Source organism: Brevibacillus gelatini, from assembly GCF_050920745.1.
In the GTDB taxonomy this organism is placed as follows: domain Bacteria; phylum Bacillota; class Bacilli; order Brevibacillales; family Brevibacillaceae; genus Brevibacillus; species Brevibacillus gelatini.
Genome location: NZ_CP154342.1, coordinates 1,464,215 through 1,521,631, shown reverse-complemented (window position 1 = coordinate 1,521,631; position 57,417 = coordinate 1,464,215). Strand labels below are relative to the sequence as shown.

Sequence of the window (57,417 nt, the reverse complement as noted above, 5' to 3'; positions counted from 1 at the left end):
CACTTCCATTCCTTTTTCCGCTGTCAGTGTAACGGAAGGAACAACTCCCCTGTAGCCTTGGCCCGTATCTATAAACAGAGCAACCCGAATATGGTCAGATGCTGCTTCTGTCGGCGCTTGTCCCCCCAGGAGAGCAACTGTTATCAGGCCCGCCGAAAGGACTCTCCCCATCCACTTCTTTTTCATGTCGTCCAACGTCCTTCCTTTCTCCTGATCTCTTCTCGTCGAAATTTGGCATGTACTCCCAATCTTTTCGACAATCCCAGGCGATTTTCCTGCCCTTGCCTGCAAAATAGGACCAGTCCCGGCAAACAAAAAGCCACCGGGCTAAACAGCTCCGATGGCGTCCAGACAAGCTATGTGTGCTAGACAAAAGCCTTCATTTGAAAAGACGAAACAAATACATCCCAAGAGACAGCACGATGCTGATGACAATGCACGTCACGACCGGAAAGTAAAATTTGACGTTTTCCTTTTCCACCACAATATCTCCTGGCAGGCGTCCCAGCGGCAAAAAGCGGCCGCCCACCTGCCACAACAGGCCGATGACGATCAGTACGGCACCGCCGATAATGAGAAGCTTGGCTACTGGATTCACGATTTCATCTCCCGCCCAAAGTGCTGGTACGCGCTCGGGGTCAGCACACGTCCCCGCGGCGTCCGCTGCATAAAGCCAATCTGCATCAAATACGGCTCGCACACGTCTTCAACCGTTTGCGCCTCTTCGCCAATCGTGGCGGCAATCGTATCGAGGCCGACCGGACCGCCGTCAAAGCGGTCGATGATGGCGAGCAGCAGCTTATGGTCGATATGGTCCAGACCGCAGGCGTCTACCTGCAGCCGTTCCAGCGCTTCCCTGGCAATCTCCGTCGTGATGACGCCTTCCCCTTTTACCTGGGCGAAGTCGCGCACCCGTTTTAACAGACGATTCGCCACACGCGGAGTTCCCCGTGAGCGACGCGCGATTTCTTCCGCGCCGCCTTCGCGAATTATCACCTGGAGAATATCCGCTGCCCGCGAGACGATAAAGGTCAACTCGGGAACGGTGTAAAACTCCAGACGATTCACCACTCCGAACCGGTCGCGCAGCGGCGCAGAGAGCATCCCTGCCCGCGTCGTTGCTCCCACGAGCGTAAACCGCGGCAAATCGAGGCGCACACTGCGCGCGCTCGGCCCTTTGCCGATGATAATATCGAGCGCAAAATCCTCCATCGCCGGATAAAGCACTTCCTCGACGCTTCGGTTCAGCCTGTGGATCTCGTCGATAAACAGCACGTCGCCTTCCTGCAGGTTGGTCAAAATCGCCGCCAGATCGCCAGGCCGCTCAATCGCAGGGCCGGACGTCGTGCGAATGTTGACTCCAAGCTCGTTGGCGATAATTTGCGACAGCGTCGTCTTGCCCAGCCCCGGCGGTCCGTACAGCAGGACGTGGTCCAGGGATTCCTTGCGCATTTTCGCCGCTTCAATGAAAATTTTCAGGTTTTCCTTCACATGCTGCTGTCCGATGTACTCATTCAAATAGCGAGGACGGAGGCTCAGCTCCGCCGCATCTTCTTCCCAGTTCATATGCGTCGTAATGATTCGCTGATCCAAAATCCTACCCCCTCATAAGCAGGGCAAGCCCTTGTTTGATGAGCTTTTCCACACTTTCGCCCTCTTTTGATTTCTCCGCCAGCGCGTTTCTGATCTTTTGCAGCTCGCCGTCCGAGTAACCGAGTGCGGTCAACGCTTCCAGCGCCTCGTTCAGCGCAGAAACCGCCTGCTCGCCTGCTGTCAGATCGCCTGCCGCGACCGTGAGAATCGCTGATGGCGTGTATCCGACCAGTTTGTCCTTGAGATCGAGTATGATGCGTTGCGCAGTCTTTTTGCCGATCCCAGGAAACTTCGTCAAATAGGTCACGTTTTCCTGTTGCACCGCCATGACCAATTGCTCGGGAGTTGCCGCCGCGAGAATCGCCAGGCCGCCCTTTGGCCCGATGCCGCTCACGTCGAGCAGCTTGCGAAACAGGTCGCGTTCGTCACGGGTAGCGAAGCCGTAGAGCAAAATCGCGTCTTCGCGGACGTGATGGTGCGTGTACAGCTTCGTTTTTTTGCCTTCGTAGCGCACAAACTGGTACGGATTGGGACAAAACAGGCGATACCCGATCCCTCCCGCTTCTACCACTATGTATTCTGAATCGAGGTAACAAAGTGTCCCTTCCACAAAATCAATCATTTTTGAACTCCTTCCGAGATGGAGATGAACGTCCGAAACTGTGCGTGCGTAATCGCGATGCCCAAGGCATCCGCCACGTCGTCAGGCTTTGGCACTTCCTTGAGCCTGAGCAGCAGCCTGGTCATTTCCTGAATCTGCTTCTTTTCCGCCCCACCGTAGCCTGTCACCGCCTGCTTGACCTGCATGGGCGTGTATTCATAGACGGGCACTCCGGCCATCTCCGCCGCAAGCAGGATGACGCCGCGCGCCTGCCCCACCGTGAAGGCCGTGGTCACGTTTTTATTGAAAAACAGTTTTTCTACTGACATTTCATCCGGTCGATACGTTTCCAGCAGGCTTTGCATCGCTTCAAAAATCTGCTTCAAGCGAAGCGGAACAGGCAAGCCTGCCTCTGTCTGAATGCTTCCATACTGGACGGGACGCAATTGGCTACCCTGTTTATCCAGAACCCCAAACCCAACGATCGCAATGCCAGGGTCGATTCCTAATATGCGCATGGTCCACTCTCCGTTTGCCAAGTCTCTACTCTCTACTGTATCACAAAGCGCAAAAAAAGCGAACGTGTATTTCCATATAAAAGACCCGCTCCTGCCAAAAGGAACGGGCAATCATACGGCGTCGCATTTAGTGTTTGTTCATTCCAAGCGAATCCGACACATCATGCTGCATGTGCGCGTATTCATCTACGCCGCTCTGCATCTGCTCCCTGATCCGGTTGATCTGCTGGTAATTGAGCTTGTTGTGTCCCTGGTTCAGCTGAACGTACAAACGCTGGTGGAACTGGTCCTTGTAGCTACCTCTGGGCATGGTAGACATAAGAGAAGATTCCTCCTTCGCTCGCCGTATGAGTACAGTATGGCGTCACGCCTCTGGCCTTATGATGCCAACATTTACAGCTCATTTTTCGCAACTTTGCCGACAAACCATATAGAGGGAGGTGCTGATCTGGTGAGACGCTTGCTGACCGCTTTCCTGCTTGCCATTCTTCTTCTCGCCACCTTCTGCCCGGAGCAGTCCGCCCAGGCGAAGGGCAAAGAAACCGTCACCGTCTCTGTCTCGGTTTCGCCAGCCTCGGCTTTTCACTCTACGCTGAGCTTTTATACCCAGCCTTCGTTCGTCAAACGGCTGTTTGCCGCAAAAAAGGTGGCAGCGTTCGTGCACCCTCACTGGGTTCGGGCCACATTGACCGTTAAACAGCACCAGTTTGTGTACGATCACGACGGGAAATTGTTTGCGAGCGACAAGCCGCTGCAATACCTTTTGCCGGCGGATGTACAGCAACGAATCGAGGAATTTGTCGCGCATGTGGAGAGCGTTCATTACGCAAAAGCGATTCCGTGGGAGCAGGTCAAAAACATTTTCGGCCGCATGGAGTACGCCACCGTCATTGACCTGGAGACAGGCGAGCGGTTCCACGTCCAGCGCCGTGCAGGCAGCAGACACGCCGATGTGCAGCCGCTGACGCGCACTGATACGCAGACGATGAAAAAGATTTACCAGGGCAAATGGAGCTGGAAGCGCAGGGCGATTCTCGTCGAGGTCAACGGCGTTTATTTTGCAGCTTCCATGCACGGCATGCCGCACGGTGCGGGAGCGATTGCGGGCAATGATTTTCCCGGCCATTTTTGCATCCACTTTTTCGGAAGCTCGACTCACAGACGCAAGGAACCCGACCCCAGCCACAGCCTGATGATCCAAAAAGCGTCCGGCTCGCTGGCAACGGCGATGATCGGAGCTACCGCGGAGGAGCTGGTAGGGTATTTTCTCACGGCCCTGCACGAACAGGACAACCATGTTGTACAAATGACGACAGACGGCTTCACGCTGCCTGCCCGGCTTTCCAACGTGGCATCCGTCCGCAAGAGTGAGATCATCATTCCCTCTGACGAACGGGGACCGTTGCTTTCCGAAGTCCATGTCCACCTCGCCTATTTCACTCATGACAACCGCGAAAGGAATGAAGAGTGGACGTTTGTGCTGCGCCGCTCCACGCCGTGGGACAGGTGGCGGGTTATCGCCATCGACTTGTAACGAAGGTACGGAAGCACGACAGCAGAGAAAAAGCCGACCATCCTCCTTGCAGGATCGCCGGCTTTTTGCCTCACTCTTTTTTTATTCATCATCCAGTTGAAACTCTCCGTACGTCGACAGCACGCTGTTGTACTCTGCCAGATTGCGAATGCGGATGCCCCGCTTCAAGCTTTCCAACTGCTCTTTTGGCAGGCTCGCTTCCATTTTCACCGTGTTGATCCGGTAAAACGTCTGGATGACGTCCTGCTCGGCAGGCAGCCCGTGAAACAATGTCAGCATCCCGTTCGCCGACAAGCCAAAATGTCCGTTCTCCTTGCATGCAGGAGAAATGTCCTGCTCCCTTTTCAGTAAAATCATTTTGCTCGGATCGGCTGACACAATCTCCCAGCCTTTGTAATCTCCCATCGCTTCCTGCAAATGCCCTGCAGCGATCGGTTGCCGTTCTTCATCCCGGACGCCGCACAAATAGCTGCGCGTGAGCACCAGCTCATACGGCTTTCCTGCCACCATTGCCGACTTGCCGAAGTCTGTATGCAGCAGTCGGAGCAGACCGTTTTCCTGGCTCCCACTGCCTGTCAGCAGGATACCCAATACGATCCCTGTGAGAAGTGCCGCACTCCACGATGCGTACACCATCCATTTTTTTTGCATGGTTTGATGAACCCCTTCTCAAGCCTTTTTTCCTAGTTTTGCCATGTTTGAAGAGGGACATACGTGAATCTCGCAAGGATTCGTAATTGGCGAGAAATTTATCGCGAGCAAACGGATGAATATTTATACCATTCTTTCTTTTTTGTCAATAGATAAAATTTAATAATCTTAACCTGCATTTATCTACCAATCTACACATTCTAGTGATAAAATATTTTTGCTTGTACTTCTATGCGAACTTATTGGAGGTTAATCTGAAATGAAAAAGTCAAACAAACAGACGCTGGCTGCTTTTCTTCTCAGCACGTCCCTGATTGTCAGCGCCCTTGCTTTCCCGCTTACCCCCGTGAGCGCCGAAACCGGTTCTACCTTGAAGCTCCGCTTGCTTGAGACAACCGATATCCACACCAACATCGTAAACTACGACTACTATCAAGACAAATCCACCGATGAATTCGGCTTCGCCAAAACCGCTACCCTGATTAAAAAAGCGAGAGAAGAAGCGAAAAACAGCATTCTCATCGACAACGGCGACCTGATCCAAGGAAACCCGCTGGGCGACTACGTAGCGAAAATCGATCCGCTGCAAGACGGTGAAACCCACCCGGTTTACAAAGCAATGAACCTGTTGAACTACGACCTTGGCAACATCGGGAACCACGAGTTCAACTTCGGCCTGGAGCATCTGAATCGCAGCCTGAAAGGTGCAAAATTCCCTTACATCAACTCCAACGTCTACATTGATGACAAAGACAACAATCCGGACAACGACAAAAACATGTTCACTCCATATCAAATCCTGGAGCGCAAGTTCAAGGACGAGAGCGGAAAAGAAGTAACCCTGAAAGTCGGCGTGATCGGCTTCGTTCCTCCGCAAATCATGCAGTGGGACAAAACGAATCTGGAAGGCAAAGTCATCGCAAAAGACATCGTGGAAAGCGCCAAAAAGTTCATCCCTGAAATGAAGCAAAAAGGTGCCGACATCATCGTTGCGGTTCCGCACTCCGGCATCGGTCCGGTTGAACCGGCAGCAAACCTGGAAAACGCGAGCTACCAACTGAGCAAGGTAGAGGGCATTGACGCCATCCTGTTCGGCCACTCCCACCTCGTATTCCCTGGACCTGGCTTCGAGAACATCCCTGGCGTTGACAGCGAAAAAGGAACGATCAACGGCAAACCGGCTGTCATGCCTGGCTACTGGGGCAACAACCTTGGCGTGATCGACCTGACCTTGAAGCAGGAAAACGGCAAATGGAAAGTGGTTGAGTCAGTTACCAAAACGATTCCGATCTACGACAGCACAAAGAAAGCTCCCCTGGTAGATGCAGACCAGGCCGTTCTCGATGCCGTCAAGGAAGAGCACGATCACACCGTGGAATGGGTACGCTCCGCTGTAGGGAAAACCTCTTCCCCGATCTTCAGCTACTTCGCGCTGGTGCAAGATGACCCATCCATCCAGATCGTAACCAACGCACAAAAATGGTTCGTCGAGAAAAACATTAAAGGTACAGAATACGAAGGCATTCCGGTTCTGTCCGCAGGAGCTCCATTCAAGGCAGGCGGCCGCAACGGCGCATCGTACTACACCAACATCCCTGCAGGCACTATCGCGATCAAAAACGTGTCTGACCTGTATATCTATCCAAACACGCTGAAGGCTGTCCTGATTGACGGTTCCCAGTTGAAAGAATGGCTGGAGCGCTCTGCGGGTCAATTCAACCAGATCGATGTGAAGAAAACGGAAGAGCAACCGCTCATTAACGAAGCCTTCCCGACCTATAACTTTGACGTCATTGATGGAGTAACCTACCAAATCGACGTTACACAGCCATCCAGATACGCTATCGACGGTAAACTGGAAAACAAAGACGCAAACCGGATCAAAAATCTGTCCTACAACGGCAAGCCAGTCAAACCGGAAGACAAGTTCCTCGTCGTAACCAACAACTACCGCGCAGGCGGCGGCGGCAACTTCCCTGGTTTGGACGGCAAAAACATCGTCATTGACTCTCCGGATGAAAACCGCCAAGTCGTGATCGACTACATCCTGAGCCAAAAAGACATCAACCCGGCAGCAGACAACAACTGGACGTTTGCACCGATTGACGCGAAAGTGAACGTAACCTTCACTTCTTCGCCTGACGCGAAGCCTTTTGCCGAAAAAATGCCAAACCTGAAATTCATCAGCCAACTGGAATCCGGCTTTGCCAAGTTCGCCATCGACCTGTCCAAGCCAGCTTCCAAGTAAGCCTGACCTCTCCAAGACAAACATCCCTCATTTTTTGAGGGATGTTTTTTCTTCGTATCGTTTACCCGACAAAATGATATTCTCCCCACGGCGAGCGCTGGAAGATGCGCTCCCCGTCGTCCAAAAACTTTTGCCGGTTTTGCGCAAGTTTTCCCTCTAGCATCACAAGCTGCAGGACGCCGCGCATATGGTAGCCTGGTCGTCTGCTGTACAGTCCTGTCACCTCGCGCAAAAAATTGTCGGGGTAACGGAGCAGTTGATGAACGGTCCATATTTGCGTGTCGCTCAAATAATTGATGTTGCTGTACGCTTCCATGGCTTCCACGAACGATTCCATGCGATAGTCCTGCATCAGCAGCATGCGCGACATCAGCTGGACGAGATCGACGAGCTGGATGTCGTGCCCGACCGTATCCAGGTCGATGAGATAGCAGTTCCCTCGCTGGGTGAGCAAAAAGTTGTGGCTCGCGACGTCTCGATGCGCCAGCGTGCCCCTCTCCATGGCCATGTACATTTCCGGCATCAACGGCAGCTTGTAGGCAGACTGCAGCAGTTGCTGACCGTCGCGCAGCACCTCTTCGGCCGAATGCGCAATGATTTGCTCCAGCTTGTTTTGCGGGCCGTTTTGCTCGATCATCCATGTCAGGCGCTCGAAGTATTCCAGGCGGCTCTCCCACTTATCCAGCAAATTCGGCTTTTCTTCGTACGCAAACGAATGCGGGACCGGGAAGCCTTGCGCCGCGACATGAAAACGAGCCAATGTCTCCGCTGTCTTTTTCACATCATATAGGGAAGCGTTGTCGGCTTCCACACCGTCGATCAGCTTCATGATCGTGTAGTAACGATCTTCGTAAGGCAAAATTTTGCCGCCCTCCGCATCGGAGACGTAGTGCACCGTGCGGACAAAGCCCTTTTGCCTTAAGGCATCGGCTAACTCCGTGACCCATACTGCTTTTTCCAAATGCTTATACCCTTTGATGATCCAGTGTCCCCGGTCTGTTTTGAGCAGATTGACGTTCCTCTTCGGCTTTACCCCGTACACCTCACAACGAAAAGCTTTTTCAATCGCTGGTATGAGTCCTTTGTTCATAACCGTCCCTCTCAGTACGAAGACGATTCATCAAGCCCGTCTCCCCAGTTTGGCCATGCGCCTTGTTCGGGCATGGAAACGACGCACTGGGTAGGCGGAAATTTCTTGTTGTGATGAAACGGCTGCGGACAACGGCTGCTTTTCACGCGTCTGCGCTTTCTGAACACGGGGCTGGCCGAGGAACACTCACATGATGAGGATGACTCCACTGGTTCAGGGCAGACAGGCATTTTCAGACGCGGCGGTCTTGGCGGATACGGCATGAGCATGGATGGATACATCGGCGGCATCGGATACAGCGGCATCGGCAACGGCATTGGACGCATCGGCGGCATACCGTACGGCATCATCCCTGGAAACGGCGCCATCATCTGTCCCGCACTTGTAAACGGCCTGTAAGGAAACATCGGCTGCTCTTGCCCTGTAAACGGTCTACGCCTTTGCTCCGGTCCCTTTTGTTGCGGTCCCATCTGCTGCGGACTGACCAACTGCCTTCCCGGCTGCTGCGGCACAGGCATGCGCGGAGCGGCGCATGGCGGGCATGGCCGAACAGGCGGGCACGGGCGAAGCTGTGGCGCAGGTGTCAGCGGACGCACTTGCTGCTGCGGTGGTCGCGTTGGCATCGGCATGGGGCGTACCTGCTGTGGCGGCAGCGGCGGTATGTTCGGCATCGTGATGTTTGGCGGGCTGGGAGGCTGGTACATGTACGGGCTTACCTGTGTTGGCTGCACAGGCGGCAGCGTAGGCCGGGCTGGCGTCGTTGGCACTGGCGGCCTCTGCGGCCCCAGGTTGATATTCGGTCCAGATGGCGTTGGGGAAACGTCGTCCTCCTCCTCCTCCGGCATTGGTTCGGGAGTCTGTGATGGGGTTAGTGTTGGAACTGGTGTTGGCGTTGGCTGGAGCATCTCTGGCGACACAGACGGAGCTGGCGAAGCCGGGGGCATTTCCTTCGCTTTCGGCGTTTGCGGAACCTCCGGACTCACTGTTGGCTTGGTTTCCGATTCAATCCGCACCTCTTCCTCTTGTTCTTCTGGCTCAATCGGACGCCGCTCAATCTGCAGCGGCACGTCATCCAACTCCGGCTCGGTCATTGGCCGTTCTTTTACAAATGGAGCCGCCTCGCTCATCGGGTGAGGCGTTGTCCGCGGTTGAGGCCTGACAGGCACGCGCTTTGCCGGGATTTTGATTCTCGCTCCGGGATAGAGCGTATCGGGAGTTTTGATTTGGCTGTTCAAAAGCAGCAATTCCTTGTAATCGACGCCGTATTTTCTGGCGATTTTCCACATGCTCTCGCCTTTTTGTACGATGTGAATCCTCAATGGTTCTCCTCCCTTGCGTAAAAACTCCCTACCATGGTATGCACCCATGGGCGTTTTGCTCCTTTACGCCTTGGCCTTCTTGACAGGGGGAGAAAAAGAAAAAAGCCAATTTTTAACAATTGGCTCCTTGCATATAAAACGGATACGTTCCCAGCTGGCGCACCTGACAGCCGATTGCTTCAATCTCGGCAAAGGCTCCCGGCAGCAGGACATCATCCATCTTTTGCTCAATATCAATGACAAAATAGTAGCTTCCCAATGCTTTTTTCGTCGGGCGGGATTCGATCCGCGACAGGTTGACTTTTCTCCAGGCAAACGCCGCCAGCACCTGGTACAGCGCCCCCGGGAAGTCTTCCGGCAGCGTGACGAGAATCGTTGTCTTTTCACGCGCGGACGGCTGCAGCGCAATCGGCTCCTGGCCGACGAGCACAAAGCGGGTGTAGTTATTCGAATAATCTTGAATTTGCTCGCGGGCGAATTCCAGCGGATAAATTTCCACGTTCAGTCTGGTGCCGACAGCAGCCCACGGTTCTTCGGGATGCTCACTCACGATTTTTGCTGCCAGCGCCGTGCTGTTCACATTCTCAATCTGGGCATGCGGCAAGTTTTCCCGCAAAAAGTTGTGGCTTTGCGCAATCGCTTGCGGATGCGACAAAACCTTCGTAATGGCAGACAAAGGCAATGGCTGCTCTCTTTTTGCCACCAGCAAGTTTTGCGTAATCGGCAGTGCCAGCTCGGCCATGATCGGCAAGTCGACTTCGTGAATGAGCCAATCCAGGGTGGAATTGACGGTTCCCTCGATGGAATTTTCCATCGGCACAACCCCGAATGCCACTTCCTTGTTGGAAACGGCGTTCAGCACATCAATAATGCTCGGGTACGGAACGAGCGAGATCGGCTGGCCTTGCGTCAAAGACCGAGCCGCCTCTTCCGTAAACGTTCCGCGAGGTCCAAGAAAAGCAAGTTTCTTCTCCATGGCGTTCTCCTATCCACTATTTTCTATCTCTGATGGATCTCTACTTGTACGCCATTTTCGTCCGGCTGCAAAATCATGACACGGTATGTAATGCCATGCCGTTTCATCACGCTGTCCACGAATGCGCGCAGTTGTCTCTCCTCTTCTGCGCCAGAAAAGAAGCAAAGAATCGTCGGACCCGCACCGCTCAATGCAGCGCCTACGGCACCGTGCTCAGTCGCGTTGTCCAGGATTTCGTTCAAGCCAGGTACAAGTTTAGCGCGATACGGCTGGTGCAGCCGATCGGACATCGCCCGTCCCATCAGATCGAGTCTGCCTTGTGCCAATGCGGCTACGAGCAAACTGCTATGTCCCACATTATATACAACATCTTCTTTGCTGTACACCTGCGGCAGGACGTTGCGCGCTTTTTGCGTTTCCAGCATGAAATCCGGGATGACGACGAGCGTTTGCAGCCCGGCGGGAGGAGAGAACCGAACATACGGGACAGGCTCTCCCGCTTTTTCCGGCATGGTTGCCACGATGATGCCGCCAAACATCGAAGCTCCTACATTGTCAGGGTGTCCCTCCATTGCAGTTGCCTTCGCGAACAGTTCATCGCGGGTAAACGGCTCCCCGGCAAGCTGATTCGCTGCCACCAGCGCTCCGACAATCGCCGCGGCACTGCTGCCCAGCCCGCGCGTCAAAGGAGCGTCGCTGGAAGCCCGTATCGCCAGCTCCGGAACGGCCAGCCCGGCTTCTGCAAACAGATCCGCAGCTACTTGATACAACAGATTGCTTTTGTCTTTCGGGATCCCTTCCAGCTCTTTTCCCACCAGCTCGACGGTTGTCCGCTCACTGATTTCCATTTCCACGACCGAATACAGTTGAAAAGCCATTCCCAAAGCATCGAAGCCCGGCCCCAGATTGGCTGTGCTTGCGGGAATCGTCACTTTTACGCGCTGCCCGCTCATGATACGACTTCGCTCCCGCTTTGGCGAACCAGTTGCATGACCGCTTCGCGTGTCGCTGGCACCGTTCTCGGCTCTTCGCCTACGAGCTTCAGCGCGATGTTCGGGTCTTTCAGGCCATTTCCGGTCAAGACGCAAGCTACCTTGACGCCTTGCGGAAGTTTTCCTGCCTGATGCAGCTTGATGATGCCCGCCAGCGACGCAGCAGATGCCGGCTCGCAGAAGACGCCCTCGTTTTTCGCCAAAAGCTGGTACGCCTGCATGATCTCTTCATCGGTCACGCTGTCGACAAGTCCGTTCGATTCGGCGATGGCATTCAGAGCGCCATCCTTGCTCGCAGGATTGCCGATGCGGATTGCCGTTGCAATCGTCTCCGGATTGGGAACTGGTTGTCCGAGCACGAGAGGCGCGGCTCCCGCTGCCTGGAAACCGTACATGTGCGGCAGGCGGCTGGATTTGCCCGCTTCCTTGTACTCTTTGAAGCCTTTCCAGTAAGCGGTGATGTTTCCGGCGTTGCCCACGGGAATCGCCAAAATGTCCGGTGCGTCAGCCAAGGCGTCGCATATCTCGAACGCTCCTGTCTTTTGCCCTTCGATCCGGTACGGATTGACGGAATTGACGAGCGTAATCGGCTCTTTCGCCGTAATTTCGCGCACGATGTTCAGCGCCTCGTCGAAGTTTCCGTCGATGGCGATCACTTCCGCGCCGTACGCGATCGCTTGCGCCAGCTTGCCGAGAGCGATGTTGCCGCTCGGAATCAGCACGATGCAGCGCAGGCCGGAGCGTGCAGCATAAGCAGCGGCAGCAGCCGACGTGTTGCCGGTGGAAGCGCACATGATCGTTTTGCTGCCTTCCTCTACTGCCTTGGCGACAGCCATCACCATGCCCCTGTCCTTGAACGAGCCTGTCGGGTTCAGTCCCTCGTATTTCACGTATAGCTCAACGCCAAGCTGTCTGGACAGGTTTGGCGCGTGAATCAACGGTGTGTTCCCTTCGTGCAGACTGATAAGCGGTGTCTTGTCCGTTACCGGAAGAAACTCCCGATAGCGTGCGATAATGCCAGATTGTCGATCCGAACTCATTATTTGTCTCCCCCTTCTACCCGGTAGCAGCTTTCAATTTTGGACACGATGTCCATTTGTTCCATGTAGGCAATGACTCCATCCATGTCGCTCTTTGCGGACAGGTGTGTCACCATGATGATTTCCGCCTCGCCATTATTGTACGGCTGCTGGATGACTTGCTCCAGGGAAATGTTTTTGTCAGCCAAAAGCTGGGTGATCTGTGCCAAAACGCCGCGCTTGTCTGTCACGACGATTCGCAGGAAATACTTGGACAGCTTTTCGCTGTCGTCCTTGAGAATTTTTTCCTTGTATGGAGCAACCATGCCGCGTCCGTTTACCCCCAGCTTTCTGTTTTTCACGACGGTCACAAGGTCAGACACAACTGCCGTTGCTGTCGGAAGCTCGCCTGCCCCCGGCCCGTAGAACATCGTCTCACCAACCGCTTCGCCGTGAACGTACACCGCGTTGAACACGCCGTTGACAGAAGCCAGCGGATGCGATTTTGGCACCATGGTCGGCTGCACGCTTACCTCGATCGCTTCTCCATCGCGTCTTGCCAGGCCCAAAAGCTTGATTTCGTAGCCCAACTGCTTGCCGTAGGCGATGTCCTCCTTGCTGACAGAGCTGATTCCTTTGACGTCCACGTCTTCGAGCTTCATCGGTACGCGGAAGCCGAGTGTAGCCAGAATCGCCATTTTGCGGGCCGCATCGAAGCCTTCGACATCGGAGGTCGGATTCGCTTCCGCATATCCCAATGCTTGCGCCTCTTTCAAAACGTCGCTGTAGTCGGCTCCCTCCTGACTCATTTTGCTCAGGATGTAGTTGGTCGTCCCGTTGACGATGCCCATCATTTTGGTGATGCGGTCGGAGGAAAAGCCTTCCACCAGCGCGCGCAGGATCGGAATGCCGCCTGCCACGCTCGCTTCGTAAAAGACGTCACAGCCTTTTTCCTGTGCCTTGTTCAAAATTTCTGCCCCGTGCAGCGCCATCAGGTCTTTGTTGGCTGTCACCACGTGCTTGCCGCGCTCCAGTGCCGCGAGAATGTACTCCTTGGCCGGATGGATGCCGCCGATCACCTCGACGATCACTTCAATGTCCGGATTATCCAGAAGCTCAGCAGGGTCTGTCGTCAAAAGACTGTTCATGGAGCTGATATGGCGCGATTTTTCTGCGTCCTGTACGAGAATTTTCGCAATCTCAATTCCCAGACCCGTCTGCTTTTGCAAATCGTCCTGATGCGCCTGGATGATGCGGACAACCCCTGTCCCTACCGTGCCAAACCCCATTAATCCCAGCTTGATGCTTTGCTTCTCCATTTTTTCTCTCCTCCTACCCAATCTTTTACCCTCTGCCGACGATCATCGCTTTGCGAACGCCGGGTATTTCTTGCAGACTTTCCAGAAATTCCGTGCTGGATACGCGCAGGTTGGCCATATCGACAGACATGGAAATGTTGGCAATCCCTTGCAGCGGAATCGTCTGATTGATCGTAAGCACGTTGCCGCCTTGTTCGGCCACATACGTGAGCACCTTGGACAAGTAGCCGGACATGTGCTCCAGCGAAAACGTGATCGTCATGATCTTCTCGCTCATCATGGCATTGAAGGGAAAGATACCGTCCTTGTATTTGTAAAAAGCACTTCGGCTCAGTCCTACCCGCTCCACAGCTTCATTCACGGTGTCCACTTCGCCGGACTCCAGCAGCTTTTTCGCTTCGATCGTCTTGACGATGGATTCTGGTAAGATGTCTGATCGTATCAAGTAGAACTTCTCTTCCCGTTTCACCTTCATGTCCTCCTGAGAAAAACAGTTGTTTCTACATAGAGGACATTATAACGGATACCGTTCGCTGTGACAATCCTTCGTGGCCAACTTTTTTTCAACGAACCCTGTTCGGTTCACTCTCGTTACATGAGCTTGCCCCCCTTCGCGCACACTAAAAGCGGTTGGAGGAAGAGGAGGTGAAAGACAGATGGCAGGACGCGGAAAGTCCGACAAATCTGAGCGCCGCAACAATCACCCGGCCGGGAAGCCGAGCAGCCTGGATCAGTTTGGCGCTGATCTGCGCGGCAAAAAAATGGCACAATCCCCGAACATCGTTGAAGATCCGAGCGGCAACAAATAATCGCGCGAGCACGTGAAAAAACCCGGGATGGAGATCCCGGGTTTGTGCGTGTTACTCGTATGAATTAGTAGGCCAGCGAGGACAGACCGTTGATATGAGTCAGGTAGCGGATATTGCTCGCTTCCTTCATCAAGGTTGCTGGCAAGCCTTTCAGCTTCAACTGGCTTGCGCCGATGGTTCCGATGGCGTCTTTGCGGCCCAGGCTGCCCAGCGTACCGGAGAATACCGGCTTGAACGTATCCATTTTGGTGCCGTTGAAGTGCGCGAACAGATTGTAGCCCACCAGTTCGCCCATTTGCCATGCCAGTTGGGCAGTCGGCGGGTATGGACGGCCTTCTGGCCCCATCACAACCGCGCTGTCGCCAGCGAGGAATACTTCCGGATGAGAAGTGGATTGCAGGAATTCGTTAACAGTTGCACGGCCACGGTTTACTTCAATACCGCACTCCGCAACTACGCGGTTGCCTTGCACACCGCCAGTCCAAACCATGGTTTTGGTTTCGATGGTGCTGCCGTCTTTCAGGCATACCGTCGTTTCTTTCATTTCCGTTACCGGAACGCCGGTCAGGAACTGAACGCCGCGTTTTTCCAGACTTGTTTTCGCACGCTCTACCAGGTCAGAAGCAAAGCCTGCGAGGATGGATGGCCCTGCCTCCACGCAGTAGATGGACAGGTCTGCAAAGTCTACGCCGTATTTGCGGCACAGGTCCGGCAGCATGTCGGCGAACTCGCCAACCAGCTCGATCCCGGTCAGACCCCCACCGCCAACCACAAAGGTAGCATCCGCCTTGTTTTTGCTCTTGCTGTATTCTGCCACGCGCTCTTCGAGGTGCGCACGCAGACGGTTTGCTTCCTCCACGGATTTCAGAGTGAAGCTGTACTCTTGCAGGCCAGGAATGCCGAAGAATGCCGTCTCGCTGCCCAATGCGATAACAAGCGCATCGTATTTGATGGACTCGCCGCTTGCCAGCGTCACACGCTGCGATTCGAGGCCGATTTTTTCCACAGTATCAATCACGAGGTTAATCTCTTTGCCGCGCAGCAGTCTTTCCAGCGGCAGTGCCACGTTTTGCTCGGACAGGTTTCCTACTGCCAAACGGTGCAGCTCCGTGATGATCTGGTGAGTAGGGAAACGGTTCACAAGCGTGATTGTCGCTTCTTCAGCCGTCATGTATTTACGTGCAGTCAAAGCGGACAGCAATCCGCCGTAGCCGCCGCCCAAAATGAGAATATGCTTCGCCATGCCCAATCCTCCGTCCTTGTCTCTCGTAGGTTATCGTAATTAGCGTTTTTGCTGCTCGCGCTCTGCCAAAACTTCCAGGAATGCCTGTGCGAAACGCAATGTTTTTTGCACTTGCGGGTCTTTCAGCATTTTGAGAATGCCGAACAAACCGACAGTGGATACCTCCGCGTGCGCGCGGTCGTTTGCCTCGATTGCCGCTTGTGCGATGCCTTTTGCCTTGTCAGAGATCGGTTTTACGAACTCTTCCATGCCGCCCTTGATGTCATTGATGAGCACCTGGTCGTTGGCTACGGTTTGTACCAGATCGTACGTTTTGGTGAGGATGGTTGTCATCTCGGCCAGTTTTGGCAGGTTTGCCACCAATACATTCAGGGATTCTTGAATTTCCGGTTTCATCAACTGATCGAGTACATCCATTGGCTGCTCAGGCGCCAGGGTAGCTGTGCTTGCTACTTCCGCATGAGCTTGTTGCGTGGTTGTTTGAGACATAGAAAAACGTCCTCCTTTGCTTTGGAATAGAGGCCTTCCTTCTCGATGCCTGTTCATACAAGTAACGGCCGCTATTCTCCCAAAATACCGAAAAGCATGTGTGCTTGTAATATTTTTCACAAAGTGAAGTGTACAACAGCACGAAATGATAAAAAAGTGCAGAATTTCACAAAGAGATATTCAGGAAAGCGTACACAAAAATTCACCAGGTGAACAGGCTCGATTCAGAACTCTATGTACTCTACTATATACTTTCTTCACAGGAACAGCAAAGGAAAAAAACCGCTTCTTAAGAAGAAGCGGAAGACGTGAGCTTTTTATAATAATCTTTGATGGCTTGATGATGTTTTTCATTGATGTCCGTAAAAATCAACTCGATCACGGTCTGTTTGTCATCGAAGGCTTTCTCTACAATTTTTGCCATCATGACGACTTCCTGGCCGGTTGAAGGCACCGTGAACGAGAGGTGGAGAAACTCTCCCTTGGCCACGTAGCCTTCTGTACCAAGGATCAGCCGTGTAGGTGAAATCTTCAGCAGCACAGCCTCTCCTTTTTCCTCGATCGGTCTTGCTCCCATCACCTTGTACGGAACCCGGATGTTGACTCCCGGGGAGATGGGCTCCTGCTTGTGGCCTGGCGCAATCTCGACGCCGACACTAATCGGAACCATCGCCAACATCTTGATTGGCCATACTATTTTTTCTGTAATGACTTCCAGATCAATCGTGTTAATAGCCGCATCCGATTCCCACCGAACACGTACCGTTGATCCGAGCAATTCGGCTTTCGCTTCTGCCTTCATCTCAAGAGAGACAACGAGATAATTGTTTTTGACGTACTCTACCATTGCTTGAATGGGTGTTTTGACCTGTCTTGAGACCATCATCGGCAAAGAAGCACCGCGTTGGAGGCGTTTGTCCGCCATAAAAGGGGTAAGGGATGGGGTATCAGTCATTTTGTTTGTCACTCCACAAAATCAAACTCTAAATTGCCAATCCGAACGGTATCCCCGTCTTTTGCACCGTGCTTGCGCAATGCCTCGTCCACACCCATGCTGCGCATCTGTCTCGCGAAGCGCTGAGCCGCGTCGTAGCTGTTGAGGTTTGTCATACGCACCAGCTTTTCAATTTTCTCACCGCTGACCACGAACACATCGTTTTCGCGGCTGATCTCAAATGGCTCCGGCTCTTTTTCCGCCCGGAACACCACGCGTTCTTCCACTGCCTCAACTTCCTCGACTGTCGGCTTGTCCGGAATGGTCGAGAGCATTTCACCCACTGCGTACATCAGCTCCTGTACGCCTTGTCTGGTCGCTGCCGAAATCTCGAACACTTTTGCATCCGGCACTTTTTCTTTGAAGCGCCGCAAGTTTTCCGCCGCTTCCGGCAGGTCCATCTTGTTCGCTGCGATAATTTGCGGACGCTCCTCCAGCTTCAGGTTGTACAGCTTCAACTCGCGGTTGATCTGCAAGTAATCCTCGTACGGATCGCGTCCATCCACCCCTGCCATGTCAATGACGTGAATAATCAGGCGGGTGCGCTCTACGTGGCGCAGAAACTGGTGTCCAAGCCCTACACCTTCGTGCGCGCCTTCAATCAGTCCCGGCAAGTCAGCCATGACAAAGCTCTGCTCGCCCAAATCCACGACACCGAGATTTGGCGTGAGCGTCGTAAAATGGTACGCCGCGATTTTTGGCTTCGCCCCTGTCACACTGGAGAGCAGCGTCGATTTTCCAACACTCGGATAACCAACCAGCCCGACATCGGCAATCAGCTTCAGCTCCAGAACGATGTAACGCTCCTGGCCCGGTTCTCCGTTCTCCGAGATATGTGGCGCCGGATTGGACGCATTGGCAAAACGGATATTCCCCCGTCCGCCACGTCCGCCTTTGGCAATTACGGCGCGCTGGCCGTGCTCCACAAGATCGGCGATGACTTCTTTTGTGTCGTCATCAATGACAGTCGTGCCCGGCGGTACGCGGACGATCAAATCTTCCGCCCCGGCTCCGTGCTGCGACTTGTTGCGTCCGTGCTCTCCGCGCGGCGCCTTGAAATGTCGTTGATAGCGGAAGTCTACGAGCGTGCGCAATCCTTCGTCAACCTCAAACACGACATCGCCGCCTTTTCCGCCATCGCCGCCTGCAGGACCGCCAAGCGGCACGTACTTCTCTCTGCGAAAGGAAACGGCTCCGTTCCCACCGTCTCCGCCTTTTACATACACTTTTACCTGATCGACAAACATGGTGTCACCTCTTTCATTCCGCGAATGGAACCAGCAAGTCCAGCACCCATTCGTCTTCCGTCTGTATCCACTCGGTGACCTCCACCGTACTTTGTTCGCTATCCCGTATCAGCTTTTCCAATTTCTCCATTCCGGATGCATTCAGCTCTCCGGCCAGGTCAAAACGGAAATGAACACCTCGTTGATCCGCCCGCAAGCTTACCTGCATGCTGGCTGGCTCATAGCCATTTTGGTCGACATGATCGTTCACTGTGCACAATATCCCCGACACCAACTGAAACAAGTCCTGCTCACCCAATGCTATTCGCGTGAGATCCACATCATTGCACACGTCTACTTCCAAAAGCATTTCCTTGTTCAGCGCATTGAATGTCAAGAAGAAGACGGACAACAGGGAGTTGTTCAAACGTGCGACCATGGATTCCTGCATCGCCATCTGCGCGATACGCTTCAAGTGCGCCTCTCCCTGCTCAGTACGGTTCATATGCAAATAGCCGAGCAGAACCTGAACGTGGTTCAACCAGTCATGCCGCTGTCGGTTCAGCACTGCCAACAGCTGGTCTGTCTGATGCGTAAGCAGTCTCCGCTCGTCCCCCATCACTTTCACCCAAGTCAATAAGAATTTCTTTCCTAACTATTGTACCATAAAAGAAGCCGGGACAATGAGAAAACTTGGCTATGTCCAACTATTTTGAAAGCAGCCTGCTCCCTTGCACTCCGATTGCCCGAAAAGCAAAAGAAAACCCAGCATCGATTCTAGGATGCTAGGCTTTCCTTCATCAAATATTTACGCTTCGGAAGCAACTGGCTCGATCACAACTTGCTTGCGATCACGACCCAGACGTTTGAAACGAACAATACCATCTGCAGTTGCAAACAGAGTGTCGTCTCCGCCTCTCATTACGTTCGCACCTGGGTAAATCTTCGTTCCGCGTTGGCGAACGAGGATGTTTCCGGCAGTAACGAATTGACCGTCACCGCGTTTCACGCCCAGACGCTTGGAAATGGAATCGCGTCCGTTCTTTGTGGAACCTACCCCTTTTTTCGATGCGAAAAACTGAAGGTCCAAATTAAACAGCATGTTCATATCAGACACCTCCCTGCCATTTATGGTCATTCACTTTTACGTATTTTCCGTACTGCGCTGCAACCGATAGCAGGGCGATTACCATGCTTTCAGCCAAAAGCTGCTGCTTTTCCTGTATGTCCGCCGCTTCCGAGGAAGCGAGCGTCCACTTCAGAAAACCGCCGCCTTCCTGGGCGACTGAAACTTGCGGTGTCAGTCCCGTCAGCGGCTGCACGCTGTTTAATATGCCAAAGCTGATGCCTGATACGGCAGAACAAACGATATCCTCCCCATAGGCACCCGCATTGGCATGTCCGGAAATACTAATTTCATGGATACCGTGCTGCGCACGGCTCACGATCACTTCGATCATAGCAGATCACCAAAATTAAGCGTTGATCTTTTCGATCACAACTTTGGTGAACGGTTGACGGTGACCTTGTTTGCGACGGTAGTTTTTCTTGGCTTTGTATTTGTACACGATAATTTTTGCGCCTTTACCGTGTTTTTCTACTTTACCAGTTACCGTAGCACCAGCTACTGTAGGAGTTCCTGCAGTAATTTTGCCGTCTTTGCTTACGAAGAGAACTTTGTCAAAAGTAACAACTTCTCCTTCGTTGCCAGCCAATTTCTCGATGAAGAGAACGGAACCCTCTTCTACTTTGTATTGCTTTCCACCGGTTTCGATAATTGCGTACACTGTGTGCACCTCCTATACTCAGACTCGCCTCTACAGGTGCGCCGTCTGGCGGCGACTTATGTACCCGATTCGTGCGGTTACAGTATGCACAAGACATAGCTGCATGACAAACATTAGCTTATCATAGCCCCAATCGCCCAGTCAAGTCATATTCCGATTGTTTTCGGACAAGCGCTTGGCTTCCGCTGCGCTTCCCGCATAGGTGATCCGGTAACTGTCCGGGGCCAACCGTGGCTCCTCGCGCTTGAAAACGCGGAGCGGCCAGTTGTTTTCCGCTGCTGCCCCGTCGTCCACGAGCGGAAAAAGTCTGGCAGAAAGCTCCACGACAGCCGCCTCTGCCTGTTGCGAACGGGCAAGCGCGGCAAGCTCGTTTTGCAAACGGTGAATACTTTCGTCTGCACGCAAAACTCGTCCCCGTCCCTCGCACGCAGCACAAGGCTCCGTCAGCCGCTCGGCCAGACTTGCCCTCACCCGTTTTCGCGTCAGTTCGACCAGTCCCAGCGCCGTCATGCCATGCACCGTTGCCGGGACTCGATCCCTGGCCAGCTCTTTTTTCAGCATCGCCAGCACCTTTTCTTTATTGGCCGGCTCCTTCATGTCGATAAAATCAACGATGATAATACCTCCGATGTCGCGCAGCCGCAGTTGTCTGGCGATTTCCTTTGCCGCTTCCAGATTGGTTGCGGTGACGGCCTGCTCCCTTTGCTGGCCGCCCCCTCCGGTAAACGACCCGGTATTCACATCGATCACGGTCATGGCCTCTGTCCTGTCGATCACGAGATAGCCGCCGTTTGCCAGCGGCACCTCGCGCTGGAGAGCCCGTTTCAGCTTGGCCTCCACGCCCAGCGCGTCGAACAGCGGCTCTTTGCCCGTATATTTTCGCAGCAGATTTTGCGCATCCGAAGCGAACACCGCCAGCGCTGCCTTTACTTGCTGATAGGTAGCGGCATCCTCCACTACCACTTCGTCGAGCCCTTCTGCCAACGCCTCGCGCAGCGCCGCTTCGACCACGTCCAGATCGCTGCCGAGCCGCCCGGGCGACTTTTTTGCCTCCGCCTGCTGGCACACACCCTCCCAGCGCTTGCGCAAATAGGCAAGCTCGCGCGCAAGATCCTCGCCGTCCACGCCAGCTGCTTCCGTCCGCACAATCGCTCCTTCCTTGCTTCCGAAGAGCGGCGAGATGATCTGCTCCAGCCGCTGCCGCTCCTTTGGCTCGTCAATTTTTCGCGACAGCGACAAGCCTTCCTCCAAGGGCAGGTACACGAGGTAGCGTCCTTGCAGGCTGATTTTCAGCGAAATTTTTGGCGCCTTGAGTTCTGACCCTTCCTTGATGACCTGACAGATGACATACTGGCCCGCCTGCACGCGTTCGGAAATGCTTGCTTTGTCCTTGCCCCCTGAGGTGACTGGCAGCGTGTCATCTACATACAAGTAAGCGTTTTGCCCGCACCCAATATCAACAAAAGCGGATTGAATTCCCGGCTTTACATCCGCGATACGTCCATAGTACAGGTCTCCGGCGCTGACGTGACCGCCTGTCTCCTGCGTCCGCCACTCGATCAACTGCCCGTCCGCAAGATAAGCGATCCGCACCCCGCCCTTGCCGCTCATTGCCAATTGTCTCATCGCACTCACACTCCGTATTCCCGTCCTTTTCCGCCACCTGAAAAAATGGCCGGACTCCCAGCAAGTAATCTATCATAGGCTACCGGAAAAAGAAAGGCGCGATGTCGGCAGGAATCGTCTGCTACGAACAATGCGGATTTCGCCAAAAGAAAAAGCTTCCCCGACACAAGTGGCACAAAGGAAGCTGGCACATCTGCTCGCTTGTGGAATAGCCGCTTCCCGAAAAAACGTCAAAGGAGCTTGCCCACTGCGGCATCGTGTTTTTGCTCAAACAACAAGGCGTGCAGAAGCTGTTCCTCTGCCAAAAGTCCCGCTCCCTGCACGTAAAAAAGATGGGATCGGCCGCGTCGCAGCTTATGGGACACGGCCAGTACCGTCTCCTCCGGGTGGACGCGGATCGCATGGACGGACGATTCTTCCTGCCTGCGCCCGTACTTTTCCACCAGAAAGCGAAAAAACTGATACGGAAAGCGCAAAAATGACTGGATATTCAGCACGAGCAAATATAGCCCGATAATGAGCAAATTGAGCTTCAGATCAAGACCAGACACTCCGACGAGGACGCCCGCAAGCAAAGTGCTGCCCGCAAGCGAGGCGAGAGCTGCCTGGCGATAGGACAGGAAGCAGCAAAGCATCGCCAGCACGATCCGCCCGCCGTCCAGCGGCCAAATCGGCAACAGGTTGAAAAGCGCGATCGTCGCGTTGCTGACGAGAAAAAACCGGGACCAGTCTTCCGTCCAGACCCCTGTATACCAAAACAGGTACGAGGCTGCCATCATCACCATGTTCATAAACGGCCCGGCAAGCGCCACTGCCATCTCATCCAGCGGGTCTGTGGCGTAGCTGTTTTCCACGGTCGCCACCCCGCCAAAAGGGAGCAGTTGGATCTCCTGCACCCTCCAGCCCAGCTCGCGGGCCATCGCCACATGTCCCATCTCGTGAATGAGGACAATTACGAACAGGGTAATCACTTCCAAAAAGTGCCCGGTGAATACCGACACACCGATTACCGCCCAGAAGAGCAGATGAATGCGAAAGCGTATGTCCAGCCATCTGCCGTTATTCAAACGGAATCACTTCCAGCGGATCGACAAACTGGTCATCTGTTTTCGCCGCGAAGTACAAATGCCGCTCTGTTCCGTTCACCACCCGTGCCGTTCCAATCACCTGTCCAGGAGACAGCACCTCATCTTTTGCCACGCCGACACTGTCCAGATTGCCAAGCCACACTTCCCGTCCTTTTGTCAGCCGCACAATGACGGTCGTCCCAAAGCCAGGCTGCTCCCCGACGTAGGAAACCCAGCCCATCTCCCCGATTTTCACCTGCTCACCGACTCCTGTATCCAGCACAACTTTCGTATCTGACGCTTCATAGGCTTTCACCACTTTCCAGTTGGCAGGCAGCCGCCAGACAGCTGCATCCTTTGCCGTGCTGGTCGCCGGTACGGCACTTGGCCCCGGAACCTGGGGCAACAGCGTCGGAATCGGGCCGAACCGGGCTTCGTACCAGACTGCCACACCCGCGAAGTTAAAATCCCGCGTCATGACCTCGCGCGCAGAATCTTTCCAACTTGCTGGAATCAGAGACGTTTGGAACAACAAGTACGCCACTCCCAGCAAAAGCACGGAAGCGAAAACTTGCAGCCCCCATTTTTCATGAGACGGCGGCTGCATCCCTTCGTTGTTTTCCTTCAAGGAAAACCCGAACGGCTCAGGCTCCACTTCGATCGGGTCCTTCCAGTCGTCCACGTAGGGAGAGAAACTGTCTCGTGATTGGGTACGGATTCGCTCCAGTCGCTCCCGTCTTCGTTCTTTTACACGATTTGTTCCACCGAACATGTCCATCCCTCCGCAGGCCAAGCCTTTGTTCCATTTTATGACTTGTCTTCCTGCTTTATGCCGCCGCTCCCAACGTTCCTCCCCTTGCAAAAACCGCCCCAATACGCAAAAAAGACAGTCTCCCCGTTGAGAGACTGCCTTTGAATCAGTCGAAGTTTACAGTTTGATTACGCTAGCGGCTTGTGGTCCACGGCTACCTTGAACGATTTCGAACTCAACTTTTTGACCTTCGTCCAGAGATTTGAAACCTTCAGACTGGATCGCGCTGTAGTGTACGAATACATCGTCTCCACCTTCAACTTGGATGAATCCGTATCCTTTTTCCGCGTTAAACCATTTTACGATACCTTGTTGCATGAAACAAAACCTCCCTGAACATTACGCCCCATGAGGCGAAAGAGTGTAGCGTTAACCCCTTTACAGATAAGCCTTTTGCGTCAAGGAAAAAAGCCGAACCCTTGCGATTGACAATGGTGACGTCACTCACAACCGTACGACTCCATAACCAATCATCCAAACCACTATAACTTGTAAAAATGGTTAACTTAGGATGATTTTATCACATAATTTCCGATTTGTCACGCATTTAATCAAACCGCAATTTGTCTTTGCGCATGCCGATATTGAGGACGACGCCGATAATTAAAAAGTTGGTAATCAGCGAGCTGCCCCCATAGCTGATAAACGGCAACGGAATCCCGGTGATCGGCATCAGTTGAATCGTCATGCCGATGTTTTCGAATATCTGGAAGGTGAGCATCCCGACCACACCCGCAACCACGTACGAGCCGAACGGGTCTTTCGCTTCCATCGCGATGCGGATCATGCGGTAGATCATGGTGAAGAACAGAATCATCAGCACGCCGGCTCCGACGAAGCCGAGCCTTTCCGCGATCACCGTGAAAATGAAGTCACTCTCCCCGACAGGCACCCAGCCAAAGCTCGCCTGCGTCGGCGTGTTGATGCCCTTGCCGAACAATTGCCCCGAGCCGATGGAAATCAATGCCTGCTTCAACTGGAAGCCGCGTCCCATCGGCTCCAGATCCGGGTCCATCCAGAAGACGATGCGGTCCCACTGGTACGGCTTGATGATCTTGAAAAAAATGTCTTGCTTGTATTCGTACAACAGCGTCATCCCAGCAAAAAAGCTGCCGATAATCCCGCCCAGGTACAAAACGTGCTTCATGCGGATACCGCCAACGATCAGCATCGTGGCGAGCATTCCCGTATAAACCATTGCCGTTCCCAGGTCAGGCTGAAGCAAAATGAGCAGCAAAGGCACGCCCACGAATGCCGCTACCGGAATCAGCTGGTAAAAATAGTAGAAGCGATCCGGGTCTTCCGCTTTTTTCGCCATGAAGCGGGCGACAGCCAGTATCGTAAACAGCTTCATCGGTTCAGATGGCTGAAACAAAATCGGTCCCAGATTATACCAGCTTGTCGCGTTGTTCCGCGCCTCTGTCTGAAACACCCCGATCAGCAAAATCAGCCCAAACACGTACAAGACGTAGGATAGGTTGTAAAAAATTCGATAGTCAAACAGCAAGGTTCCGATGAGGATGATAAACCCGAAGACATACCATATCACCTGCCGCTGCGCCATTTCCAGTCCAGAGGCCGATCCCGAAATACCCAGATAGCTGAAAGCGCACAGTCCAATCAGGATCAGGATGATGGTCCAGTCAATCGATTTTACGTGCCGTTTTTCCAGGTCCATGTTTTTCCTCCTAGAAAACGTGACTCCCCTCTTTACCAGAAGGGGAGCCATGTATAGCCTATTTTAGCCCAAAAAATTTACGCATTTTGTGAAGCACGCCTCCCTTTTGCTCAAGCGGCTGCAGAGGAACCGCTTCTCCGAGCAGACGGCGCGCGACATTGCGATAGGCAATCGATGCCCTCGATTCATGATTCATGACCGCAGGCTCGCCTTGATTGGCGGACTTGATCACATAATCATCATCAGGCACGACACCGATCAAGTCAATGGCAAGCAAATCCAAAATGTCTTCCACATCGAGCATGTCGCCATTTTTCATCATATGGGAGCGCACGCGGTTGATAACGAGCTTGGGCATCCCGACTCTTTCCCGCTCCAAAAGACCGATGATGCGATCGGCATCGCGCACGGCCGCTTTTTCGGGAGTCGTGACGACGATAGCCTGATCGGCTCCTGCTACGGCATTGCGGAACCCTTGCTCGATCCCGGCCGGGCAGTCGATGATGACGTAATCAAACTCGCGCTTCAACTGCGTGACGATTTCCTCCATCTGTTCGGGAGAGACTGCCGATTTGTCTTTTGTTTGCGCCGCTGGCAAAAGCGACAGATTTTCAAACCGCTTGTCCTTAATCAGCGCTTGCGGCAGGCGGCAGGCACCTTCCGCCACGTCTACCAGATCGTAAATGATCCGGTTCTCAAGTCCCATCACTACATCGAGATTGCGCAAGCCGATATCAGTATCTACCATGCACACCTTTTGGCCCAGCAATGCAAGCGCAGTTCCCAAATTCGCGGATGTGGTCGTCTTGCCCACGCCGCCCTTTCCTGAAGTGATGACTATTCCAATACCCACGTCCGTTCCTCCTCTTCCCTTCAACCCTCACGCTTTTTCGTGCCAAGATCCGGGCGTATTCGCGACAGGTAGTTCATTTTTGCCACGAGCATGGTCTCATTTTCCAGATAGGCAAACTCTGTTCCTCCGGACTGATTCGTCCATTCCTCCCCTGGCTTGCTGATGACATCGGCAATCCGAAGCTGGGTCGGGCTCATTACCGCAGCAGCAATGATGACTTGTGTATCGCCGGAAATACCTGCATGAGCGTATCCGCGCAGATTTCCCAGCACATATATGCTGCCTGTACTGCGAACAGTTCCCCCTGGATTGACATCCCCCAACAAGAGCAAATCTCCGTCAAACTCCAGCACTTGACCGGAGCGCACAGTGTTTACCTGTATGGAAAACTGGCTTTTCAAGCGTTCAGCAAAAGCTTCCTCCCGTGTGATTACATCCGCTTCAATCGTATGAATCACGAGGTTTCCCTTTTGCCGGATAATTTGTGTCAACTGCTCCTGCTGTTCAGGCGAGCAGTAGCGTTTTCCCAATTTGATGGATACCCGTATGAGTGGCCCCGACAATATTTGCTGGTGACTGTGCTCTATTTTTTCACGCACATCTTCCAGCAGTTCGTCGAAGGAACAGGTATCATCCATAAAGAAGACGAGACCGTCTTTAGTCCCTTTGATTGTGACCTTGCTTTTCACAGTTGTCACCCGGTTTCACCTCGACCGTTACCATTCGCCATACAGAAAGATTTCTCCTGCTCTGCATGAAAAAATTGCCGAATCGGGTCACATGCTGCCGCCAAAGGGTCTCGCCCGGTTATTTCTTGGAAGAAGGCGGATTTGGAATCGGAACGCCGTTTGTAAGCACTCCCGGATTCAATTCGTTGTAAGCTTCCAGCAGGCGACGCGCAATCGGACCCGTCGCATCCGAACTGGAGGTTCCGTCCCGCAAGCTGTTTGGCGCGATCACGACAAACACTACTTGCGGATTTTCATAGGGGGCAAAGCCTACAACCAGGGCGTTTTCTGCGCTTTTGCCTGTCTGCGCTGTTCCGGATTTTGCAGCAACCGTAAACGGCAAGCCGTTGAAGCGCTGCACCGTACCGCCCGGCTGCGTAACCATGCGCATCCCTTCCTTGACGACCTGGATGTACTTCGGATCGATGTTGACCCGGTTCAACACTTGCGGCTCGATTTGCGCAAGCGTCTGGCCCTTCTGCTTCGGATCGGTAGTGCCTTTGCGTATTTCCTTGACGAGATGCGGGCGAACCCGGTATCCGCCATTGGCAATCGCAGAGACGTACTGGCCGATCTGCATCGGGGTAAACAGGTCGTACTGACCGATCAGCGCGTCAGCCAGGTTCCCGTAGTACAAGTTCGTGTTTTCCCATCCGGTCTTTTCGCCCGGCAGATCCACCCCTGTTTTGACGCCAAGTCCGAACTGGGCATTGTAGTAATCGAGCACGGAAAATTGTTTTTCCCAGCCTCCCTTGCCTTTTCTCGCCAAGCGGATCGCCATTTCGTACATATACGTGTTGTTCGAAACTTGCAATGCACGGCGGGCGTTGACAATCCCGTGACCGCCAGCCTTCCAGTTGCGCTTGAAGGTGTTACCGACATTCAAGCCGCCGCGGTCGATAATCGTTTCGTTAGGCGTTGTCAGCCCTTCCTGCAGGGCAATCATGACCGACAGCGGCTTATAGGTGGAAGCAGGCGGGTACTGCGTATAGATGAACCGGTTGGACTCGTTTGGCAAAATGAGCGAGGTGTAATTTTCGTTGAACGCCTTGCGATCGTAGTACAGATTCAGATCGTAATCCGGGTAGCTGGCCATCGCCAAAATTTCGCCCGTATTCGGATTCATCACCAAGACGTGCGCATCCTTGAACTCTTTTGGCGTCGTAGGCCGTTTTTTAAACGCTTCTACCTCTTCCTTCAAAATCGCTTCCACTTTGCTCTGATAGCGCCAGTCCATCGCCAGCACGAGGTCGTTGCCTGGCTCCGGTTCCCTTCCCGGCCGCATTTCTTTTTTGATCGTCTCCGATTTTTGGTTGACATAGACATCCATGATGCCGTCTTTGCCGCGCAAATATCTCTCATAGTAGCTTTCCAGACCTGTCACACCGACGCGGTCAATCGCGTTGTAGCCTTGTGCCTGATACTCTTTCAGACTTTCCGGGCGAATCGCGTTGATGTATCCGAGAAAATGAGTCCCGAACGCAGAGCCGTCAGGGTCCTGGAAAATTTGCCGGACAGGCTCCAGCACGACGCTAATCCCTGGCAGCTCTGTACGGCGCTCTTCGATTTGAAACATTTCCTCCTCGCTGATGTTCACCTTCACCCGGCGAGGGATGTAGCTCGCCATCTGCGGTGAGCGCATTTCCTGCAAGAGCGAGAGCTTGTGCCATTGGAATTGGCGTTGCGCCTCGGTTAGCGGCAGTTTTACATCCAGCTCAAACAAAGAGGCGTAGCGCAGCAAATCCATGTCCGATTTGTCGGACAACTCGTTTGGAGCCGGAAGCTTGCGGATTTGTGCCTTCACTTCTTTTATCAGGGCGTCACGGTCTTCCTTGTCCAGCGTGAGCACGAGGTTCATGTTTGCGCTGATCGCCATTTTGAGCAGTTCCAGATCGGAGGTGTTGTCTTCTGTCAGGAGTTTCCCTTTTCCTTTTGCGTTGGCATTGAGCTTTTTGATGACATCATTGCGCTGTTTGTCGTCAAAAGGCGAGCGGACACGCAAGCCGACATACAACGCCGTTTTGACCAGCTCGAAGTCAGACATGCTGTCGACGGCTTCCTGTCTGGGAACAGCTTGCAGCTTGCTCGCTACCCGGCTTTTCAGCGCATTCGTTTCCTCGTTGTTGAAAGCGATTGGCAACGTGGAGCGCAGCTCGATCGTCTTTTTGAGCAGTTCATTGTCTGTGCCGATTTTTTCCCCGTCAGGCAGCAAAATTTTCGCCAGACGATCCGCCACTTTTTCCTCGTCGATGTCCTGCCCTTGCTCTTCTACGTATTGAACCGTGTAAACAGGTTTGTTGGAGACGAGCACTTCGCCGTTTTTGTCCAAAATCCGGCCGCGTGGCGCAGGGATCGGCAACTCGCGGATACTGAACTTTTCCAGCTCGTGCCGATACTGCTCCCCTTCCACCAGTTGGACAAAGGCGAGCCGTAAAATGATGGCGGCAAAGAACAGAAAGACGATCAGAAACAATATGTTAAGCCGCACGGGTATGTGCGATTTGGGTTTTTTGGTCTCTTCCACGCGTGATCCTCTCCTTTCCGGGTCATCCCTTATCCCCTTTTTACTCCACGTGCATTTCCTTTTTCGCGAGCACCTTTTTGCAGCCTTTTTTGATCGGAATGTACACAATCAGGCCGAAGACGAGGTTCATCAATACAGTGGGCAAAATTTGATGGGTGAGAATCCATTGCACATCATAGGGAGCGACCGAGAACAGACGGTACACGGAGTACAAGAGCCACTCGTGACCGAACAGAATCAAAAAGCTCGTCACAAATACCATGCCAATCCCGCGCTGAAACAACAGAACGATTAGTCCGGCAAAATAGCTGGCTACCATCATGGACATCGTGTAAATCCCGATCACTTGCCCGAACAGGACATCCTGCAAAAAGCCGAATGCAAAACCGTAGTACAGTCCCTCCCGTCTCCCGAGATACATGGAAATGAGGATACAGCATACGAGTGCGAAGCGAGGGACTGTCATCCATGACAGTCCCCATAAATCAGGTGACAGGACCTGCATGACTGTCCCTTCCAGAACAAACAAGACCACGACACCAAGCGTCAATAAAAAACGCGCCATCTATTGACCACCTCCGCCGTTAGCTGCGGAGGAAGTCCCCGTCGAATGGGGAGTTGCCGCCTTGCCTCCCGTCACAGGTTGCTGACCCTGACCAGCCGACTGATTGGGGATCAGTTCACCGTTTGGCGTAATCGTAAAGTCGCGCTCTACGACCATCACTTCGCTCAATTGCGAAAAGTCTGCGCTCGGCTGTATGTAAGCCGTTTGCGTCAACCCGTAGTCGTCCGGCACGACCCGGACAATGTAGCCGATTGGCAGATTTCGCGGAACGACTCCGCCCCGGCCGGAGGTAATGACCTGTTGCTTCGGTTCAATTTTTTTGCCCCACGGAATTTTGCGCATGACGAGCAACCGCTCCTGCGGGTCGTATTCCTCGATGACACCGCTGATTGGCTCATAGACCGTCTTGCCGTCAACGATCTGCGAAGCCTGTATATCGGCGGAAATGTGGTTGCGCCGTTCGTAACTGGTCAACAATTCAACAGTAGCTGAAAAGTTGGCAACACTCTGTACACGTCCGATCATCCCTTTTGACGTAATGACTGCCATATCTTTTTTAATTCCGCTCTTCAGCCCCAGATCAATCGTAATGACGTTGTTCCACGTATCGGGATTGCGCGCCACGACTTCTGCAAAGCGGAGATTGTACGACGACTTGAGTTTGTTTTTTGCATCCAGCTCTTTTCTCAGTCGTTCGTTCTCCGCCTTGAGGTCGTGAAGCTCTGCTGTCAGCCGGGCATACTGATCCAGCCCTGCCTTGAGAGCCTTGTTTTCTTCGTAGACGCTGTACGCGTCTTCTATTTCCTGAAAAAAGCCAGAAACAGCTTGGGCAGGGCGATAAAACAAGCCCTGCACCACGCTGAACGTATCTTTGAAAAACATTTCTGGCCAGGTCAGGTTAACCCGTTCACGGGAAGTGAAACCCACAACGGAGATTAGCAGGACCAAGCCTACAAGTACGATAATAAGCCGCTTATTCCCGAAAAACGACATGCCCTACCCTCCGTTTATTTACCCCGTTTTTGTCGGGAAGAGGTGATGCCTTGTTTCGATTTGAACAGGTGGATATTCTCCAAAGCGCGGCCTGTCCCGATCGCTACGCAATCCAGCGCATTTTCCGCAACATGCACGGGCATACCTGTTTCCTTGCTGAGCAGGCGGTCGAGATTGCGCAGCAGCGCTCCCCCGCCAGTCAGTACAATCCCGCGGTCCATAATGTCTGCCGCAAGCTCCGGCGGACTCTTCTCCAAGGTCACTTTCACAGCTTCAATGATCGCAGCAACGGTTTCAGCCAAGGCTTCTGCGATTTCCGTGCTGCTGACCGAGAGTGTCTTGGGCAGGCCAGTCACGAGGTCGCGGCCGCGAATATCCACGTTTTCCGGTTCGTCTGGCGCGATGGCGGAACCGATCTCCAGTTTCAATGTTTCCGCTGTGCGTTCCCCGATCATCAGATTGTAGCGGCGCTTGATGTACTGGATAATCGCCTGATCCATCTCATCACCGGCCACACGAATGGAACGGGAGGTAACGATCCCGCCCAGGGAAATGATCGCCACTTCTGTCGTACCGCCGCCGATGTCGACCACCATGCTTCCGGTTGGCTCCCACACAGGCAAGTCTGCTCCAATCGCTGCCGCAAACGGCTCCTCAATCGTGTAAGCCTCGCGTGCGCCAGCCTGCTTTGTCGCGTCTTCAACGGCGCGCTTTTCTACAGCAGTAATTCCCGATGGCACACAAACCATCACGTTTGGGCGACGGCTGAACAGCCCCTGGTTTTTCTGGGCCTGATTGATGAAATAGCGCATCATGGTTGCCGTCGTGTCAAAATCCGCGATAACCCCGTCCTTCATCGGACGTACGGCTACGATGTTGCCAGGTGTGCGGCCGATCATGCTTTTTGCCGCATTCCCCACGGCTTCAATGGAATTGTTGTTGGTACGAATCGCTACGACAGAAGGTTCGCGCACGACAATTCCTTTTCCTTTTACAAAAACAAGTGTATTGGCAGTGCCGAGGTCAATCCCCAGGTCACGTGTAAATCCACCAAACATAAAAAAACTCCTTCCAATAATATACAAATGACAAGCGATTTTACGTCCTACAAGTACCCTTGCTCTTTCAAGCTCACGTACCTGCCATCCCCGATAATCACATGATCCAACAGTGAAATCCCTACCAGTTCTCCCGCCTCACGCAGCGTATGCGTGATCGCGATGTCTTCCCTGCTAGGTGTCGGATCACCACTTGGATGGTTATGTAGGCAAATTACCGATGCGCTGCTACGACGGATCGCTTCTTTAAAGACTTCTCTAGGGTGCACGATGGAAGCGTCCAGACTGCCTACAAAAATAGTCTGCTTGCCAATCACGTGGTTCTTGGTATTCAGAAAGAGGCAGACGAAATGCTCCTGTGTCAGATGAGCAAGCTCAGGGGCCATCAAGTCAGCCACATCGCGGGGCAGTCGGATGGAAGCGCGTTTTTTCCGCGGGATGCCAACCATTCTGCGCCCGAGTTCAAAGGCAGCGTGCAGTTCCACTGCTTTTGCCGGGCCGATCCCTTTCAGTTCCGTCAGCTCAGCATGAGAGGCTTGGGCCAAGCCACGCAGGTCGCCAAATCTGGCTAACAAGCGCTGAGCCAACTGATAGACTGACTCCTGCTCACTGCCTGTCCTCAGTAAAATGGCAAGAAGCTCTGTATCAGACAGATGGACCGCTCCTTCGCGAAGCAGTCGTTCACGTGGACGGTCATAGTAAGGGACGTTTTTGCCGTCTGTTTTGTTACAGGTATTTACTGCCATTTTTCGCCGCCTCCCACCTATCTCGTTATCGTTAACGGCTGACATGAAGAAGGTCATGAAGCGGTTGGCCGTTGTCACTAGCACACAAACACAGCTTTTCCTACAAAATCGGCATCCCGAAGCGCGCAAGGAGCTTGGAGGTCAAGCACAGCGGAAGCCCGACAACCGTAAAGTAATCCCCGGTGATCCCCTCCACAATCGTCGCTCCAATCCCTTGAATCGCATAAGAGCCCGCTTTGTCCATCGGCTCTCTCGTTGCAATGTAAGACTTGATTTCTGCTTCGCTCAATGGGCGAATTTTCACAGCGGTATGACTGTGTGCCACCTCTGAGCGCCCGGTCGCTGCATCAACCAGGGCCACGCCGCTGTATACAGTATGCTCTCGCCCCTGGAGCATGAACAGCATGCGAAACGCGTCCGCTTCGTCGATCGGCTTGCCCAATATTTGTCCATCGAGCACGACAATCGTATCGGAACCGAGTACGATGCCTTCTGTCAGCCGATCTGCCACTGCCCTTGCCTTGCGCAAGGCCAGCTCCTCTACCACTTGCTTGGCAGATAAATCAGGAGCCGTCATCTCGTCCACATCGCTGGTCATGACGGTAAACGGAATGCCCAGCGCCTGCAGCAGTTCTCTCCGGCGAGGCGATGAGGAAGCGAGAATGAGCGTGTCATGTTTTTCTGTCGTCATTTTTCAACCTACTTTATCCGTCGATGTATCCAAAACGCGAGGGCAAGCCCCCCGATACTGGCCAGATTTAGTTTTACCTGAAAGGTAAGGTCGTACTTCAAAATTTCTAAATCCGCCGCAGGTGACCATGTAATGATTTTGCTCTTGGTCAAAAAAGGCACCCAGGGACCGAGAATTTCCCCGACGATGCTTCCGAACAAAAGCCCACTCACCAATAGAAACACGAGTGTAAGCGTTTCTTTCCCCATTACTTGTTCCCAACTCCCTTTTAAGAAGGGATTCTCTTTTTGCCAACCATAAGTTTAGCAAATGGAAGGGGGTGAAACAATCCCTGATTACTCTTGGTAGTTACTGTATAAAAAGAAAAGGCCCTCCTGCAAGAAAACTTGCACAAAGCCTTCTCATTGCCTGCTTATTCGTTTCAGCGCGCCATCTGCACCCAGCTTGCGTAGTTCTCCAAATAGCGAAGAACGCCTGCCTGGACTTGCCACGCGTAAGATTCGGCGCTGTCCCCTTTTTTCCCCGCGCTCGCTTCCGCCATTTTATCGCGGGCTGCCATCGCCTGATTGATCCCGTTGACCATTCCTTCAAACAGCGGCTTCCATGCTTCCTGCACCTGTATCAGTCGGCTTTCCTCCAGCAATTGGCGATGCCATTCCTTCAAATCGGCCGTCTCCTGCATAGAAGACGAAAGCTGTCCCGATGTAATAATCAGTCCGGATTGGGCAGAGAGCGCCCGAGCCAGCTTCACGCCATTGTCAAAAAACTCCTGCACGTTCGGGCCCTCTGTGGCGGCAGCTGGTTTGCTCACCGGAACCGCTCCCTGGAAGGCCGGGAATGCAAACTCCTTGACGTACACATCCATCCCCTTGTTTTTCAGGCTGGCGGCAAAGCCCAATACGGCGTCTCTCGTAGGAGCTGCGGCTGCGAACATGTACTGCTTGCCGCCATCCTTGTAAAAAAGGTGCGGGATACCGGCTTTTGCAAGCGGCTCCGCGGCCGACTCCGGAGAAGCGTCCGGCTGAAACACGCCTGTCTGGGCGACGAACATGCTGATCTGCGGAACTTGCAGGGACACATTATGCTGCTCGCCAGAAAAAGCGTTTCCGGCTGCTGCCTCTGCGCCAGCTCCTGTCGCGGACGTACCTTTGCCAGCAACCGTTTCCTGCCCGCCTGTCTGCCCGTTTTTGGCCTCTTGTGCCGTCAGCGTCTGCACGGTATCGCTCAAAACGGATCCGTAGGATTGCGAAAATTCTTTCTGCGTGAATACGGACAGCACCAAAAAGCCGAACAACAGCCCGATGGCTACCGCCCCTCCTGTCGTCAGCGCTGTGCGCCAGATGGGAGTTTTCGGCCAGAAAGCGAGGAAGTGCTTTGCTGAACCTTTAGCGGGGGTGCTGTAGCCTCCTAAAAAATCCTCCTGCCGGATCGACTCTTCGTTTTCCGGCACATCACCCGGAAGAAGTCCCGCCTCTCTGCTTGGCTCCGTCCGTGCGGCGCTTCTCAGTTGCATCATCCGTTCCCAGGCTTCATTTTCCTTCGTCGGCGGAAGTGCACCGTGAAAAGGAATCGACGGCCCTTGAACATGCACCCGTGGCGCGTCGTCTTTCGGGGTACGTTTCGCCCTCGCCTCCTGCCTGACTGTCTCGCGCTTTTCGTCCCAATACCTGCCGTTCATCCTGACTGTTACCTGATTTTTCTTTTCTCCGTTCACGCTCATGCCCTCCCAGCTTGCAGGCTATTTGTACTAGCTTACGTCTGGCCGGGACGGGTTATGACTGCGATCTACAAATCTAGCAAATCGTCTAGCAAAGCAGCAAGTCGGGGAAACTTTTTCGCAAAAGCTTACGGTTGCCAGGTCAAAAGCAGTCCGGCGTGGACGAGTCCTCCGCCAAAGCCGTACATGAGAATCTTGTCTCCCGCGTTTACCTTTCCTTCTTCAATGCCCATTCCGAGCGCAAGCGGGATGGTAGCCGCCGATGTATTGCCGTAGTAGGCCAGGCTGTACAAGGTCTTTTCCATCGGAAAGCCGCTCCGCTCACAAATCGATTCGATCATGCGCAAATTGGCGCTGTGCGGGATGAACCAGTCGATTTCTTCAAGCGTCATGCCCGCGCGGCTTGCGACCTCCTGCATCCCTTTTGGCACCGTCGTAACCGCCCACTTGTACACTTCCCGGCCATTTTGGACGATGCAGCCGTTACCCGCAAGCTCTCTGCCGTTCATGCTCGTCGACAGCCCGGAGCGGTAAACATGAATGCCGCCGTCCCCCTTCGACCCCAAATAGGCGGAGTGAAAACAAGGCGCGCCCGGATCGGCTTCCACCAGTACCGCGCCAGCTCCGTCTCCGAACAGGATGCAAGTCGTCCGGTCGGTGTAGTCGGTCACTTTGGAAAGGGTTTCGGCGGCCACCACCAACACTTTGCGATGCAGCCCGGAGGCGATCATCGCATTCGCTGTGTGCAGTGCGTAGGTAAAGCCGGCACAAGTGGCGGAAAGGTCCATGGCCCCTGCCTGTAAAATCCCAAAATGAGCCTGGATTTGGCTCGCCACACTGGGAAAAGCAAAATCCGGGGTGCTCGTCGCCACAAGAATCAAATCGACGTCTGCCAGCTCTTTCTGATAAGTGTCGGCCATGTTTTTCACAGCGGCAATCGCCAAGTCGCTTGTAAACTCATCCTCCGCAGCAATTCGCCGCTCGTGAATACCTGTTCGCTGCAAAATCCATTCGTCTGAGGTCTCCACCATCTTTTCCAGATCGGCATTGCGAAGCACGCGGCTCGGCACGTAAGTACCTATCGCGGTTATGCGGGATGGAAAAGCATTTGCGCTCATCATTACAATTATCACCTCTGCATGTTTGTGACTTCATTATAACATCAGATATTAATACCTGGTACTAATTTTTCTGTTTCGACGCACAAAAAAAAGACTTGGCTCCGATTCAGAACCAAGTCTTCTTTGCTTGCAACGATACGTGCTGCTTTTATTTTTCCAGATTTTCTGCCAGCCAGTAAGCGGACTTCCAGATGTCTCCCGCGCCCATGGTCAGCACCAGGTCGCCAGCTTTCAATTCCTTGACCAACTGTTCCTGCACTTGCTCCTTGGTCGGAATGTACTTTGCACGCGGGTGGCTGTTGGTGCGGATTTTTTGGACCAGCACCTCGGAGCTTACGCCTTCGATTTTCGCCTCGCCAGCCGGAGAGTAAATATCCGTAATGATGACTTCATCGGCCTGGGAAAAAGCGCGGCTGAACTCATCCATCAGGAAATACGTGCGCGTGTAGCGCTGCGGCTGGAAAACGGCGATGACCCGTCGGCCGGACGCCTTGGCTCCGTTCAACGTCGCCATGATCTCTGTCGGGTGGTGTGCGTAATCGTCCACCACGAGAATGTCGCGCACCTCTCCGATGATCTGGAATCTGCGCTTTGCGCCCCGAAACGAAGTCAGGGCATTGGCAATCTGTTCAAACGAAAGCCCGGCGTTCAGGCAGACGATGATCGCTGCCAGTGCGTTCGCGATATTGTGCTTGCCCGGCACAGTGAGCGAGAGTGTCCCGAGCAGCTTTTCCTGATGATACACCTGGCATGTGCTACGGCGATCTCCGCACTCGATCGACACCGCGCGAAACTCGGCCTGCGACACAAAATCCGGATTGATCGCATAGGTGACTACCGTGCCGGCGACAGACGGCATCACTTCGCGAACGTGCGGATCATCGATGCACAAGATCGCTTTGCCGCCCGGCTTCAGATGGCTCAAAAACTTGACGTACGCCTGCTTCAAATTGTTGAAGTCGCCATCGAAATGCTCCAGGTGATCCGGCTCGATGCTGGTAACAATCTCGTACATCGGTCTGTATTCCAAAAAAGAACCATCGCTCTCGTCCGCTTCGGCAATGACAAAATCACTTGTCCCCGCTTTGGCGTTTGTGCCCGCATTCATCAGTTCTCCGCCGATGATGAAGGTCGGGTCAACTCCGCACTCTTCCATTACATGGGAAATCATGGAGGTCGTGGTCGTCTTGCCGTGCGCTCCCGCTACGGCTACACCTGTTCGTTCATTCAAGATGCGGGCGAGCATTTGGGAGCGGTGCATGACCGGGATGCCCTTCGCTTCCGCTGCGACTACCTCCGGATTGTCCTTGGGGATGCTGGTCGAGTAAACAATGATGTCTGCTCCCTCCACGTGGGCAGCATGATGGCCGATATGAACGACCGCCCCTCTCGCTTCCAGCTTCTTCGCCAATTCATTCATGGCGACATCGGAGCCAGTTACCTTGTATCCAAGGTCGATCAAGACGCGGGCAATGGCACTCATGCCATATCCGCCGATGCCCACAAAGTGGACGTGCCTAGCCTGATCCACCCTATTCACCTGCCTCTTCTACTGTAGTGGGAAAGAATGCGCGTACTTGGGCGATGAAGTAGAGCGAACCGCAGACGACCAACCAGTCATCCGCTTTCGCCGATTGCTTCTCCCGCATCCAGGAAAGGAGGAACGCCCGCCAGTCCGGGACGGCTTCAAGCTTTTCCTCCGCCCATCCGCCTTGCAAAAACGCATCGCGCAGCGTGCTTGCCGCTGCTGCACGCGGAAAGTCAAATTCCGTCACGTTCAGTGACTTGATTTTCGCCTTCAAGGGCGAAAGCGCCTTTGCCATCTCGGGAAGCGGCTTATCAGCCAAGCCGGAGAACAGCAGGTGCAGCCCTGCATCGTTTGGCAAAAGCCGCTCAAGACTATTGGCGAGTGCTTCCATTCCCTCCTGGTTGTGTGCCCCGTCCAAGATCACAAGCGGTCTTGGCGATACGACTTCCAGACGACCAGGCCAGCGTGTTTGTTGCAAACCACGGGAAATTTCTTCTTCCTCCAGCAAGAAAGAGAAATAGTTGCGCAAGACATCAATGGTCATCAACGCGACCGCTGCATTTGTCGCTTGATGAATGCCGTTCATGGTCAAGCGATAGGCAGCTTCATGGCGCCGATGGATACTGTTGTAGCGAATCCACTGCTGTCCCAGTTCTTCTTCTGCCTGTTCGACAAAGAAGTGCTCCTGCAAGCTGTAGACGGTGCTTTTCGTCTGAAGAGCCCGCTCCTTGAGCACCGCAAGTATTTCCGGCCGGGTCTCGCCCGTCACGACAGGTACGCCCGGCTTGATGATGCCAGCTTTTTCGCGGGCAATCTCCTCCAGGGTATTGCCCAACACCTGCGTATGGTCCATCCCGACATTTGTGATAACGGAGACGAGCGGCAGCACGACATTGGTCGAGTCCAGCCGCCCTCCCAGCCCTGTCTCCCAGACGACGACAGCCGGTCTCTTCACGCTCGAAAAATAGAGAATCGCGATCAGTGTAACGACTTCAAACTCGGTAGGAGAGCCAAATTCCGTCTCGCGCTCGCAGCGCTCGATCAGTACCTTGACTTCATTCACCAGCTGGAGCAGATCGGCTTCCTCGATCATGCTCCCGTTGTAGCGAATGCGCTCGCGAAAATCAACCAGATAAGGCGAGGTGAACGTGCCGACACTGTAACCGGCCTCCATCAGCATTTGCGTCAGGAACGCGCACGTCGACCCTTTTCCATTGGTGCCTGCCACATGGATGAACGGGATTCTCCGTTCCGGATGGTCCAGTTGCTCAAGTACCCATTGCATTCTCTCAAGCCCGGGCCGCTGACCGAAGCGAAGCAGCCCATGCAGCCAGTCGAGCGCTTCTTTGTATTCAACAAATTGTCCTTCAGCATGCATACCAAAATGCTCCATTCTCAAAATTATGCGTTTGCACGACGGATCATTCACCCTTCAGTTCGGCCAGGCGAGCGATGACCTTATCCCGTTTTTCCATGTAGTCCGCCATTTTCGCTTTTTCTTCTTCCACGACTTTTTCCGGTGCCTTGGCCATAAAGCCTGGGTTGTTCAGCTTTTTCTCGATCCGCTCCACTTCGCTGTGCAAAGTAGCCAGTTCTTTTTCCAGTCGCTTCAGCTCTTGCTCGATGTCGATCAGGCCAGCCAGCGGCAAGAACAGCTCTGCTCCTGTCACCACGGCAGACATCGCTTTTTCCGGGGTAGCCAGTTCCATGCTGATCGCAAGCTTCTCCGGATTGCAGAAACGGGCGATGTACTCTTCGCCGCGCGCCAGACGCTCGGCTGAGGTGGCATCGCTTGGCTTAATCAGCAGCTCGATTTTTTTGGACATCGGCACGTTTACTTCCGCGCGGATATTGCGCACGCTGCGGATAATGTCCATCAGCATGGTCATCTCGCTCTCTGCCTCGGTGAAAATCCATTGCTCGTTCACCGTTGGCCAAGGGGCTACCGTAATGCTCTCGCCTTGGTGCGGCAGCGCCTGCCAAATTTCCTCGGTGATGAACGGCATGAACGGATGGAGCAACTTGAGCGTTTGGTCGAGTACAGTCACGAGCACGGATTGCGTGGTCTTTTTCGCTGCTTCGTCACTGCCGTAGAGCGGCAGCTTCGCCATCTCGATGTACCAGTCGCACAGGTCATCCCAGATGAAGTTGTACAGTACGCGGCCCGCTTCGCCAAACTCAAAGGCGTCGGTCAGGCGCGTCACGTCTGCGATCGTCGCTTGCAGACGGGAGAGAATCCACTTGTCTGGCGTCGACAGCTCACCGCTAAGATCAATGTCGTCGTACGTAAATCCGCTCAGGTTCATCAGTGCAAAGCGGGAGGCGTTCCAAATCTTGTTGGCGAAGTTGCGGTTTGCCTCCACCTTTTCCCAGTAAAAACGTTGGTCGTTCCCCGGCGAGTTGCCTGTTGCCAGCGTGAAACGCAGGGCATCGGCACCGTATTTTTCGATCACTTCCATCGGATCGACGCCGTTTCCGAGCGACTTGGACATTTTGCGGCCTTCGGAGTCGCGGATAATACCGTGAATCAGCACGGATTCAAACGGGCTTTTTCCAGTGAACTCAAGACCGGAGAACATCATGCGCGCTACCCAGAAGAAAATGATGTCGTATCCGGTTACAAGTACATTGGTCGGATAGAAATACTTCATGTCCTCGGTTTCTTCCGGCCAGCCGAGCGTAGAGAACGGCCACAGACCAGAGGAGAACCAGGTATCGAGCACGTCGCTGTCCTGCTCCAGCTTGTGGCTGTGGCAGCTCGGACATTCGGTGACATCTTCGCGCGATACGACAGTCTCGCCGCACTCCTGGCAGTACCAGGCAGGAATGCGATGGCCCCACCAAAGCTGGCGGGAAATGCACCAATCGCGGATGTTTTCGATCCAGCGCAGGTAGTTGGTTTTGAAACGCTCCGGAACGAATTTGACGCTTTCTTCGCTGTTAGCATTGGCCAGTGCGAGGTCAGCAAGTGGCTGCATTTTCACAAACCACTGGGTGGACAAATACGGCTCGACAACGGCGTCGCTGCGCTCGCTGTGACCTACCTGGTGGATGTGCTCCTCGATCTTGAACATGACGCCTTGTTCGGTCAGGTCTTTGATGATTTGCTTGCGGCAGGCAAAACGGTCTAGCCCTTTGTAGATGCCTGCCTGCTCGTTCATCGTGCCCGTTTCATCCATGACGACGATTTGCGGCAGTTGGTGACGAAGACCCAGCTCGAAGTCGTTCGGGTCGTGTGCAGGCGTGATTTTTACCGCGCCGGAGCCAAACTCCGGATCGACGTACGTATCGGCTACAATCGGGATTTCACGGCCGACAATCGGCAAAATAACGGTTTTTCCGATCAGGTGCTTGTAGCGCTCGTCTTCCGGATGGACAGCGACAGCGGTATCGCCCAGCATCGTTTCCGGGCGGGTCGTTGCCACTTCGATGTAGCCTGTGCCGTCAGCGAGCGGATAGCGCATATGGTGCAGCGCACCTTTTACTTCCTTGTAAATGACTTCGATGTCAGACAGGGCAGTACGGGCAACCGGGTCCCAGTTGATGATGCGATTGCCACGGTAAATCAAGCCTTTTTCGTACAGACGGACGAATACTTCGCGCACGGCTTTGGACAAGCCCTCATCCATCGTAAAACGCTCGCGGGAGTAGTCCAGCGCAAGACCGAGCTTTTCCCACTGCTCGCGGATGTGCGCAGCGTAAATGTGCTTCCATTCCCATACTTTTTCGATGAACTTCTCACGGCCAAGGTCATGACGGGAGATGCCTTCTTCGCGCAGCGTCGCTTCTACGCGGGCTTGCGTAGCGATCCCGGCGTGGTCCATCCCAGGCAAAAACAGCGTGCTGTAGCCTTGCATCCGCTTTGCGCGGGTGATGATGTCCTGCAGTGTCGTATCGAGCGCGTGGCCGAGGTGCAGCTTGCCTGTCACGTTCGGAGGCGGGATGACGATCGTGAACGGACGCTTCGCCGGGTCGCGTTCCGCCTTGAAAAACTGCTTTTCGATCCAGTACGGATACCATTTGCTCTCGGCTGCCTTCGGATCGTAGTTCTTCGGCAGCAATTGGTCGATGTCGGTTGTTGGCTGAGTTGACATGGATATGCTTCCTCCTCTGGGAAAATAAAAAAACCCTTCATCCAAAGGACGAAAGGATTATTTCGCGGTACCACCTTTGTTAACATACGGCAGGAAAAGTCCGGCGTATGTTCCCTCAAACAAGATAACGGCTGCGAACCGCTTTTGGCTAGACACATCGTGTTCACCAAAAACAACTCCCGGGCGACCTTCAGTCCTGCTCTCCTTAGAGAATCTTCCACCAACTGATTCTCCTCTCTGCAAAGGGCTCCTGACCTACTCTTCCCGATCATCGTTGATCCGATATGTAGTTGTGGTATCGTTGCTTTGCTTATTATATACAATCACGCTGTTTCGCGTCAAACCCGGTTTCGCCCACTTTTCCTACTGTGATCCCCAGCGCCTTGGTAAAACCGAGCACGCTTAAAATATCCAAAATTTCTTCGCGGACATTGACAATCTCGACCTGTTTTCCGGAAGCAAGCAATTCTTTCGTAGTAAAATACAGACTTCCAATACCAGAAGAATCCACAAAGGATACTCCCTGAAAATCGACGGTAACGGAATGATTGCGACCCCCGTATTGCTGGAGCAATTCACCCACTCGCTCTCCCACCGCCATGTCCAACTCTCCGGCGAAAAACAGCGTAGCCTGTCCGTTCGTCTCGGTTGCTCGGTAGTCCATTCTCAAACTCCTCTCAAAAGGTATCGGTGTAGCTGATTTTGTCCTTTCTCACTCATGTTACCCGTTTCATCCGGATTGCAAACATTTGGAATTTTCTCTGATTGTTTTGTCAGCTTGTCAGCGCACATTCCAGGATCAGCTTCGTTCCTGCCGCCGAGCTACTCAAATAGATTCGATCACAGTATTGCAGCATGACGTGAAAGCCCGCTCCCAGCGAATTTTGCGTCGAAAATCCTTGCTGCAGTGTCGCTCGCGGCAAGTCCTCCAGCAAAATTCCCTGGCCCTGGTCGTGAATGACCACCCGGCAAAGCTGCTGATCGGGGACAATATACAGCATGATCGTTCCCCCGCTGCCGTGCTTGAGCGTGTTCGATGCCGCCTCGTTGACAGCTACCAAAAAGTGCAAAAGACGGGTGGCTGCAAATCCGAGCGGCTCCAGTGTGCTCTTGAACGACCTTCTGAGCAACGCCAGGTCTCCCGGTGCCTGGATGTCCATCGCAAGCGACCTGTGACCTTCCCGCAACAGACAAAACAGTTCCTCGTCACTTAAAAGCAACAGCTTGCCCGACGTGACCACGCCAAGAATATCCCGGTAATTTTCCCATTCGCGCCTTTTTCTTTTGCGTTCCTCCGCGATGACAGCCGTCACGTCAATCAGCGCGATCCCACAGGTCTGATCCGGCAAAATGGACGCGTACATATCAAACACTTTTTTCCCGTCCTGACTGACAATCTGCTCGCGCAGCGAGCTGCCATGGATGATCGCTTCGCCAACCAGGCGACGCATTTCTCTCTCGACATCGGGCTCAGCCCGGTTTGAGCCAAGCGGACGCAAATGGCCGGCGTCAAACAGGTAGAGGAAAATCGTCTCGATTTGACGCAGGATAGACAGCTTTTGCAGCTCCTGCTTGATGAGACGTCCCCGCTCGTCATCCCGATCCTTCCAATTATGCAATACGTCAGTAGGGTCCAGCTCGCTACTCATATGCCACGTATGAAATTCTTCCAGAAGCAGCCGTTCCAATACTTCTTCCTTGCGCAAAACTTTTTCGATGTCAACAACATAGTAAGGAACACCGTTGATTCCTTGCAGCCCGCTGCCGATAATGCGAAAATCGAAAGCGAGTTCGACCTCCAGACGACCAAGCAACTGCCTGGTCGAACTTAACAGGCCGATGGCTGTCCGGCTAACCGCTACCAATTGCGCTTGACTTGTCTCCATTGTCGCAAGCTCCGTCACCTTCACCTTGCGTGGCGGCAGCACTTTTTGGGCAGAACCTCCTGAACGGAGCTCAAGAAGACAGTTGCAACAATCGGGATTGTCCGGACACTGTTCACACACAATCACCGTTCATCCTCCTATTCACAGGCGCTTCAGTTCGGGCACTCCCGTCCGTGCAGGAGTTTCACTTCCTTGTTGTCCCGCATGAGAGCCGGTTTGAAACTGCAAAATCAAAACGGAGATGTCATCTGTTTGCGGGCCTTGGCGCGTCATTGCCCACAGGTACGATTCGACGCGCTCCATCATCTCTTCCTTGCCTGGCTCGTCCAGCAGGGCGGCGAGAGCTTCAAGCAGTTGGTGAGAGCTGCGCTGCCCGTCTTTTCTTCCTGTATCCAGCAATCCGTCTGTGTATAGCAACAAGATCCCTTCTTCTGTCAAGGGGACTTCCTCCAGCTCATAGGTGCTGTCAGGCAAAAGCCCAAGCCCTACTCCGTTCCTGCAGCGAAGGATGCTTTTTTGCGTGCTGGACAAATAGATGGGTTGCGGGTGGCCCGCTCTGGCAATCAGCAGTCGGTGGCGCGCTGCGTCATGGACGGCGACCAGCATCGTAATATACGAGCGCGTTTTCACCAAATCGGCATACAGGAGCTGGTTTAGCCGCTGTAAAAATTCATCCGGGGACCAGCTCGTCTGCAAAATGGCGCGAACCGCAATTCGAATCACCGACGCCCAAATGCTCGCCGGCAAACCGTGTCCCGATACGTCCGCCACGACAAAGCAGGTATAGCGCTCATTGATCCGCACGAAATCAATGTAGTCTCCCCCGACGTACGTGACGGGCACGTAGACCGTCCTGGCGCGCAGACCGTTCATCTGCCATTCCTCTTTTGGAATCAGCATGGACTGAATTCTTCGGGCCAGGCCCATCTCCAGTTCAAGCTCCTTCAGCTCTGTCGACTGATGCTCATAAAAACACCGCAAAATCAGTCCTCTCGCATTCACCAGCAAAAGCTGAAAAAAAGATTGCTCCAACTCTGCTATCTCTCTATCGCTCTGCTCGACGGCAGTTTGCGCCACCAGCCGGACGTAGCGCGGCGTTTTGGCCGTGTCCCATTGCTCCAAGACGACGATGCGCTCCTCGAAAAACGGCACCGCGCCTTGCTCGTCTCTTTTGCCTCGCTCGGCTTGAAAATAGACATCCCCCTGCTCGGATTCCCAACTGATGCCCAGATAGACGAGCGAATGGATTTTGCCAAACGAGACATCAACAAGCTCGCTGGTCAGTTGATGGATGTTATCATAATGGACGTTGCTCACGCAGATTTTGTTGCTGGCAATCAACAGTCCCTCGTAGCTATGCTTCAACTCTCCGACACGCGACAGTTGATGATTCATCCATTCCGTATGGGCAAGCTGCTGGATCGGCCTGGATTCGGGCGTACTCACCGCCGACAGCGTCTCCGTCATCCAATCGTCATTGTTCTGATTATTCATGTATGCCCGAATACTTATGCAAGAAATGGTAATTACCAATCCTACTCTAGCATAAAACGGCATCTCGGGCAGCGCAAGCAAGAAAGCGGCTATGACCAGAAGAATGACCTGCACCAACCCTGCATGCCGTCTCGTCATCCTCTGCCGAAGCAAGTCGCAGGAAAAGAGAATCACGTACACGCCTGCACCTATTCCTGACAAGTAGAGCGCTATTTTCCAGATCATCTGTTCACCTTTGCAAATTCGTCCTGGTCTTCCTGCCCTATACGTTCCCTTTTCCTCCCATACTCAAACCTGTGGCCGCAAGTCCGCCGCCCGCGAAAACCAACATGTGCCCGCGGGAAATATAGGCACTGTCCCAAGAGGCCTCGCATATGCTGAAATGAGGTGATAACGATGATGAATTTTCGCTGGAAATACAATCCTACCTACCTGCGCATCAAGTTCGGGTGCAAACAGATGCTGATTCCCTTGATGATTTTTCAGTTCATTCGCACCGTCCTGCTTCCCACCTCGTTCGACGTGATTTTGCTCGGTCTGCTCGCCGTGCTGTACGTCGCCATCGTCCTGGAGTGGCTGTAACTGCGAAAAGCAACGCCCCACCTCGTGAGACGTTGCTCGTTAAAAGGCTTGCTGGACCCAGCGATGCAGCCGCATCAGACGATCCATATCTTTTTCCAGGCGCTTTACCGCGTACAGTTCGCTCCAATCCCGGCGGTTGTGGTAATAGATGTCGATGTCTCTCATGATTCGTTCCGGATACGAGAGAAACGACGCCAACAGCTCGATTTCTTCCGGCCGCAACGGGAAGATGGCTGCATAGCGATGGTAAAGTTGGGAGGCACCTGCTTCATCTCCCGCCAGTTGAAAATACGTCCGATAAAACAACGTGAGATCGCGCACAGGCGTATCGAAGCTGGCCCGGTCAAAATTGAGCAGCTTGCCTCTGCCAAAGCGATCCGGCACGATATGGGCCGGGTGCGGATAGCCGTGAATGAGCGACAAGCGAAAATGCGCATGCGTCTCGTGCCGCTCCTTCCAGTCCGTCAACAGTTCGGTCGCCGTCTGGCTCATTTCCGCAATAAACTCTTTGTTGGCCAAAAACACCAGGTCAAACGGGGACTGGTACTTCCGCCCTCCCACTACCTCTGCCGCTTTTTCCATCTGGTTTTGCCAATACTGCCAGCGATTCAGCAGCGAATCAATCAGTGGCTCCACTTGTCGCGGGTCGTCATAGCGGTAATTTTGCGTGAGGTGGTGAAGCTCCGCGAGCCGCTCGATCGCCGGGGTAGCCCAGGCCAACGGCTGCTCTGTCCACTCCTCGTTCCCAGGCTGCCAGGGTGTCACATAGTACAGGGAGTCTCCGCGCACCACAAACGGATCGTCGAATTTTGTGTAGGTGAACGGTACCGCCCCGTCCCAGCCTCGCTGCTGCAACTGGCGCAGCATGTCGCTTACGAAAATCAGCCGCTTGGCAGGCATCTGGCACCGCTTGCAGACGTAGGAGCCATAGGGAGTGGCCGCCTTGTACACATTCGGCTCTTTCAAAATCTCGATGCTTTGCGCGTACATGTCGTACTCATGAAACAGCGGGTAGATGTCGTCATAGCGGCTCATGTACTCCCTCCCTCCTCGATTGCTCTGCCCGGTAGGCGATGTGTTGCAAGAGCTCGTCTACGGACTGCTGGATGCGCAGCGCCTGCTCAATCGCTTTGACAGAAGGCTCTTCCTTGCCGGCAACCCGCTTCGTATAGGCTTCGATGCTTTTGTACACCTCGCGGGGACGAGCCATGAAGGCGAGCAGCAAGGTATAATCACCGTAATGGAGCGGCTTGATCTCTTCATATCCGTCCAAAAAGGCGTCAATCTGGGCGAGGTCTTTGTGCGTCAAGTAATGCTCCCGCAAAAAGCCCGCCACATCCCGCTGCTGCACGGACAAGGCCGGTCGGAAAAAGCCTCGCAAGTAAAGCTCGCCCTGCACCATGCCCCAATTGTCCCGTTGCAAATCCCGGTGCGACACACTGACTGCATCCGGCGTTACACTCTCATGCGACAGCATGGCCAAGGAGCGCTCCATCCGCTGCAGCATCGGCTGCATCAGCTCGGCTACCCACCTTTTTTCACCCGATTCGCGTCCGTACTTGCTGCGGAACGCTTCTGCGAAAGCCTTGGCCCGCGTCCATTTGGCATCGGCGCTGATCTGCTCCTGCTTCAAGTAATCTGCGCCGGAAAGAAGCGGACTTTCCTGCTGGGACAGATGCATCATCCCGATGACTCTGCCGCAGCTTCGGGCAAGTTCGGCGCGAGGCTCACAGGCTTCGATGTGCCTGACGTGATCGGTCATCGTTACACCGCGCTTGCCCACAACCAGAAACGGCTTGGTGTCTCGCGTCCGTATAAATCGTTCCACTGCGCGAAACCCCTGACGCGCCAATCGCTCGCGCCAGGCAAACGACCAGCGCATCACATCCACACGCGGCCAGACGTGGAGTTCCTTGGGGCCCCGGTTCGTCTCCAGTAAATAGCAGTCATCGAGCGGCGTGATGCGGATCACGCGCGCTCGATAATGCTGGCACACTTCGGAGAGATCAATCTTATCCACGGTCCCCCACTCCTTTATTGTGGGATGTACAAAATTTGTCCCGCGACAACATGCTCGGAAGTCAGCCTGTTCACTTCCACGATTCGGGAAACGGGCAGCTGGTATCTCTGGGAAATTTGTTCCAGCGTCTCGTCGCGCTGGATGATGCACAGCTTGAGCTGACTGGTCGTCTCTTCCTTGCGCCGTACAAAAGAAGTGAGATTTTGCATCGCTTCCATCGTCGCCGAATTGGTGCTGACTGCTGCACTTTGCCGGGACGAACTGGATGAGGATTCCGCCTCCATCTCCTGCGCCTCCTGTCTGGCGCGAGACGCCTGCGAGAAAATCGACGTGAGATTGACGTTGTTGGACTCTTCCCGAGATGCCTTGCCGGAGATCGCTACCTTGAGCTCTGTTTCTTCCACCACTTCCGGCTGCGCGACAACCGGCTCTGCCACTTCCTCCTCGGCGTCCGCATGCACTTCCCGCACATGCTCTGCTGCGTGTGCGGACTCTGCTGCTTCTGCGTCGTCCCGTGCGTAATCTACATGCTCCTGATGATCCCCCTCGTGAACGACCAGAATTGGCTCCTCTTTTTCAGACTGCCCCCTGACAGGCTCCGGTGTCTGCACATCGCGTATGGCAGGCACGTCGTACGCCGGGGAATCATACTGCGCCTCTGACTGCCGCTCTGTTCCGTAGGAGGCAGGATCAGCTCTCCAAGCTTCCAGCGCTTCGTTTCCGGCCACCTCTTGCACTTCGCTGTACTGCTCCTGCACTTCGCCGTACTGCTGCTGGTACTCTTCTTGCTGGTTGTAGGCAATCGCAGGAGTGTCAAACACGGAGGGCGACTCAGCCGAGTCGTACGACGCCGGCAAGGCTTGCCGATCCAGCTCCGCTTCCAGAGCGCTCAGCTTTTCCTCAATCTCTTCAAGGGAAGAAGGTACAACGTGTGCTTGCGGCGTCTCGTCCGCCACGTGGGCGTACTCCCATGTCTGTGCTACCTCCACAGGCTCCTTGTCGGCGGCAGTCGGCTGCGCCTGATTTTCGTCAACCTGATTTTCGCCAAGACGGATCCCCATGATTTTCAGGTCGGCGTCAATCAGCATTTGATGCGGCGATTCCAGCTTGTAGTCAAAACTGTCCACGATCGCATAAATGTCGCCGATTTCCGCGATTCGATCCAACGGAATGGTAATATTCAACGGTATGCGATGGCTGATCTGTTCCTCCCAGCCATATTGTCCCTCCCCCGACACTTCCTTGCGAAATGGCGGAAAAGTGACTGCCTCAACCAGAGTTTCCGTCCCGCCGCTGTTCGCTTCTGCGGCCTCTCTGATCGGCTCGTATTTTCCTACCAACTGCAGGCATCCGGTGATGGAGACGTAGGAGTCGTTTTCCAGAACCTCTACATCGGGTACCAATTCCAGCTCTTGCAACTCGCCGATCCCGGCTCTATCGGATGAGAGGAAAATGGTCTCCTTGATGGCAAACGAAAGCAGCCCATCCTGTAACGCCATTCGTGCTCCTCCTTTTTCGAAACCTGGCTTCGCCAAGCTTATTTTGGTCGATGCCTTGTTGCGCCAAGGCCGATACAGATGCAGGCAGCCTGTAATCGACCAAGTGCAGGACATTTCCCTATACTATATGGACAGGACGAGCCGTTTAGCACCGAAAAAAGGAAAAACCGGGGTTATCTCCCCGGTTGCACAGATGCAATCAATTCCGAAACCGCTTTTTTTCCTTGCGCAATACAATCAGGCACGCCCACTCCGTCATAGGAGGCGCCTGCCACCAATATACCCGGCAGGTTCGTTTGCAGCTTCTGCCTTACGTCTTTTACCCACGCCTGATGGCCGACTACGTACGGAATCGCATTTTGCAGGCGCGTTACACTGTAAAACTCAGGCGGCTGGCGAATCGTCATGATTTTGCGCAGATCGCGCAACACGACCTCCAAAATCTCTTCATCCGTCATCTGCATGAACGATTGTTCTGTCGCTCTTCCGACAAAGCTGCGCAAAAGCGCCTTGTTTTTCGGGGCCATGTGCGGCCATTTGCGATGCGCCCACGTACAGGCCGTGATCGTCGCACCCGAGTTTCGCGGCACGATGAAGCCTGTCCCTTCCATCCCCAGCTCAATGCCGCTCTCGGGAAATGCCATCGCAATCGTCGCCACCATGTGCGGCTTGGCAGCAGGCAGAGCGGGCACACTGGCATACGGTCTGAGCAAAGGCTCCGTCACGGCGTGCGGCACCGTGAACAAGACAGCGTCCGTTTCGATCACCTGGCCGTTTTTCAAAACAAGGGTGTACTTGCCGTTCGCCTGCTTTTCCAGCTTGGCTACCCCGCTGTTTTTTTGCAACACTTCACTGGGCAAGCTTTTTTCGATGCCTTCCACAAGCGATTGCAAGCCGTTTGCGAGCGTCAGGAAAATGCCTTTTGGTTTGCCCTGCGTCTTCGCCTGCGGACGGGAATGCTTCATCGCCAAAATCAGGCTGCGGTGCTGTTTTTCCATTTGCGCAAACTGCGGGAAGCTCGCGAGCAGGCTGAGGTTGTCGAGATCGCCGGAGTAGACGCCGGACAAAAGCGGCTGAATCAGGTTGTCAATGACCTCATCACCAAGCCTGCGCCGGAAAAACTCTCCTACGGAAATGTCTTCGTTCCCTTTGGAAGCGGGCAGGATCAGGTCGAGTGCTGCGCGAATTTTGCCCGGCCAGGAGATCAGGTCTGTCGTGACAAAAGGCATCAGCCGGGTCGGCACGCCCATCACGGCCCCTTCCGGAATCGCCATCAGCCGATCCTTGTGCCAAATGTACGCCTGTCCGGTACTGTTGCGAACCAGCTCATCGGCAAGCCCCAGGTCTGCCGCCAGCTCGCCTGCACTTGTTTTCCGCTCCAAAAAGGAATCCGGCCCCAGCTCGATGACGAAGCCTTCGTGCCGCCATGTCTTGATTTTGCCGCCAAGACGGTCTTGTTCCTCGATCAGCTGAAAGCGGATCGGCAGCCGCTTGGTTTCGATCTCTTTTTGCAAGTAAAAAGCAGCGGTCAATCCGGTGATGCCGCCGCCAACAATCGTGACATGACATGATTTCTCACTCATGTGATCCATCTCCTAGTTCGCCAGCTTTTTCTCGATGGCATCAGCCAGACAGGAGATAAACGCAGGTCTGGCGTTCGGCATCGGAGGACGATGGTAATGTACACCCAGCTCTTCCGTGACTGCCTTGCATTCCATATCGTTATCGTACAAAACTTCCAGATGCTCCGCGACAAATCCGATCGGACAATAGACAAAGGAGCGGTAGCCGTGCGTCGAATACAGCTCTCTCGTCAAATCCTGGACGTCCGGGCCAAGCCACGGCTCCGGTGTATTCCCGGCGCTCTGCCAGCCGATTGCGTACCGTTCAATCCCTGCCTGCTCGGCGATCAGTCTGGCGGTCTCCTCCAGTTGCTGCGGATACGGGTCCCCGGATTTCAGAATTTTTTCCGGCAGGCTGTGCGCGGAGAAAATGACCACGGCTTGTTCGCGTTCTTCGGCTGGCATCGCAGCAAACGTGTCCTCAATCGCTTTTGCCCAGTACGCAATGAAGCCCGGCTCCTTGTACCAACTGTCGATACAGGTGATTTTCGGACCGCCGATTGCTGCGGAATGCTCACAAGCTCTGCCGTTGTATTCCTTGACGCTGTAGCTGGAGTAATGCGGAGCGAGCACCAGGCTGATCGCCTCGGTAATCCCGTCGCGCTTCATTTGTTCAACGGCGTCCTCCACGAACGGCGCGATGTGCTTGAGCCCCAGATAGCCGACAAACTCCCGGTCCGGATAGCGCTCATTCATCTCCCGCTCCAGCGCGCGCACCTGCTCGTCTGTGATGTCGGCAAACCGATTCAGGCCGTCGACTGCCTCATAACGCGCCCTCAGATCGTCCAGCAGTTCCTGCGGCGGCTTGCGGCCGCGCCGAATGTGCGTGTAGTACGGCTCAATCTCTTCCGGGCTGCGCGGCGTTCCATACGCCATCAACAAAAGCCCTGTTTTTGGCTTTGCCATCTCATACCCCTCCTGGTCACACGTCCCTTTTGTAGCTATGGATGAACGCGGTCAATTTTTGCAGCGTTTCTACTTTGGCGTCAGGGAAAACACCGTGCCCCAGATTGAAAATGAATCCCGGCTGCTTTGTTCCTTCGTCGAGAATTTCTTTTGCTTTGGCTTCGAGCTTCTCCCACGGAGCGAGCAGCAGTGTCGGGTCGAGATTGCCCTGAAGCGTTTTGGTAACGCCCATGTTTCGTGCGGTTGTAATCGAAGTGCGCCAGTCCAGACCGACAACATCGACAGGCAAGCGGTTCCAATCCAGCAGAAGATGACCCGCCCCGATCCCGAAATAGATCGTCGGTACTCCGGTTTCTTTCAGCGCCTGGAAAATTCGCGTCATCACAGGCGTAATGTACTCGCGGTAATCTTCGTCATTCAACGCGCCTACCCAGGAGTCAAACACCTGAACCGCTTGCGCCCCGGCCTTGATCTGTGCCTTCAGGTAGGTGATGGTCATGTCGCCGAGCTTGTCCATCAATGCCTGCCAGGCAGCCGGTTCGGTGTACATGAACGCCTTTGTCTTGTGGTAATGCTTGGAAGGACCGCCCTCAATCATGTAGCTGGCGAGCGTGAATGGCGCTCCCGCAAAGCCGATCAGCGGGACGGACAGCTGCTCGCGCAACAGCTTGATCGATTCCATAATATACGGCACGTGCGTTTCCGGCTCCAGGTCTTGCAGGCGCTCTACATCCGCGAGCGAGGTAATCGGATTGCCGATCACAGGCCCAACTCCCGACTCGATGTTCACATCGACCCCAATCGGCTTTAACGGCGTCATGATGTCGGCAAACAAAATGGCAGCATCCACGCCCAACTGTTCGACAGGCAAACGCGTCACTTCCGCACATACTTCCGGTATGTAGTTCATTTCAAAAAAGCTATACTTCGCGCGGATGGCGCGGTATTCGGGCTGATAGCGTCCCGCCTGGCGCATGTACCAGACAGGGACACGCTCTGTCGCCTCCCCGCGACATGCTTTCAAAAACGTATCGTTAAATGGTTTGGAAGTCATGAATAAACCTCTCTTTGCACAATAATCTATCCCATCAATATGATACCATTGGGTATTCGACAAGTAATGACTCTTTTGTGTCAAAATCTTTTCGTTTCGCGCCTCTTCCAATCCTATCCATTATTGTTTCCAGACTTTTACTATTGAATGCGAATATCTCCGGTAGAACTTTTCACAGCCAGTTTTGGACCGCCTGTCCCGACAGATGCCTTGATGTTTTGCTCTTCTCTTTTGGCAAAGGAGAGGTTGGCCCACTGGACCTCGATGTCTCCCACGTCGGATGCCAGCTCCAACTGCGCTGCTTCCGGCAGCTTTTCCACCTCAATCCGCACATCACCCGTATCCGTGCGCACGGTTACATCTTGCGTCAACTCAGGCAAGACGAGTTTGTCGATTTCACCTGTAGAGCTGTAGACGTTCAAGGTGGCGCGAATTCCAGCCAGCTTCAGATCGCCCGTATCCGTCCGCACGTCCAGGCGCTCTCCCGCATACCCGGTCAAATCGACATCACCTGCGCCGGACGATACTTTCCCCGTTTTCGCCGTGAGCACTCCGCTTTTGATGTCTCCCGTAGCCGTTTCCAGCCGAATGCTCTCGTACTCTTTTTCCGGCAGCATGATTTCCAGTCTCAAATCCTCGCTGCCTGGGTAAAACAGACTGACGAACAGCTTTTCCTGCAACTGGACGCGCAAGGTTCCGTCTTCTGTGACTTCGCTCGTCAATTGCAGCCGTTCCTTGTGTTGCTCCGAGATTTCCCCTGTCAGGCGCACAGTCGCTTGTGCCGTTTTCGTCGGCGTAATGACGAGATCCGCTGTTTCCGTCTCTATGGAGACCGCCTTGAACGGCTGCTCGATGACGCGCACATCCTCTAATTTTTTTAAGGAAAACACGAAGTGCTCCTGTCTCGCAAACAGCCAGATGAGTCCGCACACGCCCACGACAAACAACAGCAAGCTTAGTCCGAACAGTTTTCTTCCCCAATTCTTCATCTTATTTCCCCCTAATCATCTGCACGTTAAACTGCAGATACTTCAGGAACAGACGGTACAGCCATTTGGTCAACCGCAGCAAGCCTACCGCCAACATTCCCCCCAGTCCGATGGAAACCAGACTTCCGAACAAAAGCAACAGCCGTTCCGGCGACGGCGCGGGAACTCCGTATTCCATCAAAATGCCGAGCGGTGCCACCAAAAGCGACAAGGAAACGGCGTAACAGGCGACCAGCACGCCAATCAGTCCGAAAAACGGCCCCAGCACAAACACGAGATTAAAAAAGCCCAAACTGATTGTGGCAATGATCGCCCTGGACATGTTGCCAACGGACGCATTCGACTGCGCCTGATCGATCCGGTAGCCCGCAAGCAGTTCTCTCGCTACTGCTTTTGGACTGCCCAGGCTTTCGGCAATTTCGTGTTCGCTTTTTCCCTGCTTGATCCCGATCAAAAAATGCTCCGTATAATCAGCGAGAATGTCCAGACGCTCCTTGTCCGGCAATTCGCCAAGCAATGCGCCCAGCTCGTCCATAAACTCACGCCTTGTCATAGCCCAGTCCCTCCTCGATCATTTCGTTGACGCCGCTATTGAATATTCGCCATTCCAGCACGAGATCGTTCATGTACTGTCTCCCTCGCTCCGTCAGGTGATAATATTTTCGCGGCGGCCCCTCTTGCGACTCTGCCAAATAGGTTATGAAAAAGCCTTCCTGGGTCAAGCGCCGCAGCAAAGGGTATACCGTTCCTTCGGCGATATGAAACCGCTCCGAGATGCTTGCGACCAGTTCGTATCCGTATCTGTCCCGCTTTGCTGTCAAAACGAGAACACACAGCTCCAGGACACCTTTTTTAAACTGTACGTTCAATGTACATCACCCATGTCAAAGCTTACCAAAGAGGTATTGCATATTGCAAGGTACTTTATGATATAAAAGGACAGGGAGTGGATTGCCCTCCCTGTCCTTGCTTTCGTGTGCAAGCTTATTTCACTTCGACGATGCGGCCTTCCACTTTCGGATTGACCACTTTGCGTTTCATCAGACTTTCTTCCACGATGCTGTACATGGACAAGCCTGTGTTGAAGAACGGCTTTTTGAGCGATTCATAGCCGTCTCCGCCTGCTGCCAGGAAGTCGATGGTCGCTACTTTGTACGTTTTGGTCAGATCAAGCGGCTTGTCGCCTACCTTCACTTCCAGAACACGCTCGCCTGCAGGCTTGGTCGGGTTGTACGTAAAGCTCATGCCGCTAATTTGCGGGAAGCGTCCTGCGCCTGTTTCCACCTGGCTGACACCGTTCTCCAGTGCCTGCTTCAGTTCCTCGCCTGTCACTTCCACAATCGCCAGCGTATTGTTTTCGAACGGCAGCAGCGTGTACAAGTCTTTCTTCGTAATGTCGCCTGCCGGAAGTTGCGTGCGGATACCGCCGCCGTTTGCCAGCGCTACATCTGCCTCGTATCCTTTGATGGACTTGGTGCGCTCCAGCATGATGTCGGCAATCAGGTTGCCTACGTTTGTTTCCTTTGTCCGGATCAGTGCGCGATCGCCGTCGAGCGGAACCTCGGATTTCGCAATCACTACATTCATTACGGTATCAATTTTTTTCACAATTTCCTGAACCATTTTGTCAATTTCCGGGTCAGCCACGACGGTTTCATCGTATTCTTTCAGACCGCCGCTGAACGCTACCAGCTCTTTGCCCAGGTAGTACAGGTCAGCGCGTCCGAGCGATTTGCCGTACTCCCAGTCTTGTACAATGTAGGTGCCGTTTACGAGTTCAGGCGTTGTCAATGGGGTATGGGAGTGGCCGCCGACGATCAAGTCGATGCCAGGCACGTTTTTCGCGATCTCGCGGTCTACGTCCACCCCGACGTGGGAAACGACAACGACGTGATCCACTTCTTTTTTCAGCTCAGGGACAACGACTTTCGCTACCTCCACCGGATTTTTGAAGGTCAGGCCCTTGACGTTGTCAGGGTGAGTCAGCACTGGCGTGTCTTCCGCGACAAAGCCGACGAACCCGAACTTCTTGCCGCCGATCTCAGCCTTGAAGGTTGGCAGCAACAGCTCTTTGCCATCCGCCTTGAACACGTTCGCGGAGATGACCGGATGCTCCAGCATGTCACGCAGCTTGAGCAGTTGCTCGTAGCCAAAGTCAAACTCGTGGTTGCCCGCAGCCATCACGTTGTAATCGAGGCTGTTGAGGATCGGAACGACAGACTCACCTTTGAACTGGTTCACGAAAATCGTGCCTTGGAACGTATCACCCGCGTCGAGCAAGAGGAAGTTGTCGTTTTCCGCGCGCCATTCTTTCAGCAAGGTCGCAATTTTGGCAAAGCCGTATTCCTTTTGGCTTTTGTCTTCCTGAATGTGTCCGTGTGTATCGTTTGTATGCGCGATTGTAATGTGGGTCGTTGCCGCATCACCGAGAGCCTGGAAAAATTCGCCGCGCGTCACGGTCGCTTTACTGTCGAGCGCGATTTTGTAGCCGAGTTTGTCCGCCAGTTGCGCCAGCTTCGCGGACGTCAGCACCTGGCCCGGATTTTTGAAGTCATCCTGGGTTACTGCACCTTGCCCTTTTGCCCAGTCCAGATAAGGAGTCGCCCAGTGTGCGCCTTTTGCTGCTGTCCCGATTTGTGCACCTTTGAGCTTGGCGAAAACAACCGTTGCCTCCGCAAGCGTAACAGCGCGATCCAGCGCCAGGTCGCCATTTTGTCCGGCAGTGACGATCGCTTTTTTCTCCATCCAGTCAACGTGTTTGACAGGATGCAGTGGAGCTGCGAGTGCGGAGGTTGACATCAGCGATGCAAATACGACAGATGCAAACGCTGTCATCATCACGCGACGTGATTTTTTCATGCTCAAATTCCCCTCTCATCTATGTAATTTGGATAGGATAGCTCTTCCATTATAACAAAGTTTTCTAGGACAATGGTTCTCTTTTCCTGTTCTTTTCGATAAACCCGCCAATTGCTTCTGCCAACTGTTCCGGTGTTTCGAGCATGCCCATATGTCCCGCTTCGGGCAGCAATGCTTCGACGACGTTGTTTTTTTGCACCGTGAACGTTTTGGACACGGGAATGATCTGGTCCTCTGCGCCTGCGACCAACAGCACAGGCAGCGTCGTCTCCCGCAAGACGTGGTTGCGGTCCTTGCG

Annotated in this window: 59 protein-coding genes and 2 other annotated features (2 of these 61 only partly in view); of the genes, 4 read left to right on the top strand and 55 right to left on the bottom strand. The window is 53.9% G+C overall.

The features are described 5' to 3' along the window. The 6 genes from AAFJ72_RS07540 to AAFJ72_RS07515 form a co-directional block, all read right to left on the bottom strand. Positions 1-186, bottom strand: the beginning of a protein-coding gene (locus tag AAFJ72_RS07540; protein WP_432776634.1) for a SpoIID/LytB domain-containing protein. 1,749 nt of this gene lie to the left of the window's left edge; 186 of the gene's 1,935 nt are visible here — the first part of the coding sequence; the start codon lies at positions 184-186; its stop codon lies beyond the left edge, outside the window. 193 nt (positions 187-379) lie between these two features. Beyond that, on the bottom strand, positions 380-598 hold the full coding sequence (locus AAFJ72_RS07535) for a DUF2905 domain-containing protein (RefSeq protein ID WP_122905940.1): 219 nt from the start codon (positions 596-598) through the stop codon (positions 380-382). Further along, positions 595-1,593: a Holliday junction branch migration DNA helicase RuvB gene (gene ruvB, locus AAFJ72_RS07530; protein ID WP_432776633.1), complete on the bottom strand. Its 999-nt coding sequence runs from the start codon at positions 1,591-1,593 to the stop codon at positions 595-597. The genes AAFJ72_RS07535 and ruvB overlap by 4 nt, the downstream gene beginning before the upstream one ends. A gap of 4 nt (positions 1,594-1,597) precedes the next feature. Then, positions 1,598-2,215: a Holliday junction branch migration protein RuvA gene (ruvA, locus tag AAFJ72_RS07525; protein WP_432776632.1), complete on the bottom strand. Its 618-nt coding sequence runs from the start codon at positions 2,213-2,215 to the stop codon at positions 1,598-1,600. Then, entirely contained in the window at positions 2,212-2,712 is a 501-nt protein-coding gene (gene ruvC, locus AAFJ72_RS07520) for a crossover junction endodeoxyribonuclease RuvC (protein WP_122905937.1), read from the bottom strand. Before ruvC ends, ruvA begins: the two co-directional genes overlap by 4 nt. Before the next feature lie 127 nt (positions 2,713-2,839). Beyond that, positions 2,840-3,031 (bottom strand): hypothetical protein, encoded by a 192-nt coding sequence (locus AAFJ72_RS07515; RefSeq protein ID WP_122905936.1) that lies wholly within the window; start codon positions 3,029-3,031, stop codon positions 2,840-2,842. Positions 3,032-3,163: 132 nt separating this feature from the next. Here AAFJ72_RS07515 and AAFJ72_RS07510 point away from each other — a divergent pair, with 132 nt between their 5' ends. Next, on the top strand, positions 3,164-4,246 hold the full coding sequence (locus tag AAFJ72_RS07510) for a hypothetical protein (RefSeq protein ID WP_432776631.1): 1,083 nt from the start codon (positions 3,164-3,166) through the stop codon (positions 4,244-4,246). An 81-nt stretch (positions 4,247-4,327) separates the two neighbouring features. Here AAFJ72_RS07510 and AAFJ72_RS07505 read toward each other — a convergent pair whose 3' ends face one another. Next, complete coding sequence (locus tag AAFJ72_RS07505) at positions 4,328-4,897, bottom strand: BofC C-terminal domain-containing protein (protein ID WP_432776630.1); 570 nt, start codon at positions 4,895-4,897, stop codon at positions 4,328-4,330. Between the two features lie 259 nt (positions 4,898-5,156). On the opposite strand from AAFJ72_RS07505, the gene AAFJ72_RS07500 reads away from it, so the two are divergent. Beyond that, entirely contained in the window at positions 5,157-7,145 is a 1,989-nt protein-coding gene (locus AAFJ72_RS07500) for a bifunctional 2',3'-cyclic-nucleotide 2'-phosphodiesterase/3'-nucleotidase (protein ID WP_432776629.1), read from the top strand. 61 nt (positions 7,146-7,206) lie between these two features. Here the strand turns inward: AAFJ72_RS07500 and AAFJ72_RS07495 are convergent, their stop codons facing one another. From AAFJ72_RS07495 to AAFJ72_RS07465, 7 genes are all read right to left on the bottom strand, one after another. After that, entirely contained in the window at positions 7,207-8,235 is a 1,029-nt protein-coding gene (locus AAFJ72_RS07495) for a phosphotransferase (RefSeq protein WP_432776628.1), read from the bottom strand. A gap of 11 nt (positions 8,236-8,246) precedes the next feature. Further along, on the bottom strand, positions 8,247-9,554 hold the full coding sequence (locus AAFJ72_RS07490) for a LysM peptidoglycan-binding domain-containing protein (RefSeq protein WP_432776627.1): 1,308 nt from the start codon (positions 9,552-9,554) through the stop codon (positions 8,247-8,249). 112 nt (positions 9,555-9,666) lie between these two features. Then, positions 9,667-10,530 (bottom strand): prephenate dehydratase, encoded by an 864-nt coding sequence (gene pheA, locus AAFJ72_RS07485; RefSeq protein WP_432776626.1) that lies wholly within the window; start codon positions 10,528-10,530, stop codon positions 9,667-9,669. Positions 10,531-10,553: 23 nt separating this feature from the next. Further along, on the bottom strand, positions 10,554-11,483 hold the full coding sequence (gene thrB / locus AAFJ72_RS07480) for a homoserine kinase (RefSeq protein WP_432776625.1): 930 nt from the start codon (positions 11,481-11,483) through the stop codon (positions 10,554-10,556). Continuing rightward, positions 11,480-12,562: a threonine synthase gene (gene thrC / locus AAFJ72_RS07475; RefSeq protein ID WP_432776624.1), complete on the bottom strand. Its 1,083-nt coding sequence runs from the start codon at positions 12,560-12,562 to the stop codon at positions 11,480-11,482. The genes thrB and thrC overlap by 4 nt, the downstream gene beginning before the upstream one ends. Then, positions 12,562-13,860: a homoserine dehydrogenase gene (locus tag AAFJ72_RS07470; RefSeq protein WP_122905927.1), complete on the bottom strand. Its 1,299-nt coding sequence runs from the start codon at positions 13,858-13,860 to the stop codon at positions 12,562-12,564. Before AAFJ72_RS07470 ends, thrC begins: the two co-directional genes overlap by 1 nt. Positions 13,861-13,885: 25 nt before the next feature. Next, positions 13,886-14,329, bottom strand: coding sequence for an ACT domain-containing protein (locus AAFJ72_RS07465; protein ID WP_122905926.1), 444 nt, complete (start codon positions 14,327-14,329; stop codon positions 13,886-13,888). A gap of 187 nt (positions 14,330-14,516) precedes the next feature. On the opposite strand from AAFJ72_RS07465, the gene AAFJ72_RS07460 reads away from it, so the two are divergent. Next, positions 14,517-14,669: a hypothetical protein gene (locus AAFJ72_RS07460; RefSeq protein WP_007782400.1), complete on the top strand. Its 153-nt coding sequence runs from the start codon at positions 14,517-14,519 to the stop codon at positions 14,667-14,669. Between the two features lie 64 nt (positions 14,670-14,733). Here the strand turns inward: AAFJ72_RS07460 and AAFJ72_RS07455 are convergent, their stop codons facing one another. From AAFJ72_RS07455 to AAFJ72_RS07310, 30 genes are all read right to left on the bottom strand, one after another. Then, a complete protein-coding gene (locus AAFJ72_RS07455; RefSeq protein WP_432776623.1) occupies positions 14,734-15,912 on the bottom strand; it encodes an NAD(P)/FAD-dependent oxidoreductase in 1,179 nt (392 codons plus the stop codon). Between the two features lie 39 nt (positions 15,913-15,951). After that, a complete protein-coding gene (locus AAFJ72_RS07450; RefSeq protein ID WP_122905924.1) occupies positions 15,952-16,401 on the bottom strand; it encodes a DUF1641 domain-containing protein in 450 nt (149 codons plus the stop codon). Between the two features lie 289 nt (positions 16,402-16,690). Beyond that, the gene (locus AAFJ72_RS07445; protein ID WP_432776622.1) at positions 16,691-17,368 is read right to left on the bottom strand and encodes a PilZ domain-containing protein; all 678 of its coding nucleotides are present in this window, start codon (positions 17,366-17,368) and stop codon (positions 16,691-16,693) included. Continuing rightward, on the bottom strand, positions 17,365-18,642 hold the full coding sequence (gene obgE / locus AAFJ72_RS07440) for a GTPase ObgE (RefSeq protein ID WP_122905922.1): 1,278 nt from the start codon (positions 18,640-18,642) through the stop codon (positions 17,365-17,367). Before obgE ends, AAFJ72_RS07445 begins: the two co-directional genes overlap by 4 nt. Positions 18,643-18,655: 13 nt before the next feature. After that, the gene (locus AAFJ72_RS07435; RefSeq protein WP_246005839.1) at positions 18,656-19,249 is read right to left on the bottom strand and encodes a Spo0B C-terminal domain-containing protein; all 594 of its coding nucleotides are present in this window, start codon (positions 19,247-19,249) and stop codon (positions 18,656-18,658) included. Between the two features lie 180 nt (positions 19,250-19,429). Then, complete coding sequence (gene rpmA, locus AAFJ72_RS07430; RefSeq protein ID WP_122905984.1) at positions 19,430-19,723, bottom strand: 50S ribosomal protein L27; 294 nt, start codon at positions 19,721-19,723, stop codon at positions 19,430-19,432. A 7-nt stretch (positions 19,724-19,730) separates the two neighbouring features. After that, the gene (locus AAFJ72_RS07425; protein WP_122905921.1) at positions 19,731-20,081 is read right to left on the bottom strand and encodes a ribosomal-processing cysteine protease Prp; all 351 of its coding nucleotides are present in this window, start codon (positions 20,079-20,081) and stop codon (positions 19,731-19,733) included. 15 nt (positions 20,082-20,096) lie between these two features. After that, positions 20,097-20,408, bottom strand: a complete 312-nt coding sequence (gene rplU / locus AAFJ72_RS07420; protein WP_122905920.1) for a 50S ribosomal protein L21 — start codon at positions 20,406-20,408, stop codon at positions 20,097-20,099. Between the two features lie 10 nt (positions 20,409-20,418). Further along, positions 20,419-20,497: a sequence feature (ribosomal protein L21 leader region), on the bottom strand. A gap of 52 nt (positions 20,498-20,549) precedes the next feature. Continuing rightward, positions 20,550-22,034 carry an Rne/Rng family ribonuclease gene (locus AAFJ72_RS07415; RefSeq protein ID WP_432776621.1) on the bottom strand — a complete coding sequence of 495 codons (1,485 nt, stop codon included), beginning with the start codon at positions 22,032-22,034 and terminating at the stop codon, positions 20,550-20,552. A gap of 230 nt (positions 22,035-22,264) precedes the next feature. Continuing rightward, positions 22,265-23,101: a M50 family metallopeptidase gene (locus AAFJ72_RS07410; protein ID WP_432776620.1), complete on the bottom strand. Its 837-nt coding sequence runs from the start codon at positions 23,099-23,101 to the stop codon at positions 22,265-22,267. Beyond that, positions 23,094-23,873 (bottom strand): peptidoglycan DD-metalloendopeptidase family protein, encoded by a 780-nt coding sequence (locus AAFJ72_RS07405; protein WP_432776619.1) that lies wholly within the window; start codon positions 23,871-23,873, stop codon positions 23,094-23,096. Before AAFJ72_RS07405 ends, AAFJ72_RS07410 begins: the two co-directional genes overlap by 8 nt. A gap of 156 nt (positions 23,874-24,029) precedes the next feature. Then, the gene (locus AAFJ72_RS07400) at positions 24,030-24,230 is read right to left on the bottom strand and encodes a cold-shock protein (protein ID WP_122905916.1); all 201 of its coding nucleotides are present in this window, start codon (positions 24,228-24,230) and stop codon (positions 24,030-24,032) included. Between the two features lie 229 nt (positions 24,231-24,459). Beyond that, on the bottom strand, positions 24,460-25,590 hold the full coding sequence (rodA, locus tag AAFJ72_RS07395; protein ID WP_432776618.1) for a rod shape-determining protein RodA: 1,131 nt from the start codon (positions 25,588-25,590) through the stop codon (positions 24,460-24,462). Between the two features lie 58 nt (positions 25,591-25,648). Further along, a complete protein-coding gene (minD, locus tag AAFJ72_RS07390) occupies positions 25,649-26,443 on the bottom strand; it encodes a septum site-determining protein MinD (RefSeq protein WP_122905914.1) in 795 nt (264 codons plus the stop codon). A 20-nt stretch (positions 26,444-26,463) separates the two neighbouring features. After that, a complete protein-coding gene (minC, locus tag AAFJ72_RS07385; protein ID WP_432776617.1) occupies positions 26,464-27,141 on the bottom strand; it encodes a septum site-determining protein MinC in 678 nt (225 codons plus the stop codon). 109 nt (positions 27,142-27,250) lie between these two features. Then, entirely contained in the window at positions 27,251-29,695 is a 2,445-nt protein-coding gene (locus tag AAFJ72_RS07380; protein ID WP_432776616.1) for a penicillin-binding transpeptidase domain-containing protein, read from the bottom strand. Positions 29,696-29,735: 40 nt separating this feature from the next. Continuing rightward, positions 29,736-30,260, bottom strand: a complete 525-nt coding sequence (gene mreD / locus AAFJ72_RS07375; RefSeq protein WP_432776615.1) for a rod shape-determining protein MreD — start codon at positions 30,258-30,260, stop codon at positions 29,736-29,738. Continuing rightward, complete coding sequence (gene mreC / locus AAFJ72_RS07370; RefSeq protein ID WP_122905910.1) at positions 30,261-31,253, bottom strand: rod shape-determining protein MreC; 993 nt, start codon at positions 31,251-31,253, stop codon at positions 30,261-30,263. Between the two features lie 14 nt (positions 31,254-31,267). After that, entirely contained in the window at positions 31,268-32,311 is a 1,044-nt protein-coding gene (locus tag AAFJ72_RS07365) for a rod shape-determining protein (RefSeq protein ID WP_122905909.1), read from the bottom strand. A 47-nt stretch (positions 32,312-32,358) separates the two neighbouring features. Then, positions 32,359-33,057, bottom strand: coding sequence for a RadC family protein (radC, locus tag AAFJ72_RS07360; protein WP_122905908.1), 699 nt, complete (start codon positions 33,055-33,057; stop codon positions 32,359-32,361). Between the two features lie 100 nt (positions 33,058-33,157). Further along, positions 33,158-33,748, bottom strand: coding sequence for a Maf family protein (locus AAFJ72_RS07355; RefSeq protein WP_432776614.1), 591 nt, complete (start codon positions 33,746-33,748; stop codon positions 33,158-33,160). 8 nt (positions 33,749-33,756) lie between these two features. Continuing rightward, positions 33,757-33,996, bottom strand: coding sequence for a DUF4321 domain-containing protein (locus tag AAFJ72_RS07350; protein ID WP_122905906.1), 240 nt, complete (start codon positions 33,994-33,996; stop codon positions 33,757-33,759). A gap of 173 nt (positions 33,997-34,169) precedes the next feature. Beyond that, a complete protein-coding gene (locus tag AAFJ72_RS07345) occupies positions 34,170-35,468 on the bottom strand; it encodes a hypothetical protein (protein ID WP_432776613.1) in 1,299 nt (432 codons plus the stop codon). 125 nt (positions 35,469-35,593) lie between these two features. After that, the gene (locus tag AAFJ72_RS07340; protein WP_432776612.1) at positions 35,594-36,586 is read right to left on the bottom strand and encodes a ketoacyl-ACP synthase III; all 993 of its coding nucleotides are present in this window, start codon (positions 36,584-36,586) and stop codon (positions 35,594-35,596) included. A gap of 148 nt (positions 36,587-36,734) precedes the next feature. Next, a complete protein-coding gene (gene murC, locus AAFJ72_RS07335; RefSeq protein ID WP_432776611.1) occupies positions 36,735-38,117 on the bottom strand; it encodes a UDP-N-acetylmuramate--L-alanine ligase in 1,383 nt (460 codons plus the stop codon). 1 nt (position 38,118) lies between these two features. Further along, the gene (locus AAFJ72_RS07330) at positions 38,119-39,492 is read right to left on the bottom strand and encodes a bifunctional folylpolyglutamate synthase/dihydrofolate synthase (protein WP_432776610.1); all 1,374 of its coding nucleotides are present in this window, start codon (positions 39,490-39,492) and stop codon (positions 38,119-38,121) included. 43 nt (positions 39,493-39,535) lie between these two features. Further along, a complete protein-coding gene (locus AAFJ72_RS07325; protein WP_432776609.1) occupies positions 39,536-42,208 on the bottom strand; it encodes a valine--tRNA ligase in 2,673 nt (890 codons plus the stop codon). 41 nt (positions 42,209-42,249) lie between these two features. Then, positions 42,250-42,489 (bottom strand) — a binding site (T-box leader). 32 nt (positions 42,490-42,521) lie between these two features. Further along, on the bottom strand, positions 42,522-42,872 hold the full coding sequence (locus AAFJ72_RS07320; RefSeq protein ID WP_432776608.1) for an STAS domain-containing protein: 351 nt from the start codon (positions 42,870-42,872) through the stop codon (positions 42,522-42,524). A 109-nt stretch (positions 42,873-42,981) separates the two neighbouring features. Next, entirely contained in the window at positions 42,982-44,136 is a 1,155-nt protein-coding gene (locus AAFJ72_RS07315; RefSeq protein ID WP_432776607.1) for an ATP-binding protein, read from the bottom strand. Between the two features lie 99 nt (positions 44,137-44,235). Further along, positions 44,236-45,813, bottom strand: a complete 1,578-nt coding sequence (locus AAFJ72_RS07310) for a PP2C family protein-serine/threonine phosphatase (protein WP_432776606.1) — start codon at positions 45,811-45,813, stop codon at positions 44,236-44,238. Between the two features lie 171 nt (positions 45,814-45,984). Between AAFJ72_RS07310 and AAFJ72_RS07305 the strand changes: the two genes are divergently transcribed. Further along, the gene (locus AAFJ72_RS07305; protein WP_122905898.1) at positions 45,985-46,170 is read left to right on the top strand and encodes a hypothetical protein; all 186 of its coding nucleotides are present in this window, start codon (positions 45,985-45,987) and stop codon (positions 46,168-46,170) included. A 39-nt stretch (positions 46,171-46,209) separates the two neighbouring features. Here AAFJ72_RS07305 and AAFJ72_RS07300 read toward each other — a convergent pair whose 3' ends face one another. The 11 genes from AAFJ72_RS07300 to AAFJ72_RS07250 form a co-directional block, all read right to left on the bottom strand. Next, complete coding sequence (locus tag AAFJ72_RS07300) at positions 46,210-47,205, bottom strand: hypothetical protein (RefSeq protein WP_432776605.1); 996 nt, start codon at positions 47,203-47,205, stop codon at positions 46,210-46,212. Further along, positions 47,192-48,190: a phosphotransferase gene (locus tag AAFJ72_RS07295; RefSeq protein WP_122905896.1), complete on the bottom strand. Its 999-nt coding sequence runs from the start codon at positions 48,188-48,190 to the stop codon at positions 47,192-47,194. Before AAFJ72_RS07295 ends, AAFJ72_RS07300 begins: the two co-directional genes overlap by 14 nt. A gap of 14 nt (positions 48,191-48,204) precedes the next feature. Next, a complete protein-coding gene (locus tag AAFJ72_RS07290; protein WP_432776604.1) occupies positions 48,205-49,689 on the bottom strand; it encodes a LysM peptidoglycan-binding domain-containing protein in 1,485 nt (494 codons plus the stop codon). A gap of 173 nt (positions 49,690-49,862) precedes the next feature. After that, positions 49,863-51,272, bottom strand: a complete 1,410-nt coding sequence (gene hemY, locus AAFJ72_RS07285) for a protoporphyrinogen oxidase (RefSeq protein ID WP_432776603.1) — start codon at positions 51,270-51,272, stop codon at positions 49,863-49,865. Positions 51,273-51,284: 12 nt separating this feature from the next. Continuing rightward, complete coding sequence (hemH, locus tag AAFJ72_RS07280) at positions 51,285-52,217, bottom strand: ferrochelatase (protein WP_432776602.1); 933 nt, start codon at positions 52,215-52,217, stop codon at positions 51,285-51,287. 16 nt (positions 52,218-52,233) lie between these two features. Continuing rightward, the gene (gene hemE, locus AAFJ72_RS07275) at positions 52,234-53,271 is read right to left on the bottom strand and encodes a uroporphyrinogen decarboxylase (RefSeq protein ID WP_122905892.1); all 1,038 of its coding nucleotides are present in this window, start codon (positions 53,269-53,271) and stop codon (positions 52,234-52,236) included. A gap of 140 nt (positions 53,272-53,411) precedes the next feature. Further along, entirely contained in the window at positions 53,412-54,260 is an 849-nt protein-coding gene (locus tag AAFJ72_RS07270; protein ID WP_432776601.1) for a DUF4097 family beta strand repeat-containing protein, read from the bottom strand. Between the two features lies 1 nt (position 54,261). Further along, positions 54,262-54,813 (bottom strand): HAAS signaling domain-containing protein, encoded by a 552-nt coding sequence (locus AAFJ72_RS07265; protein ID WP_122905890.1) that lies wholly within the window; start codon positions 54,811-54,813, stop codon positions 54,262-54,264. Continuing rightward, entirely contained in the window at positions 54,800-55,129 is a 330-nt protein-coding gene (locus tag AAFJ72_RS07260; protein ID WP_122905889.1) for a PadR family transcriptional regulator, read from the bottom strand. The genes AAFJ72_RS07265 and AAFJ72_RS07260 overlap by 14 nt, the downstream gene beginning before the upstream one ends. A 115-nt stretch (positions 55,130-55,244) precedes the next feature. Then, on the bottom strand, positions 55,245-57,119 hold the full coding sequence (locus tag AAFJ72_RS07255; RefSeq protein ID WP_122905888.1) for a bifunctional metallophosphatase/5'-nucleotidase: 1,875 nt from the start codon (positions 57,117-57,119) through the stop codon (positions 55,245-55,247). Positions 57,120-57,183: 64 nt separating this feature from the next. Then, a protein-coding gene (locus tag AAFJ72_RS07250) for an alpha/beta fold hydrolase (RefSeq protein ID WP_432776600.1) crosses the window boundary here: on the bottom strand, positions 57,184-57,417 show its end. The gene runs 579 nt beyond the window's last position; only the last 234 of its 813 coding nucleotides appear in the window; its start codon lies beyond the right edge, outside the window; it ends in the stop codon at positions 57,184-57,186.

Excerpts from the sequence above, each read along its gene's own strand:
- ruvA (WP_432776632.1), bottom strand. The coding sequence starts at position 2,215 with ATGATTGATTTTGTGGAAGGGACACTTTGTTACCTCGATTCAGAATAC.
- ruvC (WP_122905937.1), bottom strand. The coding sequence starts at position 2,712 with ATGCGCATATTAGGAATCGACCCTGGCATTGCGATCGTTGGGTTTGGG.
- AAFJ72_RS07515 (WP_122905936.1), bottom strand. The coding sequence starts at position 3,031 with ATGTCTACCATGCCCAGAGGTAGCTACAAGGACCAGTTCCACCAGCGT.
- AAFJ72_RS07505 (WP_432776630.1), bottom strand. The coding sequence starts at position 4,897 with ATGCAAAAAAAATGGATGGTGTACGCATCGTGGAGTGCGGCACTTCTC.
- AAFJ72_RS07500 (WP_432776629.1), top strand. The coding sequence starts at position 5,157 with ATGAAAAAGTCAAACAAACAGACGCTGGCTGCTTTTCTTCTCAGCACG.
- AAFJ72_RS07495 (WP_432776628.1), bottom strand. The coding sequence starts at position 8,235 with ATGAACAAAGGACTCATACCAGCGATTGAAAAAGCTTTTCGTTGTGAG.
- pheA (WP_432776626.1), bottom strand. The coding sequence starts at position 10,530 with ATGGAGAAGAAACTTGCTTTTCTTGGACCTCGCGGAACGTTTACGGAA.
- thrB (WP_432776625.1), bottom strand. The coding sequence starts at position 11,483 with ATGAGCGGGCAGCGCGTAAAAGTGACGATTCCCGCAAGCACAGCCAAT.
- thrC (WP_432776624.1), bottom strand. The coding sequence starts at position 12,562 with ATGAGTTCGGATCGACAATCTGGCATTATCGCACGCTATCGGGAGTTT.
- AAFJ72_RS07470 (WP_122905927.1), bottom strand. The coding sequence starts at position 13,860 with ATGGAGAAGCAAAGCATCAAGCTGGGATTAATGGGGTTTGGCACGGTA.
- AAFJ72_RS07460 (WP_007782400.1), top strand. The coding sequence starts at position 14,517 with ATGGCAGGACGCGGAAAGTCCGACAAATCTGAGCGCCGCAACAATCAC.
- AAFJ72_RS07455 (WP_432776623.1), bottom strand. The coding sequence starts at position 15,912 with ATGGCGAAGCATATTCTCATTTTGGGCGGCGGCTACGGCGGATTGCTG.
- AAFJ72_RS07450 (WP_122905924.1), bottom strand. The coding sequence starts at position 16,401 with ATGTCTCAAACAACCACGCAACAAGCTCATGCGGAAGTAGCAAGCACA.
- obgE (WP_122905922.1), bottom strand. The coding sequence starts at position 18,642 with ATGTTTGTCGATCAGGTAAAAGTGTATGTAAAAGGCGGAGACGGTGGG.
- rpmA (WP_122905984.1), bottom strand. The coding sequence starts at position 19,723 with ATGCTGTTTAATTTGGACCTTCAGTTTTTCGCATCGAAAAAAGGGGTA.
- AAFJ72_RS07425 (WP_122905921.1), bottom strand. The coding sequence starts at position 20,081 with ATGATCGAAGTGATCGTGAGCCGTGCGCAGCACGGTATCCATGAAATT.
- AAFJ72_RS07415 (WP_432776621.1), bottom strand. The coding sequence starts at position 22,034 with ATGAGACAATTGGCAATGAGCGGCAAGGGCGGGGTGCGGATCGCTTAT.
- AAFJ72_RS07405 (WP_432776619.1), bottom strand. The coding sequence starts at position 23,873 with ATGTTCGGTGGAACAAATCGTGTAAAAGAACGAAGACGGGAGCGACTG.
- AAFJ72_RS07400 (WP_122905916.1), bottom strand. The coding sequence starts at position 24,230 with ATGCAACAAGGTATCGTAAAATGGTTTAACGCGGAAAAAGGATACGGA.
- rodA (WP_432776618.1), bottom strand. The coding sequence starts at position 25,590 with ATGGACCTGGAAAAACGGCACGTAAAATCGATTGACTGGACCATCATC.
- mreD (WP_432776615.1), bottom strand. The coding sequence starts at position 30,260 with ATGGCGCGTTTTTTATTGACGCTTGGTGTCGTGGTCTTGTTTGTTCTG.
- mreC (WP_122905910.1), bottom strand. The coding sequence starts at position 31,253 with ATGTCGTTTTTCGGGAATAAGCGGCTTATTATCGTACTTGTAGGCTTG.
- AAFJ72_RS07365 (WP_122905909.1), bottom strand. The coding sequence starts at position 32,311 with ATGTTTGGTGGATTTACACGTGACCTGGGGATTGACCTCGGCACTGCC.
- radC (WP_122905908.1), bottom strand. The coding sequence starts at position 33,057 with ATGGCAGTAAATACCTGTAACAAAACAGACGGCAAAAACGTCCCTTAC.
- AAFJ72_RS07355 (WP_432776614.1), bottom strand. The coding sequence starts at position 33,748 with ATGACGACAGAAAAACATGACACGCTCATTCTCGCTTCCTCATCGCCT.
- AAFJ72_RS07350 (WP_122905906.1), bottom strand. The coding sequence starts at position 33,996 with ATGGGGAAAGAAACGCTTACACTCGTGTTTCTATTGGTGAGTGGGCTT.
- AAFJ72_RS07345 (WP_432776613.1), bottom strand. The coding sequence starts at position 35,468 with ATGAGCGTGAACGGAGAAAAGAAAAATCAGGTAACAGTCAGGATGAAC.
- AAFJ72_RS07340 (WP_432776612.1), bottom strand. The coding sequence starts at position 36,586 with ATGATGAGCGCAAATGCTTTTCCATCCCGCATAACCGCGATAGGTACT.
- AAFJ72_RS07330 (WP_432776610.1), bottom strand. The coding sequence starts at position 39,492 with ATGCATGCTGAAGGACAATTTGTTGAATACAAAGAAGCGCTCGACTGG.
- AAFJ72_RS07325 (WP_432776609.1), bottom strand. The coding sequence starts at position 42,208 with ATGTCAACTCAGCCAACAACCGACATCGACCAATTGCTGCCGAAGAAC.
- AAFJ72_RS07320 (WP_432776608.1), bottom strand. The coding sequence starts at position 42,872 with ATGGACTACCGAGCAACCGAGACGAACGGACAGGCTACGCTGTTTTTC.
- AAFJ72_RS07310 (WP_432776606.1), bottom strand. The coding sequence starts at position 45,813 with ATGATCTGGAAAATAGCGCTCTACTTGTCAGGAATAGGTGCAGGCGTG.
- AAFJ72_RS07305 (WP_122905898.1), top strand. The coding sequence starts at position 45,985 with ATGATGAATTTTCGCTGGAAATACAATCCTACCTACCTGCGCATCAAG.
- AAFJ72_RS07300 (WP_432776605.1), bottom strand. The coding sequence starts at position 47,205 with ATGAGCCGCTATGACGACATCTACCCGCTGTTTCATGAGTACGACATG.
- AAFJ72_RS07290 (WP_432776604.1), bottom strand. The coding sequence starts at position 49,689 with ATGGCGTTACAGGATGGGCTGCTTTCGTTTGCCATCAAGGAGACCATT.
- hemY (WP_432776603.1), bottom strand. The coding sequence starts at position 51,272 with ATGAGTGAGAAATCATGTCATGTCACGATTGTTGGCGGCGGCATCACC.
- hemH (WP_432776602.1), bottom strand. The coding sequence starts at position 52,217 with ATGGCAAAGCCAAAAACAGGGCTTTTGTTGATGGCGTATGGAACGCCG.
- hemE (WP_122905892.1), bottom strand. The coding sequence starts at position 53,271 with ATGACTTCCAAACCATTTAACGATACGTTTTTGAAAGCATGTCGCGGG.
- AAFJ72_RS07270 (WP_432776601.1), bottom strand. The coding sequence starts at position 54,260 with ATGAAGAATTGGGGAAGAAAACTGTTCGGACTAAGCTTGCTGTTGTTT.
- AAFJ72_RS07265 (WP_122905890.1), bottom strand. The coding sequence starts at position 54,813 with ATGACAAGGCGTGAGTTTATGGACGAGCTGGGCGCATTGCTTGGCGAA.
- AAFJ72_RS07255 (WP_122905888.1), bottom strand. The coding sequence starts at position 57,119 with ATGAAAAAATCACGTCGCGTGATGATGACAGCGTTTGCATCTGTCGTA.